The sequence below is a fragment of the Saccharopolyspora sp. NPDC045941 genome (assembly GCF_056431445.1).
Window position 1 is genome coordinate 57328 of sequence record NZ_JBWKKU010000029.1, and the last position, 45184, is coordinate 102511.

General features: G+C 69.1%; 47 protein-coding genes and 3 tRNA genes (1 of these 50 cut by a window edge). 24 read left to right on the plus strand and 26 right to left on the minus strand.

All coding sequences use genetic code 11. The features are described from left to right. Positions 1-1297: the 5' portion of an FAD-binding oxidoreductase gene (locus tag AC07FN_RS23380; RefSeq protein ID WP_478397532.1), read on the minus strand. 68 nt of this gene lie to the left of the window's left edge; the window shows 1297 of its 1365 coding nt (coding positions 1-1297); the start codon lies at positions 1295-1297; its stop codon lies off the left edge, out of view. A 184-nt stretch (positions 1298-1481) separates the two neighbouring features. On the opposite strand from AC07FN_RS23380, the gene AC07FN_RS23385 reads away from it, so the two are divergent. Then, positions 1482-1919, plus strand: a complete 438-nt coding sequence (locus tag AC07FN_RS23385; RefSeq protein WP_132479208.1) for a GtrA family protein — start codon at positions 1482-1484, stop codon at positions 1917-1919. A gap of 214 nt (positions 1920-2133) precedes the next feature. On the opposite strand, the gene AC07FN_RS23390 is transcribed toward AC07FN_RS23385, so the two are convergent. Next, the gene (locus AC07FN_RS23390; RefSeq protein WP_452613530.1) at positions 2134-2394 is read right to left on the minus strand and encodes a hypothetical protein; all 261 of its coding nucleotides are present in this window, start codon (positions 2392-2394) and stop codon (positions 2134-2136) included. A 263-nt stretch (positions 2395-2657) separates the two neighbouring features. Here AC07FN_RS23390 and AC07FN_RS23395 point away from each other — a divergent pair, with 263 nt between their 5' ends. Then, positions 2658-3173, plus strand: a complete 516-nt coding sequence (locus AC07FN_RS23395) for an LppP/LprE family lipoprotein (RefSeq protein WP_478397533.1) — start codon at positions 2658-2660, stop codon at positions 3171-3173. Positions 3174-3269: 96 nt separating this feature from the next. Here AC07FN_RS23395 and AC07FN_RS23400 read toward each other — a convergent pair whose 3' ends face one another. The 5 genes from AC07FN_RS23400 to AC07FN_RS23420 form a co-directional block, all read right to left on the minus strand. Continuing rightward, a complete protein-coding gene (locus AC07FN_RS23400; protein WP_478397534.1) occupies positions 3270-6569 on the minus strand; it encodes an arabinosyltransferase domain-containing protein in 3300 nt (1099 codons plus the stop codon). Between the two features lie 167 nt (positions 6570-6736). Next, positions 6737-7651, minus strand: coding sequence for a galactofuranosyltransferase GlfT1 (glfT1, locus tag AC07FN_RS23405; RefSeq protein ID WP_358567828.1), 915 nt, complete (start codon positions 7649-7651; stop codon positions 6737-6739). Then, positions 7648-8466 (minus strand): galactan export ABC transporter ATP-binding subunit Wzt/RfbE, encoded by an 819-nt coding sequence (gene wzt, locus AC07FN_RS23410; protein WP_132479199.1) that lies wholly within the window; start codon positions 8464-8466, stop codon positions 7648-7650. Before wzt ends, glfT1 begins: the two co-directional genes overlap by 4 nt. A gap of 17 nt (positions 8467-8483) precedes the next feature. Further along, the gene (wzm, locus tag AC07FN_RS23415) at positions 8484-9344 is read right to left on the minus strand and encodes a galactan export ABC transporter permease subunit Wzm/RfbD (protein WP_478397535.1); all 861 of its coding nucleotides are present in this window, start codon (positions 9342-9344) and stop codon (positions 8484-8486) included. A 100-nt stretch (positions 9345-9444) separates the two neighbouring features. Further along, positions 9445-9975: a bacterial proteasome activator family protein gene (locus tag AC07FN_RS23420; protein WP_452613535.1), complete on the minus strand. Its 531-nt coding sequence runs from the start codon at positions 9973-9975 to the stop codon at positions 9445-9447. Positions 9976-10297: 322 nt separating this feature from the next. On the opposite strand from AC07FN_RS23420, the gene AC07FN_RS23425 reads away from it, so the two are divergent. Beyond that, positions 10298-11497, plus strand: coding sequence for a cysteine desulfurase-like protein (locus tag AC07FN_RS23425; protein WP_478397536.1), 1200 nt, complete (start codon positions 10298-10300; stop codon positions 11495-11497). Positions 11498-11696: 199 nt separating this feature from the next. On the opposite strand, the gene AC07FN_RS23430 is transcribed toward AC07FN_RS23425, so the two are convergent. Beyond that, positions 11697-12674, minus strand: a complete 978-nt coding sequence (locus tag AC07FN_RS23430; protein ID WP_452613537.1) for an NAD(P)H-quinone oxidoreductase — start codon at positions 12672-12674, stop codon at positions 11697-11699. Between the two features lie 187 nt (positions 12675-12861). Between AC07FN_RS23430 and AC07FN_RS23435 the strand changes: the two genes are divergently transcribed. The 4 genes from AC07FN_RS23435 (at position 12862) to AC07FN_RS23450 (ending at position 17740) form a co-directional block, all read left to right on the plus strand. Further along, entirely contained in the window at positions 12862-14373 is a 1512-nt protein-coding gene (locus AC07FN_RS23435) for a M28 family metallopeptidase (protein WP_478397537.1), read from the plus strand. Positions 14374-14557: 184 nt separating this feature from the next. Then, complete coding sequence (locus AC07FN_RS23440; RefSeq protein ID WP_478397538.1) at positions 14558-15763, plus strand: endonuclease/exonuclease/phosphatase family protein; 1206 nt, start codon at positions 14558-14560, stop codon at positions 15761-15763. 63 nt (positions 15764-15826) lie between these two features. Next, complete coding sequence (locus AC07FN_RS23445; protein ID WP_478397539.1) at positions 15827-16900, plus strand: alpha/beta hydrolase family protein; 1074 nt, start codon at positions 15827-15829, stop codon at positions 16898-16900. Positions 16901-17206: 306 nt separating this feature from the next. Then, entirely contained in the window at positions 17207-17740 is a 534-nt protein-coding gene (locus AC07FN_RS23450; RefSeq protein ID WP_478397540.1) for an NADPH-dependent FMN reductase, read from the plus strand. A gap of 61 nt (positions 17741-17801) precedes the next feature. On the opposite strand, the gene AC07FN_RS23455 is transcribed toward AC07FN_RS23450, so the two are convergent. The 3 genes from AC07FN_RS23455 to AC07FN_RS23465 form a co-directional block, all read right to left on the minus strand. Further along, positions 17802-18338, minus strand: coding sequence for a DUF4352 domain-containing protein (locus AC07FN_RS23455; RefSeq protein WP_478397541.1), 537 nt, complete (start codon positions 18336-18338; stop codon positions 17802-17804). Between the two features lie 123 nt (positions 18339-18461). Continuing rightward, positions 18462-19337: a dihydrodipicolinate synthase family protein gene (locus AC07FN_RS23460; RefSeq protein WP_478397542.1), complete on the minus strand. Its 876-nt coding sequence runs from the start codon at positions 19335-19337 to the stop codon at positions 18462-18464. Between the two features lie 105 nt (positions 19338-19442). Further along, positions 19443-19748 (minus strand): hypothetical protein, encoded by a 306-nt coding sequence (locus AC07FN_RS23465; RefSeq protein ID WP_478397543.1) that lies wholly within the window; start codon positions 19746-19748, stop codon positions 19443-19445. 415 nt (positions 19749-20163) lie between these two features. Here AC07FN_RS23465 and AC07FN_RS23470 point away from each other — a divergent pair, with 415 nt between their 5' ends. Both AC07FN_RS23470 and AC07FN_RS23475 read left to right on the plus strand, forming a co-directional pair. Further along, on the plus strand, positions 20164-20508 hold the full coding sequence (locus AC07FN_RS23470) for a hypothetical protein (RefSeq protein WP_478397544.1): 345 nt from the start codon (positions 20164-20166) through the stop codon (positions 20506-20508). Positions 20509-20595: 87 nt separating this feature from the next. After that, the gene (locus tag AC07FN_RS23475; protein WP_478397545.1) at positions 20596-20916 is read left to right on the plus strand and encodes a DUF1707 SHOCT-like domain-containing protein; all 321 of its coding nucleotides are present in this window, start codon (positions 20596-20598) and stop codon (positions 20914-20916) included. Between the two features lie 119 nt (positions 20917-21035). On the opposite strand, the gene AC07FN_RS23480 is transcribed toward AC07FN_RS23475, so the two are convergent. Then, entirely contained in the window at positions 21036-21371 is a 336-nt protein-coding gene (locus AC07FN_RS23480; protein WP_478397546.1) for an alpha/beta hydrolase, read from the minus strand. Positions 21372-21461: 90 nt separating this feature from the next. Beyond that, entirely contained in the window at positions 21462-22592 is a 1131-nt protein-coding gene (locus AC07FN_RS23485; RefSeq protein ID WP_478397578.1) for a type I restriction endonuclease, read from the minus strand. Between the two features lie 302 nt (positions 22593-22894). On the opposite strand from AC07FN_RS23485, the gene AC07FN_RS23490 reads away from it, so the two are divergent. Continuing rightward, positions 22895-23146 (plus strand): hypothetical protein, encoded by a 252-nt coding sequence (locus tag AC07FN_RS23490; RefSeq protein WP_478397547.1) that lies wholly within the window; start codon positions 22895-22897, stop codon positions 23144-23146. A gap of 526 nt (positions 23147-23672) precedes the next feature. Here AC07FN_RS23490 and AC07FN_RS23495 read toward each other — a convergent pair. Further along, positions 23673-23757: transfer RNA gene (locus tag AC07FN_RS23495), tRNA-Ser, on the minus strand. Between the two features lie 49 nt (positions 23758-23806). Next, a complete protein-coding gene (locus AC07FN_RS23500) occupies positions 23807-24274 on the minus strand; it encodes a MarR family winged helix-turn-helix transcriptional regulator (protein WP_132479529.1) in 468 nt (155 codons plus the stop codon). 90 nt (positions 24275-24364) lie between these two features. Here AC07FN_RS23500 and AC07FN_RS23505 point away from each other — a divergent pair, with 90 nt between their 5' ends. The 3 genes from AC07FN_RS23505 to AC07FN_RS23515 are packed head-to-tail and all read left to right on the plus strand — an operon-like array spanning position 24365 to position 26590. Then, on the plus strand, positions 24365-24856 hold the full coding sequence (locus tag AC07FN_RS23505) for a MarR family winged helix-turn-helix transcriptional regulator (protein ID WP_452613546.1): 492 nt from the start codon (positions 24365-24367) through the stop codon (positions 24854-24856). Continuing rightward, positions 24840-25823, plus strand: a complete 984-nt coding sequence (locus AC07FN_RS23510) for an ABC transporter ATP-binding protein (protein ID WP_452613547.1) — start codon at positions 24840-24842, stop codon at positions 25821-25823. Before AC07FN_RS23505 ends, AC07FN_RS23510 begins: the two co-directional genes overlap by 17 nt. Continuing rightward, positions 25820-26590 (plus strand): ABC transporter permease, encoded by a 771-nt coding sequence (locus tag AC07FN_RS23515; RefSeq protein WP_452613548.1) that lies wholly within the window; start codon positions 25820-25822, stop codon positions 26588-26590. Before AC07FN_RS23510 ends, AC07FN_RS23515 begins: the two co-directional genes overlap by 4 nt. Before the next feature lie 78 nt (positions 26591-26668). On the opposite strand, the gene AC07FN_RS23520 is transcribed toward AC07FN_RS23515, so the two are convergent. Then, on the minus strand, positions 26669-26854 hold the full coding sequence (locus AC07FN_RS23520) for a DUF397 domain-containing protein (protein ID WP_478397548.1): 186 nt from the start codon (positions 26852-26854) through the stop codon (positions 26669-26671). A 551-nt stretch (positions 26855-27405) separates the two neighbouring features. Between AC07FN_RS23520 and AC07FN_RS23525 the strand changes: the two genes are divergently transcribed. Further along, positions 27406-27942 (plus strand): DUF4352 domain-containing protein, encoded by a 537-nt coding sequence (locus AC07FN_RS23525; protein ID WP_478397549.1) that lies wholly within the window; start codon positions 27406-27408, stop codon positions 27940-27942. 70 nt (positions 27943-28012) lie between these two features. Here the strand turns inward: AC07FN_RS23525 and AC07FN_RS23530 are convergent, their stop codons facing one another. Then, positions 28013-28255, minus strand: coding sequence for a hypothetical protein (locus AC07FN_RS23530; protein WP_478397550.1), 243 nt, complete (start codon positions 28253-28255; stop codon positions 28013-28015). 17 nt (positions 28256-28272) lie between these two features. On the opposite strand from AC07FN_RS23530, the gene AC07FN_RS23535 reads away from it, so the two are divergent. Next, a complete protein-coding gene (locus AC07FN_RS23535) occupies positions 28273-29067 on the plus strand; it encodes a L,D-transpeptidase (RefSeq protein ID WP_478397551.1) in 795 nt (264 codons plus the stop codon). Between the two features lie 55 nt (positions 29068-29122). Next, positions 29123-29617, plus strand: a complete 495-nt coding sequence (locus tag AC07FN_RS23540; RefSeq protein WP_478397552.1) for a hypothetical protein — start codon at positions 29123-29125, stop codon at positions 29615-29617. Between the two features lie 231 nt (positions 29618-29848). Here the strand turns inward: AC07FN_RS23540 and hisC are convergent, their stop codons facing one another. Further along, positions 29849-30910 carry a histidinol-phosphate transaminase gene (hisC, locus tag AC07FN_RS23545; RefSeq protein ID WP_478397553.1) on the minus strand — a complete coding sequence of 354 codons (1062 nt, stop codon included), beginning with the start codon at positions 30908-30910 and terminating at the stop codon, positions 29849-29851. A 263-nt stretch (positions 30911-31173) separates the two neighbouring features. Between hisC and AC07FN_RS23550 the strand changes: the two genes are divergently transcribed. The 4 genes from AC07FN_RS23550 (at position 31174) to AC07FN_RS23565 (ending at position 34234) form a co-directional block, all read left to right on the plus strand. Continuing rightward, on the plus strand, positions 31174-31875 hold the full coding sequence (locus AC07FN_RS23550) for a dienelactone hydrolase family protein (RefSeq protein ID WP_478397554.1): 702 nt from the start codon (positions 31174-31176) through the stop codon (positions 31873-31875). A 91-nt stretch (positions 31876-31966) separates the two neighbouring features. Continuing rightward, the gene (locus AC07FN_RS23555; protein ID WP_478397555.1) at positions 31967-33949 is read left to right on the plus strand and encodes an acetoacetate--CoA ligase; all 1983 of its coding nucleotides are present in this window, start codon (positions 31967-31969) and stop codon (positions 33947-33949) included. An 80-nt stretch (positions 33950-34029) separates the two neighbouring features. Next, positions 34030-34119: transfer RNA gene (locus tag AC07FN_RS23560), tRNA-Ser, on the plus strand. A 42-nt stretch (positions 34120-34161) separates the two neighbouring features. Beyond that, positions 34162-34234, plus strand: a tRNA-Arg gene (locus AC07FN_RS23565). Between the two features lie 96 nt (positions 34235-34330). Here the strand turns inward: AC07FN_RS23565 and AC07FN_RS23570 are convergent. Further along, the gene (locus AC07FN_RS23570) at positions 34331-34459 is read right to left on the minus strand and encodes a hypothetical protein (protein WP_478397556.1); all 129 of its coding nucleotides are present in this window, start codon (positions 34457-34459) and stop codon (positions 34331-34333) included. Positions 34460-34603: 144 nt separating this feature from the next. Between AC07FN_RS23570 and AC07FN_RS23575 the strand changes: the two genes are divergently transcribed. Then, positions 34604-34852 carry an SCO4226 family nickel-binding protein gene (locus AC07FN_RS23575; protein ID WP_478397557.1) on the plus strand — a complete coding sequence of 83 codons (249 nt, stop codon included), beginning with the start codon at positions 34604-34606 and terminating at the stop codon, positions 34850-34852. 285 nt (positions 34853-35137) lie between these two features. On the opposite strand, the gene AC07FN_RS23580 is transcribed toward AC07FN_RS23575, so the two are convergent. The 5 genes from AC07FN_RS23580 to AC07FN_RS23600 form a co-directional block, all read right to left on the minus strand. Next, the gene (locus AC07FN_RS23580; RefSeq protein ID WP_478397579.1) at positions 35138-35743 is read right to left on the minus strand and encodes a maleylpyruvate isomerase family mycothiol-dependent enzyme; all 606 of its coding nucleotides are present in this window, start codon (positions 35741-35743) and stop codon (positions 35138-35140) included. A 274-nt stretch (positions 35744-36017) separates the two neighbouring features. Further along, positions 36018-37382: an MFS transporter gene (locus tag AC07FN_RS23585; RefSeq protein WP_478397558.1), complete on the minus strand. Its 1365-nt coding sequence runs from the start codon at positions 37380-37382 to the stop codon at positions 36018-36020. 97 nt (positions 37383-37479) lie between these two features. Further along, on the minus strand, positions 37480-38061 hold the full coding sequence (locus tag AC07FN_RS23590; RefSeq protein ID WP_478397559.1) for a TIGR03086 family metal-binding protein: 582 nt from the start codon (positions 38059-38061) through the stop codon (positions 37480-37482). Between the two features lies 1 nt (position 38062). Further along, positions 38063-38545, minus strand: coding sequence for an SRPBCC family protein (locus tag AC07FN_RS23595; RefSeq protein WP_478397560.1), 483 nt, complete (start codon positions 38543-38545; stop codon positions 38063-38065). Then, complete coding sequence (locus AC07FN_RS23600) at positions 38542-38910, minus strand: ArsR/SmtB family transcription factor (protein WP_478397561.1); 369 nt, start codon at positions 38908-38910, stop codon at positions 38542-38544. The genes AC07FN_RS23595 and AC07FN_RS23600 overlap by 4 nt, the downstream gene beginning before the upstream one ends. A gap of 216 nt (positions 38911-39126) precedes the next feature. Here AC07FN_RS23600 and AC07FN_RS23605 point away from each other — a divergent pair, with 216 nt between their 5' ends. Both AC07FN_RS23605 and AC07FN_RS23610 read left to right on the plus strand, forming a co-directional pair. Next, positions 39127-39528: a hypothetical protein gene (locus tag AC07FN_RS23605; protein ID WP_478397562.1), complete on the plus strand. Its 402-nt coding sequence runs from the start codon at positions 39127-39129 to the stop codon at positions 39526-39528. Between the two features lie 63 nt (positions 39529-39591). Beyond that, positions 39592-40719, plus strand: a complete 1128-nt coding sequence (locus AC07FN_RS23610; RefSeq protein ID WP_478397563.1) for a DEAD/DEAH box helicase family protein — start codon at positions 39592-39594, stop codon at positions 40717-40719. A 64-nt stretch (positions 40720-40783) separates the two neighbouring features. On the opposite strand, the gene AC07FN_RS23615 is transcribed toward AC07FN_RS23610, so the two are convergent. After that, the gene (locus AC07FN_RS23615) at positions 40784-41902 is read right to left on the minus strand and encodes a WD40 repeat domain-containing protein (RefSeq protein WP_478397564.1); all 1119 of its coding nucleotides are present in this window, start codon (positions 41900-41902) and stop codon (positions 40784-40786) included. Between the two features lie 322 nt (positions 41903-42224). Then, the gene (locus tag AC07FN_RS23620) at positions 42225-42839 is read right to left on the minus strand and encodes a DUF1707 SHOCT-like domain-containing protein (protein ID WP_478397565.1); all 615 of its coding nucleotides are present in this window, start codon (positions 42837-42839) and stop codon (positions 42225-42227) included. A gap of 183 nt (positions 42840-43022) precedes the next feature. On the opposite strand from AC07FN_RS23620, the gene fxsT reads away from it, so the two are divergent. Further along, a partial coding sequence (fxsT, locus tag AC07FN_RS23625) for an FxSxx-COOH system tetratricopeptide repeat protein (RefSeq protein WP_478397566.1) occupies positions 43023-45184 on the plus strand: 2162 nt, incomplete at its 3' end.

The window sequence follows — 45184 nt, forward strand, 5'->3', positions numbered from 1 at the left end:
TCCGCCACTCCTCGATCCGCGGGTACATCTGCTCGATCATCTCGGCCGACGTGCGGGACTCCTTGGCCAGGTACAACCGGCCGCCCGCGTTCAGCACCATCTCGTCGAGCTCCCGGCACAACCGGTCCAGGCCCGGCGTGATCGGGATGTCGACGGTCAGCGTCCAGCCCTTGCGCGGGAACGACATCGGCGCCTGGTTGCCCTCGCCGAAGGTCTTGAGCACGTTCAGGAACGACACGTGGCCGGACGAGCTGATCTTGTCGATCGAGCGGCGGAACATCGCCTCCTGCCCGAAGGGCACCATGAACTGGTACTGCAGGAAGCCGTTCGAGCCGTAGACCCGGTTCCACTCGCCGACGAGGTCAAGCGGGTGGAAGAACTGGGTGATGTTCTGCACGAGGCCGAACTTCGTCGGTGCCTTGCGGTACCAGACCTCGTTGAACGCGGTGATGGTGAACTTGTTCACCAGGCCGTTGGGGAAGATCGGCGGGGCGGTCATCAGCTGCGGCGCGTTGAACTTCAGCGGATCCTTGCGCAGCTTCTTCGGCAGGTCCTCGATCCGGGCCGAGTTGCCGCGGGTCAGCAGCGCGCGGCCCAGCTTGTCGCCGCGGGCCAGCGAGTCGAACCAGGCGACCGAGTAGACGTAGTTGTCGTCGGAGCCGTCGGTGAAGTGCTCGATCAGCTCGTCGAGGTTCTTCGTCTGCACGTTGTCGACCAGGAAGTACGCGGTCTCGACGCGCTTGAGCTTGATCGTCGCCCTGGTGATGATGCCGGTCAGGCCCATGCCGCCGACCGTGGCCCAGAACAGCTCGGCGCCCTCGCTGTCCGGGGTCAGCGTGCGGACCTCGCCGTCGGCGGTGAGCAGGTCCAGCGACAGCACATGGCTGCCGAACGAGCCCTGCGAGTGGTGGTTCTTGCCGTGGATGTCCGAGCCGATGGCGCCGCCGATGGTGACCTGGCGGGTGCCCGGCAGCACCGGGATCCACAGGCCGTGCGGCAGCAGCCGGCGCATCAGCGTGTCCAACGACACGCCCGCGTCGACGACGACGATCGCGTTGTCGACGTCGATCTGGTGCACCCGGTCGAGGGCGGTCATGTCGATGACGGTGCCGCCCGCGTTCTGCGACGGGTCGCCGTAGCTGCGGCCCAGGCCGCGCGCGATGACGCCGCGCTCACCGGCCTCGCGGACCGCCTTGGCGATCGCCTCGACGTCCGGGGTGCTGACGACGTGCGCCCTGGTGGGCGCGGTGCGCCCCCAGCCGGTCAGCGTCTGAAGCTCGTCCTTTACCGATCCCACCCAGCCGAGTCTATCCGCGCTGGAGCGGCCGATACGGGCGGGTACATCCGGTCCCCGGCGGTGTGCGATGCGTCATCGCTACACTCTTCTGGGACGTTCGCGGAGTTCGATCTCCCACGTCTTCGGCGTCCAGCCGGGTGCCCCAGGTACCGAATGCCCTGTCGTCGGATCCCGAGGTGAACCAGTGGCCGTGGCCGAACCCGCAGCCCAGACCGAACAGAAGCGCCTAGGCGTCTTCAACCAGCTCTTCCGCTTCGTGGCCATCGGCGGTTTCTGCGCCATCATCGATGCCGGGGTCTACGCGCTCCTGCTTTCGCTGGGCTTGCCGAACTGGGCTTCCAAGGCCGTGTCGTTCATCCTCGGCACCACGGCTTCCTACCTGATCAACCGGAAGTTCACGTTCAGCGGCGCGAGCACGGGCAACGCCAAGGCGAAGGCGGTCGGGTTCGCGGTCGTCTACACCGTGACCTTCTTCGTCAACGTGGGCACCAACGAGCTGCTGTACCAAACGCTGCCCGACTTCAACGACCAGCTCCGCTACGCGGTGTGCTGGATCGTCGCGCAGGGTCTGGGCACCCTGATCAACTTCGTGATGCTCAAGTGGGTCGTCTTCCGCGACTGACGTCACGGTTCCGGCCCGGGCCCGGCCCCGGTTCTGGTCACGGCCCCGGGCCCGGTTCCCCGGTGGTCCGCAATTTCAATGGAAATCAGAGGTTCGATTTCCATTGAAATTGCGGGAGTTGTCCACAGGCACGGGCGTGTCGGGGTGCGACACGCCGTTGTTCCCCAGTTTCAATTGAAACTGCGGAGAGACCAGCCAGAGCCCGGCGGCGGTGTCAGTTGCGGAAGCCGGTGCCGCGGGCCGGGGCGCCGTAGGCGTCGGAGCGGGTCCCTTCGAAGTGCGCCGTCGCCACGTGCGCGAAGTTCACCGCGAAGCGGCCGCCGTCGGCGGTGGTGAGCGACTTCGTGCTGCCGTTGGCCATCAGGTCGGCGAGCACGTCGCGGAGCGCGTCGGCCTCGGCCGGTTCGAGCGCGATGTGCAGCGGCTGGCTGGCTCCGGCGAGGTGCAGCACGAGTCCGGGACGTGTCTCGGGCATCGGATCTCCCAATCGCAGCCGCCCCGACGACCCGCCGAGGCGGAGTTTCCCCGCAGCGCGAGGGCTTCCACGCCCCAGCCGACCACGAATCCCCGTGCCCGAACACCCGATTTCACCCTGAGCGGATTCGAGAACCCGGTCCCACCGGCGCTTTTCGCTCACGGCGTACCCGCTTCGGCCGGGCGGAACCGATTTCCGGTGCCTGCGTCGAACGGGATAGGCGTGGGCGGTCGTTCGCCTGCGAACGTGGAGGTTCTTCTGTGATGCGTCGTCGTCATCTCGTCGGGGCGTTGCCCCTGCTCGCCGCTCTGCTCGCCGGGTGCGGTGCGCCGCCGTCGGCTCCGGCCGATCAGCCCGCACCGACCGCGTCGCCGACCCGGACGACGGCGCAGCCCGCCCCGGTGCCCGATCCCTTCGACCTCGCCGCGGCGCTGGCGCTGATCGAGGGGCAGGGGTTCACCCCGGATCCGCCGGAAGGCCGGCTCAGCGGGCCGATCCGGGCGATCCACGCGATCTGCACGGGCAGCGCCAACGGCCGCTGCCAGGCGGTCTTCTTCTTCGACGGGCAGCAGTTGGTGCACCGGGTGGACGTCGGCCTGGTGAAGATCCTGTCGCAGGACGGCAAGGCGGTGCGGGTGGAGTTCCCGGTGTACGCCGCCGGCGATCCGAGCTGCTGCCCGAGCGGCACGCCGACGCAGTACACGATCACGGTGCAGAACGGGCAGCTCGACGCCCAGCCGCCGGTCGGCTTCGAACCGAACTACCCCGGTGACTACTGATCACCCGGGCTGAGCCCGGAACCGGAAAGCACCAGCTTCGGCGCGCGGCCGAAGGCTGGTGCTTCCCTCCAGGGACCCCGCACGGGGAAGCCCCTACTACTCGGGTTCTTCCTCCGGGGGCTCGAAGGCCTTCACGTCGTTGCGGTCGTCACTGCTCGGGACGTCTCCCGGCAGGTGGACCGTCTTCGACAGCGGGCCCGGCGTCCAGGTGCCCCAATGGGTTTCCTGGTGCACGTCCATCGCCGCCTGCGCGGGCAGCGCGTCCGGCTCGTACGGGTCGACCGCGTACAGCGAGCCCCAGTCCCGGTGGATGTTGTTCTTCAGGTACGTCGGCAGCTCGCGCATGCTGGTCGACACGTTGAGCCAGCCGAACGGCCCGCCCGCGTCCGGCGACGACCAGCCCTGCCCGATGTCGCGCACCTCGGCCCCGGCCGCCACCCGGAACTTCGGGATCTCGGCGATGCCGTTGTGCACGCCCGGCAGCTGCAGGCACGGGTGCACCAGCGCGGCCGTCCACTCCACGAACGTCGGCTGGTCCCGGACGAAGTCGGTCATGTTCACCAGCTGCGGCGCCCGCGGCGCGCTCACCGCGACCCAGCCGTTCGGGCCCAGCGAGTTGTCGGTGGCCACCACGCGCATCTTGGTGGCGCCCTCGGACTTGCCGCCGACGGTGAACCGGAAGTCCCGCCACGCCGGGCCGGGCTGCTGCACCACGTACTTGCGCTCGGTGACCAGGAAACCGGCGTCGGTGTCGCGGCCGAACTCCAGCGCCACCGAGTTCGCGCCCAGCTCCGCGCCCGCCAGCGAGAGCACCACCGGCACCTCGCCGGTCTTCGCCCGCTCCGGCAGGTCGTACCACTGGGTGCGCAGCTCGCCGGTGCCGAGGCCGGCCGCGTCGTAGCTGCCCCACACCGGCGCGTTGTCGTTGCCGAACTGGTGCGGCGGCTTCCAGTCGTTCTCCTGCATGCCTGCGCCGTCGTCGGGCGGCAGGCCGGGCCGGTTGAAGCCGACCATCTTGGCCCGCATGTACTGGTCGGCGTCCTCCTTGCCCTCCAGCCGCTTCGGCGGGATGCCGATGTCCTGGTCCTCCGACGGCGCCGCGGTGCCCGGCTGCTCGCCGGACACCCGCAGCATGCCGGACTGGGGATTGGTCTCCACGTAGACGTAATCGGACAGGCCGCAGCTGGAGCCGACGATCTGCTTGATGTTGTCCGAGCCGAGGCTGTAGCTGCCCCACTGCTTCTGGATGACCTTGCCGAAGTTGGCGAGCTCGAAGAGCACCAGCAGCGCGCACAGGATCGATAGCGGCGCGGTGCCCAGCCGCAGAGCGCGGCTGCGCTTCTCCTCGCGCCCGAAGCGCTCGTCGACGACCTTCGGGTTGTTCTCGTCGATGCGCAGGTGCTCTATGAACGCCACGATCAGCGCGATCCCGGCGACGACGAGGAAGATCGTGCTCAGCTTGTAGTCGCTGATCTCCGGCGGCATGTTGAACCACGGCACGCCCCAGCCCGAGACGTACCACCAGGCGTTCGGGCCGGTGGCCGTGAACGCCAGGATCACCATGAGCATCGCGAGGAAGCCCGCCCGGTTGCGCCGGGAGCGCAGCACGGTGCTGCTGGTGGCCAGCGCGGTCAGCGCCGCCAGGGCACCGCCGAAGGCGGCGAAGATGCCGAAGTGGTGGGACCACTTGGTGGGGGTCAGGACCAGCACCACGAAGGACAGCGCGGTGACCGCGAGCAGTCGCCGGCTCGGGCCGAGCGCCGCGCCCCGGATTCGGCCGCGCCGCAGCAGCACCACGGCGCAGGTGGCCAGGCAGAGCATCACCAGCAGCACCGGGAACCGGCGGGTCAGCGAGCCGTCCGGCGTCTGGCTGAACAGCAGGTTGTAGCGGCTGAGCTCCTCGTACCAGCTCTGGCTCGGGCCGAGTTCGGTGCGCAGCTTCGTGGCGTCCATGACCGACTGCCACGTCTGGTCGGAGAACACCAGCGTCAGGATCACGAACCCGGAGGCCGCGATCGGCGCCAGCACCGGCAACCAGCCGAACTCCTGGGCCCGCTTGCGGACCAGCCGGAACAGCGGCTTCAGCGCCGCCACGAACGGCAGCACGGACACCATGCCGTGCGGGTTCGCCCCGACCGACAGGGCCGCGACGACCAGGCCCAGCGCGGCGGGCATCAGCCGACCGGTCGCCACGGCGCGCTCGACCGAGCACAGCGCCAGCAGCGAGAACAGCACCACGACCGGCTCGGGCCGCAGGCCGTTGTTGTAGGGCAGCCAGAACGCCAGGAACACCGCGGCGGCGGCCCAGCCTGCGGCGTTGCTGCGCCGCACCTGCTGGCCGAGCCGCGGCAGCACCTCGCGGCTGATCAGCAACCAGCTGACGATGCCCATCAGCAGCGCGGGCAGCCGCACCCACGGCGTCGCCGTCGAGACCTGCACCCACAGCGAGTACAGCTCGTAGAACCAGCCGAACGGCGCCTCGGGAACGCCGAACCAGCGGAAGTAGTTGCTGACGTAGCCGAAGCTCTCGCGCGCCCGCGCGATGGTCAGGATGTAGCCGTCGTCCGAGGTCATCGCGCCGATGACCCACCAGACGACCAGCGCTCCGATCACCGAGGCGTCGCGGAACGTCGGCTTCCACCAACCGGCGGGAGCCCACTTCGGCGGGCGCCGGCCGGCGCGCACGTCCAGCCGCCGCAGGCAGACCACGGAGCCGATGAACGCCAGCACCGCGAGCACCATCGCGACGCCCTTGATCGTGGTCGCCTGGCTCTCGTAGCGGTTGTCGACGCGGGCCTCGAAGGACAGGCCGCGCACGTCGTCGATGCCGTCGTTGAGCCCGGAGTAGATGCCGGTCAGCTGCGGGCGCTGGTCGCCGCGCAGGTTCGCCAGCGACTCGGCGCCGACGCTGGCCGTGGTGCCGTACGCGTCGGAGTGCAGCGAGAACGAGCAGTCGCCGTCGGGCAGCGGCACCGTGCCCACCTGCTGGCCCTTGGTCAGCATCGTCAGGTGGCCGTTGTCGACCTGCAGCGTGAGGCCGGTCAGCTTGCCGTAATCCGACGTCGGTGGGTTCGTGCTCAGCACCGTTGCCGGACCGTTGGTGCGGGCGTCCAGGCTGCGCACGGCGGCGCACGGCACCTCGGCGTTCAGCCACACCGGCGAGTAGCTCACCAACGGGGCCGACACCGACTTGGTGCCTTCCGCCGTCGGCCACTTCAGCGTCGTGATGTTGTGGTTGACGGGGAGGAACGGCACCGCCAGTGCGAGCACCGTGCCGAGCAGCCCGAAGATCGACGCGAACAGCTTCAGCCGCTTGGCGGAGGGTTGCCGGCGTTCGGTCTCGGATTGCGCCGAAGCATCGTCCGTTCGGCGGCTTTCTTCCTGGCCACTGAGCACGGGTGGAGGATAGTAGCCGCTGGTCCGAGCCCCTTCGCGGCATTCGGCCGGTGTGCGAACCACCACTCGGGCCGGTGCCGTGAGCTGCGGTCTCAGGTAGCTCTCAGGCCAATCTCAGGCTCCCGTAACCGTCCGGTGACATCAGTTTCAATTGAAACTGCAACCGATCAGCGGCGGTAGAACTTCTCCTGCTGACCCTGGCGGAGCAGGCGCAGCCACTCCTTGAACGCCTTCGGATCGCGCTTCTGGCCGACGAAGTACAGGCCGAATCGGAGCACCTCCAGCGCGCCGATCTTCCGCATCCCCGGCTGCGACAGGAGGTAGCCGCGGTTGCGGTACGTGTAGTAGCGCTTCGCCGCGTCCGACGGGTCCTGGGCGTGGAACCGGCCGCCCAGCATCGGCTTGAACTCCGCCGAGCCGTCCGGGTGCAGGAAGCGGGTCTTCAGCGTGGTGCCGAACGGCAGCCCGGAGCGGACCACCCTGCGGTGCACCTCCACCTCGTCGCCGCGGAAGAACAGCCGGTAGTCCGGCACGCCCACCACGTCCAGCGTCGAGGCCCGGAACAGCGCGCCGTTGAACAGCGACGCGATGCCCGGCAGGAAGTCGTCGCCGCCGAGCTCGCTGACCCGGCGCTTCCAGGTCAGGCCGCGGCGCAGCGGGAACGCCAGCTTGTCCGGGGTGTCGATGTTCACCACCACGGGCGACACCGCGGCGAGCCGCCGCTTCTTCGCGACGTCCAGCAGCGTCGAGAGCGCGTGCTCGTCGGCGGGCCGGCCGTCGTCGTCGCCCAGCCACACCCACTCCGCGCCGAGCGACAGCGCGTGCAGCATGCCGAGCGCGAAGCCGCCGGCGCCGCCGAGGTTGCGCTGCGAAACCAGGTAGGTCGACGGGATCGGGCAGTCCGCCACCACGTCCTGCGCGGGCTGGTCCGGTCCGTTGTCGACCACCACCAGGTGGTCCGGGAGTCTGGTCTGGCTCGCGATCACTTTCAGGGACTCGGCCAGCAGCTCGCGACGGTGCCTGGTGACGATCACCGCGACTACGGATCCGGCGGGCAGCTGCTGTGCGGAGTCGGTGCTCATGAGCCTTCTTTGCTCCCGATCGTGGCCGCGGATTCGCCGATCCGGGCCAGGGTTTCCTCGCTGAGGTGCTCGAAGGGGTCGTAGCCCTTGTAGTGCGTCAGCACTTCGCGCAGCGACCCCTGCTCCCGCATTCCGCCCTTGTCCATCCAGATCGCGGTGCTGCACAGCTCGATCAGGAACTCGTCGGAGTGCGAGGCGAAGACCAGGATGCCCGATCGCTTCACGAGGTCGTTGAGCCGGTCCCGCGCCTTCTCCAGGAACTCGGCGTCGACGGCGCCGATGCCCTCGTCCAGGATCAGGATCTCGGGGTCGATGGACGTCACGACGCCCAGCGCGAGCCGCACGCGCATGCCGGTGGAGTAGGTGCGCAGCGGCATCGCCAGGTAGTCACCGAGCTCGGTGAACTCGGCGATCTCGTCGATCCGCTTCTCCATCTCCTTGCGGTTCATGCCGAGGAAGAGGCCGCGGATGATGATGTTCTCGTACCCGGAGATCTCCGGGTCCATGCCGACGCCGAGGTCGAAAACCGGGGCGACCTTGCCGACCACCCGCGCACTGCCCCGGGTGGGCTCGTAGATGCCGCTGAGCAGGCGCAACAGCGTCGACTTGCCCGCGCCGTTGTGGCCCACCAGGGCGACGCGGTCGCCGTGCCGCAGCGACAGGTTGATGTCGTGCAGCGCCTCGATGATCGGGACCCGGCTGTCGGTGCCGATCTTGCCGCCCGCCTTGCCGAGCACGGCCTTCTTCAGCGAGCGGGACTTCGCGTCGAAGATCGGGAAGTCGACCGCTGCGTTCCAGACGTCGATGCTGACCACAGTTCCTCAGCTCCCGATCAGACCCAGTAGGTGATGCGCGCGCGGTAGTTGCGCAGGACGACCAATGCGAGCGCCCATCCCACGATCGTGCAGGCGAGGACCACGATCCAGTGGTACAGCAACTGATCCTGCCCGATCAGCGGGTCGCGGATGATTTCGATGTAGTGGTAGAGCGGGTTCAGGTCCGCGAGGTTCGCGCGCCAGCCGAGTTCCGGTGCCCTCGACTTCAGGATTTCGGCGTTCCAGACGATCGGGGTCATGAAGAACAGCAGCGTGGAGAGGCTGTTGATGACCGGCGGGATGTCCCGGAACCGGGTCGCGATGATGCCGAAAACCAGCGCGACCCAGCCGCCGTTGAGCATCAGCAGCATGAAGGCCGGGATGGCCGCGATCACCGTCCAGCTGATCGGCATCTGGAAGACCGCCAGCACCACCAGGTAGACGATCATGTTGTGCGCGAAGAGCAACGACTGCCGCCACACCAGGCGCAGAACGTGCACGCTGATCGGCGAGGGCAGCTGCTTCATCAGGCCCTCGTTGGCGATGAAGACCTCGGTGCCCTCGGTCAGGCAGCCGAGGATGAAGTTCCAGACGATGAAGCCGACCGTCAGGTAGGGCAGGAACGTCCGGATTTCCTGGTTGAACAGCTGCGAGTAGAGCAGGCCGAGCGCCGTCGCGGTCATGCCCATGCCGATGGTGATCCATAGCGGGCCGATGACCGAGCGCCGGTAGCGCTGCTTGATGTCCTGCCATCCGAGGTGCGCCCACAGCTGTCGCTGTTGGAGCCCGTCGTTGATGTCCTTGAACGCCTTGCGCCAAGTCCGCGACGACGTTTCGGGGGGCGCGGGGGGGCTGTCTACCGTGCTCGTGGACTGCACAGTGCGTCAGAGTACCGACCTCGGGTGTGCCCCTCCGGCGTGGGCATCACTCGAAGGCGTAGCGCCCGCCTGGAGTCGGGCGCGCAGCCTCCACGGAGCGTCACAGGTACTGGCCGGTGCCTCGCTGGTGGCCGGGTTCGACCTCGCCTCCGCTGCCCGCAGGCAGGCCCCGGCGCATCTGCTCCAGCTGGGCGCGGGCGGCCATCTGCTGCGCGAACAGCGCCGTCTGCAGGCCGTGGAACAGGCCCTCCAGCCAGCCGACCAGCTGGGCCTGGGCGATCCGCAGCTCCGACTCGGACGGCGTCGACTCCTGGGCGAACGGCAGCGACAGGCGCTCCAGCTCCTCGATGAGCTCCGGGGCGAGGCCCTGCTCCAGCTCGCGGATCGACGACTGGTGGATCTCCTTGAGGCGGGTGCGGCTGGCCTCGTCCAGCGGCGCCGCCCGGACCTCCTCCAGCAGCTGCTTGATCATGGTGCCGATGCGCATCACCTTGGCCGGCTGTTCGACCAGGTCGTTGATGTCCTCGCCGCGCTCCGGCTGTTCGTCGGAGGTCAGGGCGGCCCCGACCGGCTTGCCGTCCTCGCCGACGACGAACACCTGCGGCCGGCCCTCACTCGGATCGTGGGTCATGTCTCCATCCTGGCGGGTCGCTACAAGATTCGAAATTCCGGGGCAGCGCAGCGTGCCCACTGGCGCAGCCCTTGAGATTGCTTTTGTCTTTGAAGCGGTGCCAGCCGCTTAGTCCGCCCTCGCAGCTTGCACCGCCGCGCGTTCTCAGACGTCGTCTGGCGAGGACAGCCCCGATGCCGCGGATCCCGGAGTCAGGCGGCGTCTGAGGTTCCGCTACCCGCACCGCTACGCAGGGTGAGCCTGGAAACAGTCTTTGCGCGAGTGATGCGATATCTGCCACCCGGCAGCGAGAACGCCGCGCCCCGTACGTAACGTGTTCCCCATGGCGTTCGACGTCGCGGCTGTTCGCGGGCTCTTCCCCGCGCTGGGCGACGGGTGGGTGCACCTGGACGCCCCGGCGGGCATGCAGGTTCCTGAACAAGTGGCGACCGCGGCGTCCACCGCGCTGCGGGCCCCGGTATCCGGTCCGGGCGGGATCTTCCCCGCATCGCAGCGCGCCGAGGCGATCGTGGAGGCCGCCCGTCGCGCTTTTGCGGACCTCATCGGTGCCAACCCCGCCGGGGTGGTGCTCGGGCCGAACTCCGCCGTTCTGCTGCAGCGGCTCGCCGATGCGCTCGGCGACGGCTGGATGATCGGCGATGACGTCGTCGTCTCCCGGCTGGACCACCCGGCCAACGTCGCGCCGTGGCAGCGCGCTGCGCAGCGCTCCGGCACCACGGTCCGGTGGGCCGAGGTCGACATCGAGACCTGCGAGCTGCCCACCTGGCAGTACCAGGAGCTGGTCACCCCGCGCACGAAGGTCGTCGCGATCACGGCGGCGTCGGGTGCGGTCGGCACCCGGCCGGACGTGCGGCAGGCCGCGGACGCAGCGGCCGAGCAGGGCGCGCTGGTGGTGGTCGACGCGTCCGCGGCGGCGCCGTTCGTGCCGCTGGACATCACCGCGATGGGCGCGGACGTGGTGGCGGTGAACGCCTCGGCGTGGGGCGGGCCGCCGGTCGGCGCGCTGGTGTTCAAGAACCCGGCGGTGCTCGACCAGCTGCCGTCGGTGGCGCTGGAACCCGGCGCGCGCGGCCCGGAGCGGCTGGAGCTCGGCCCGCACGCCCATCCGCTGCTGGCCGGGCTGGTGGCCTCGGTGGACTACTTGGCGGAGTTGGACGATTCGGCGGTGGGGCCGCGCCGGGAGCGCCTGCTGACGTCGCTGGGTTCGGTGAAGTCGTACCAGGCGGGCCTGCTGGCGAACCTGACCAACGGGCTGCGGAAGCTGCGGCACGTGATGGTGATCGGCGACGCGATGCGCCGGGTGCCGTCGATGGCGTTCACGGTGAACGGGGTCAAGGCGGAGGACGCGGTGGAGCACCTCGCGGAGCGGGGGGTCTGCGCGTTCGCGGATCCGGGCACGCACGGGGTGTTCGCGGTGCTGGGCGTCGGCGAGGTCGGCGGCGCGGTCCGGGTGGGCCTGGCGCACTACACGAACGCCTCCGAGGTGGACCAGCTGGTCCGAGCGGTCGCCGAACTCGGCTGAGCCCGGGCGCCACCGCAATTTCAATGGAAATCGAAGGTCCGATTTCCATTGAAATTGCGGGAGTTGTCCACAGTCAGGACGAGTTGTCCACAGCCCGCCGCTCGTGAGTGGTCCTTCCGGCTCTTACCGGAACATCCACCCACGAGCCGCGGTTCGCCAGTCCTGGGGCGCAGTTTCAGTTGAAACTGTCGGCGGACCGTCAGCGGACGAGGAGGATCTTGCCGCGGACGTCGCCCGCCTCCAGCATCGCGTGCGCTCGCGCCGCCTCCGGCAGCGGCACTCGCTCGTGCACCAGCGTCCGCACCTCGCCCGCCTCGACCAGCGGCCACAGCCGCTCCCGCACGTCGGCGACGATCGCCGCCTTGCCCTGCGGCCCTTCCACGGGCCGCCCGCGGAGCCCGAGCACCGACAGGTGCAGTCGCTTGACCAGCATCTTCCCCAGGTCCAGCTCGGCCTTCCGGCCGCCCTGCATGCCGATCACGGCCAGGTGCCCGTCGGGCGCCAGCGCGGACAGGTTGCGGTCCAAGTAGGACGCTCCCATGTTGTCCAGGATGACGTCCGCGCCGCCGAGCTCCTTGACGATCGCGACGAAGTCCTCGCTGCGGTAGTCGATGACGGGGTCCGCGCCCAGGTCGGCGCACAGCTGCCGGCTCGCGGCCGATCCTGCGGTCGCCGCCACGCGCGCGCCGATCGCCTTGGCGATCTGGATCGCGCTGGTGCCGATGCCGCCGGCGCCGCCGTGCACGAGCAGCAGCTGCCCGCTCCGGAGCCCGGCCTCCAGCACCACGTTCGACCACACGGTGCAGTTGACCTCGGGCAATCCGGCGGCCTCGACGAGGTCCACGCCGGCGGGCTTGGGCAGCACCTGCGCGGCGGGAACCACCACCCGTTCGGCGTAGCCGCCGCCGGCGAGCAGCGCGCAAACCTCGTCGCCCACCTGCCATCCGGTGACGCCTTCGCCGATTTCGGCGATGGTTCCGGAGCATTCCAGCCCGAGGATGGTGCTGGCGCCCTTCGGCGGCGGGTAGTTGCCCTGCCGCTGGCTCAGGTCGGCGCGGTTGACCGCGCTCGCGACGACGTCGATGAGCACTTCACCCGGACCGGGCCGCGGGTCGGGGTGTTCGGTCCATTCCAGCACGTCCGGTTCGCCCGGCTCGCGGATCGAAATCGCGTACATGCCCTGGACGGTAGTCAGCGACGGAGGGTTCGCAGCGCGTGGTGCGGGAGTCCGAAGTCGACCGGACAACTCGGGAAAAATGGGAAATAATCCCTGCTTCTTAACTCTTCTCGGTGCGGCCTTGACTTCGTTGAGTGATCCTCTCAAGGCTAGCCAACACAAAAGTCCACCCGAAGCGGGGAGCATGATGAGTTTGCGAACCATCACACCCAAGCGCTCGGCGGCGGCGCTGGCCGCGACGTGCGCGGCCGCGTTGTTGACCGTGACCCCGGCCAGCGCGGCGCCGGCCGACCTCGGCTCGCAGATCAACGCCAACGCCGTGAACCGTCACCTGATCGCGTTCCAGCGGATCGCCGACCAGAACGGCGGGAACCGCGCGTCCGGCCAGCCCGGCTACGAGGCCAGCGTCGACTACGTGGCGGGCAAGCTCCGCGGCGCGGGTTTCGACGTCACCACGCCGGAGTTCACCTATCAGGCGTACTTCCTGGACTCGTTCAGCCTTGCGGTGGCCGGTCAGCCGGTCGAGGGTGACGCGCTCGAGTACTCGCCTGCCACGCCGCAGGGCGGCATCACCGCGCCGCTGGCCGTCGCCCCGGTCGACGACACGCCGGGCTGCACCGCCAGCGACTACGACGGGAAGGACGTCACCGGCAAGGTCGTGCTGATCCAGCGCGGCGCGTGCACCTTCGGGGACAAGGCGAAGTTCGCCGGTGAGCGCGGGGCGGTTGGCGCGATCATCTACAACAACGTGGACGGTGCGCTCAACGGCACGCTCGGCGACCCGGACATCTCGAAGATCCCGGCCGCCGGGGTCACCAAGCAGGCCGGCGAGGCGCTCGCCGGGCAGGCCGGCGCCGAGGTGAAGCTGGACGTCCAGGCGCGCCTGGAGACCGTGACCACCCGCAACATCGTGGCGCAGACCCGTACCGGTCGCACCGACAACGTCGTGATGGCCGGCGCGCACCTGGACAGCGTTCCCGAGGGCCCGGGCATCAACGACAACGGCACCGGCAGCGCGGGCCTGCTGGAGGCGGCGCTGAAGCTCGGCGGCAGCCCGAAGGTCAACAACGCCGTGCGGTTCGCGTTCTGGGGCGCGGAGGAGTCCGGCCTGGTCGGGTCGACGCAGTACGTGCAGGGCCTGAGCTTCGAGCAGCAGCTCGACATCGCGCTGTACCTGAACTTCGACATGATCGGTTCGCCGAACGCCGGCTACTTCGTCTACGACGGCGACGGCTCCACCGGCGGCCCGACGGGTCCGCAGGGCTCCGCGCAGATCGAGCAGGACTTCGTCGCCGCGATGGCCAAGCAGGGCGTCGAGGTCGAGGGCGACGAGTTCGACGGCCGTTCCGACTACGGCGAGTTCATCGCGGTGGGCATCCCGGCGGGCGGCCTGAACACCGGCGTCGAGACGCTCAAGACCGAGGAGCAGGCGGCGAAGTGGGGCGGCACCGCGGGCGTCGCCTTCGACCCGAACTATCACGCGCCGGGCGACAACCTGTCCAATGTGGACCGCCTCGCGCTGGAGCGGAACGCCAAGTCGCTGGCCGCGGTGATCGACGGCTACTCGAAGAGCACCGAGGCGGTGAACGGGATGCAGAGCCGCGCCGAGCGCGCGCAGCTGCGTGCCGCGCAGGTCACGATGATGGCGCAGCACGACGCCCCGGTGCAGACCAAGGCCGGTCACCACAACCTGGCCTGATCGACACCTGCGGGAAGGTTCGAGCAGCGCGCGGGGCACTTCCGGCCACCAACTCGGCCGGAAGTCCCCCGCCGCTTCCCGGTGGTCCGCAATTTCAATGGAAATCAGAGGTCCGATTTCCATTGAAATTGCGGAAAAACTCACCGGATGGGGTGGTTGTCGTAGTCCGATCGAAGGGGATGTCGTGAAACGTGCCGTTCTTGCGGTCACCGCCGTCACCGCCGTCACCGCGGTCACCGCCGTCACCGCGGTCACCGCGGTCGCCGCAGCTCTGGTGGCGCCCGCCGCGGACGCGGCGCAGCCGGTGCGCTTCGCGACGTTCAACGCCTCCCTCAACCGCGCCGCCGAGGGCGAACTGCTCGCGGATCTGTCCACACCGGACGATCCGCAGGCCCGCGAGGTGGCCGAGGTGGTGCAGCGGGTCCGCCCGGACGTGCTGCTGCTCAACGAGTTCGACCACGTCGAGGGCGGCGCGGCGGTCGACGCCTTCCGCGCCAACTACCTGGCGCACGGCCAGGGCGGCGCCGACCCGATCGACTACCCGTACGCCTACACCGCCCCGGTGAACACGGGCGTGCAGACCGGCATGGACCTGGACAAGGACGGCACCATCGGCGGCCCGGGCGACGCCTACGGCTTCGGCGCGTTCCCCGGCCAGTACGGCATGGTGGTGCTGTCGAAGTACCCGATCGGCGAGGCCCGCACGTTCCAGCAGTTCCGGTGGGTGGACATGCCGGGCGCGCAGCTGCCCGACGACCCGGCGACGCCGCAGCCCGGCGACTGGTACTCGCCGGAGCAGCTGGCGGCCCTGCGGCTGTCGTCGAAGTCGCACTGGGACCTGCCGATCGAGGTCGGCGGGCGGACCGTGCACTTCCTGACCTCGCATCCGACGCCGCCGGCCTTCGACGGCCCGGAGAAGCGCAACGCCCTGCGCAACCACGACGAGATCCGCTTCTGGGCGGACTACGTCAGCCCGGGCCGGGGCGGGTACATCTACGATGACGCGGGCGCCCCCGGCGGCCTCGCGCCCGGCGCCCGGTTCGTCATCGCGGGCGACCAGAACTCCGATCCGGTCGACGGCGACAGCAACGGCGCCCGCCAGATCCTGCACGCTCCGCGCGTCATCGACCCGCTGCCGGGCAGCGCCGGAGCGGTCGAGGCGAGCCTGGCCCAGGGCGGCGCGAACGCGGAGCAGCGCGGCAACCCGTACTTCGACACCGGCGACTTCAACGACAAGGCGCCCGGCAACCTCCGCGTGGACTACGTCCTGCCGTCGGCGCCGCTGATCCCGTTGCGCGCCGGGGTCTTCTGGCCGGCGTCGAACGACGAGCTCGCCCGCCTCAACGACGCCTCGGACCACCACCTCGTCTGGGCCGACCTACTGGCCTGATCGGGGGCGAATCAGGGAATCACCGGATTCGCCCGGTACGGCCGCCGTTCGAGGCTTGGCGGCATGAAAACACTGATAGCCGCGGCAGCGGCAGGCGTCCTGCTGGCCCCGGCCGCGGCGGCCGAGCCCGCGCCGCTCGCACTCCCCGAACCGACCGGCCCGCTCGCGGTCGGCAAGACCACGCTGCACCTGGTCGACCACGACCGCCCCGATCCGTGGGTGCCGCAGGAGAACCGCGAGCTGATGGTGTCGCTGTTCTACCCGACCGAGGACCGCGACGGGCCGCGCGCCGAGTACGTCACGCCCGAGGAGTCGCGCCTGATCCTGGCGGGCCTGCGGGTGACCGGGGTGCCCGAGGAGATCCTGAGCACGACCCGCACCCATGCGGTGGCGGATGCGGAGCCGCTGGACCGGAAACTGCCGCTGGTGGTGCTCTCGCCCGGACACAGCTTCTCGCGCTCGTCGCTGACCGGGCTGGCCGAAGACCTCGCCAGCCGCGGCTACGCCGTCGCGGCCGTGGACCACACCTACGAGGCGAGCGCGATCACGTTCCCGGACGGCCGGATCACCGAATGCCTGATCTGCGAAACGAAACCGGACGGGCCGACCATCGCGCGGAACCGTGCGATCGACGTCTCGTTCGTGATCGACGAGCTGACCGGATCGGGCCTGATCGACGCGGACCGCATCGCGATGGCCGGCCACTCCCTGGGCGGCGCGGCCGCGGCCCACGCGGTGCGGGAAGACCCGCGGATCCGCGCCGGGGTCAACATGGACGGCACCTTCCATCCGGAGTTGACCGAGGACCTCGACCGCCCGTTCCTGATGCTGGGCGCGGACAAGCACGGTCGGCCGGGCGCGGACGAAACCTGGGATGCCAGCTGGCCGCACCTGACGGGCTGGAAGCGCTGGCTTTCCGTTGCGGGCACGGCGCATTCGTCGTTCACGGACTACTCGATCCTGGCGGAGCAGCTGGGGATCGACGTGGGAGGCGAGCCGATGACCGGCGATCGAACAGCGCAGATCACCAGGGACTACGTCGCCGCGTTCGCGGACCTGCACCTGCGGGACCGGCCGCAGCACCTGCTGGACGGCCCGTCCCCGCGCTACCCCGAAGTCCGCTTCGAGAACCCGTGACGACCCGGGTCTCAGACGAAACCGACGACCGGACGCGCACCGGACCTGCCTGGCATTAGGCAAGATCGGGAGGTCCACGCGCGTCGAAAACTCCCAGCCAGGGGCGTTCCGGGAGGGCTCATCCCGATGTGCCTGGCGCCGAGGGCGAAAACGGCGCTCTGCGTTCCAGGCGGTCACGTCTCGCCCCCGTTCTGGAACGCCCCTGCCGGAAAGTCGGGAGGAGCGCCGGGGCGCGTCGAAGCCTCCCGCTCTTAGGCAGAATTGGGATGTTGCACGGTGAATGCCGGGGCCGGGAGAGGTGGGGCAGTGGTCGAGATCTTGCTGGTCACGGGCAGCACGCGGAGCGGTTCGACGAACACCGCTGCGCTGCGCACCGCGCTGGAGGCGGCGCCGGAGGGCGTGACGGTCGCGCTTTACGAGGGGCTGGCCGAGCTTCCGGCGTTCAACCCCGACCAGGACACCGATTCGCTGCCCGCACCTGCCGCTGACCTGCGCGGCCGGATCGCGTCGGCGGACGCGTTGCTGTTCTGCACGCCGGAATACGCGGGCACGCTCCCCGGCAGCTTCAAGAACCTGCTCGACTGGACCGTTGGTGGTCCGGAGATGCACGAGAAGCCGGTGGCCTGGGTCAACGTCGCTCCGGAGGGGCGCGGGAACGGCGCGTCCGAGACGCTCAGGACGGTCCTGGGCTACCTGAGCACCGACATCATCGATGCGGCCTGCGTCCGCCTGACCGTTCCCCGCGGCGCCGTCGGGCCCGACGAGACGATCGAGGATCCGCAGGTCCGCGAGGGGCTGCGGGATGTCCTGCGCACGATCGCGAAGCACGTGGCGAGGTGACCGAAAGCGGGCGTCGGTCCCGGGACGAAAACCGGCGCCTGCCCCGATCGCCGCTGGTGCGTCAGCGCCAGGTGGCGATGGCCTCGGTCGCCCCGATCGGCTGGTACTTCAGCACGAATCCGGTTGCGTCGGCTGGGACGTCGAACACGACCTTGCCGCTTCCGGTGTCGCCCTTGGACAGCAGCGTCGCGAACAGCATCCCGGCCATGTCGGTGCCGTTGGGCGCGGCGTTGGGGTACTCGGTGCCGGAGGCGTCGGCCAGCATGAACGACGTCGCCGCAACGGCCCCGCCGTCGCCGCCGAGGAGTTCCGCCTGGACGTCGACGACGACGTACTTGCCTTCCACCGGCGCTTCCGAGAATTCGGTGAAGTCCTTCGGCGCGCCGGCGGTGATCGCGAATTGGCTGCCGTCGTTGGTCGCGCCGGCCTTTTCCCCGAAAGCGGCCTCCGGTGGCAGTTGTTCCGCGGGTTGCTGGGGCTCCGCGGCCGCCTCGACGGTGCTTTCCGCGGGCGCCGCCGCGTCGGGGGCCTCCCCGCTTCCGCAGCCGACCAGGCCCATCAGCAGCAATGCGGAAATCGGGGCGATCAGTTTCTGCACTTTTCCTCATCGGTTCGAACGAATGCGAACGTTGGCATCGTGCCAGTCGCGGGCACCCGCAACAACAAGATCAACTAACTGATCCGGAATTCATTTGAACTGAACCGAAGATGCCCGTCCCCGCTATTCGGCGAGGATCTGATCGAGCGCCGCGGCGACCTCTTTCCGGGCGGCCGGATCGAGCCCGAGCAGCGGCCGGGGCAGGTTCGGGCCGGCGATGAGGCCGAGGTGTTCCGCGGCGGCGGAGACCACGCGGATGCTGCCGTACTGGCGGAACAAGGTCCACAAAGGACTCAGATGGTCGGACAGGACGGTCGCCTCGCCGGCGTCCGCGGCGCGGGTGATGGCGAGGCACTGCTCGGGCAGCAGGCCGCCGAGGACGCTGAACCACAGGTCGGCGCCCCCGTTCAGGCCGCCGGCGGCGAACTGGTCGCCGCTGACGCCGACGGCGACGTCCTGGGGGAGCTTTCCCCGGAGTGCGGCGATCCGCTCGCGTGCCTGGTCGGCGGGAATGCCCGGGATCTTCACCGCGGCGACGTTCGGCAGCGCGGCGATGCGCCCGTGCAGCTCGTCGCTGAACGTGAAGTGCGTGGTGCCGGGGTTGTCGTACACGCACAGCGGAACGCTCAGCTCGCGGCTGACGTCATCGAAGAGTCCGAAGACCTCGTCGTCGTTGAGGGGCTGGTAGGACACCGGCGCGAGCAGTACGGCGGACGCCCCGGCGTTCTGGGCGTCCTCAGCGTGCGCGCGGACCTGAGAGGTGCGCAGCGCTCCGATGCCGACCATGACGGGCACGCCGCCAGCGGCGTCGACGGCGAGCCGCGCGGCGCGGGCGCGCTCCTCGCGGGTGAGGTATGCGTAGCCGCCGGTCGAGCCGAGCGCGCCGATCGAGTCGACACCCGCCGCGGAAAGCCGGGCGACGAGGTTCGCGAAGCCGCGTTCGTCGATGCCGTCTTCGCTGGTGGGGGTGAGCGGGAAGGCGCTCAGGCCGGTGAACATGGCGGGCGTTTCCTTTCGGCGTGCGGACGATCGAACCCCAGCCTGCCGCAAGAAGTGGCCACCCAGAAGAGCCAGTCAGCGACTACTTTGGGAGACCACTTCGGTCTACGAGAACCAGGTGACGATCTGCTCGGTCACGTTGCGGAAGAAGCTGAGAATGCCGTCCAGCGCCGCGGCCCCCTCGACCGGTGCGACGAAGAAGAAGGCGAGCGTGGCCACGAACAGCAACAGCGGAACGCCCAGCAACACCGCCAGGAGCAAGAGCGGGATAGGGCGCTTCCACCAGGGCTTCTTGGGTTTGCCGTGGAAGTGCATGCCCCCGACGCTCCCGGCCTGCACCACCGGACCGGTCGTGCGGCCCTTGAACGTGTTCCGCGTGCCGGGGACCGGCTTCGGTTCCTGATCGCCCATCGGCCGATGATCCCAAAACCCGCGCCATCCGGTGGAAAAACGCGGTGGTCAATGCGGCAATCGCCCATTCGCCGAGGCTGCAGCGGTACTGTTCCCGCGAGACCGGCTCGGCCGGGTTCGGACAACCGGTCTTCCGCCGCTACGAGTGGGACCTGACGCACTCGACCGAGAAGTACCTGGACGTCCCTGCGGACCTACTCCGGCCTCCGAGCACTTCCGCCGGCTGTGCGGAACGGGTTGCTGGAGCGCATCGGAAACCTGATCGACGAGCGCCACGACGGCCGCAACGCCAAGCGGTACCGGACGGAACTGGGGGTTGTCCGCGCCGAACCGGTCGAATAGTCCACAAAGGACTTCTGGAGCGCATCCGTGCGATCCGGGTACAAGCGGGCATCCGGCGTGCCAGACTCGCCGGATGTCGATCAACAACGCCGAGGCGGCCCTGGGAGAAGCCGCCCGCGCCTACCTCAAAGCCCGCCGCTGGCTGTGGATCGGGATGGCCGCGGCATTGCTGGCCGGAGCAGCCTGGTTCGCGGTGACGATCGGAGGACTGTTCGCGCGGCTGGCGCCGGAGACGATCCAGTTCTGGCAACAGGCCTGCTTCTGCGTCGCCTTGCCCGCGTTGATAGCGACATCCAGCGCGGGCGGCAGCCGTCAGACGGCGGAAGCCTGGCTGCGCAGCCTCCAGCACCGCCTCGCCCCGGACTCGTACAGCAGCTCGACGCTGGCCGACGCCCGGAAACTCTCCCACCGCCCCTAGCCACTCGCGGCGAACGTACGACCCCGGGTGCGGTTTTGTCGACGAGCATTCGTTCCCTGTCGCTTCTGTTTCAGAAGGAGTTCTTCGATGGCCGAGCCGGGCAGTGGAGCGTTGCGCGCGTCGGACGCCGACCGCGAGGCGACTGCGGAACGGTTGCGCAACGGGCTCGAGGAAGGCCGGATCACTCTCGCCGAGTACGACGAGCGGTTACCACGAGTGTTTGAGGCGAGGACGTTCCGCGAGCTGGCGGCACTGACTGGGGATCTGCCGGTGCCGCCGGTGCCGGCGAAGCCGTCCGCGAAGGCGATGCGCAGGCGTCGCCGGCGCGCGGTGATCAAAGAGGTGGTTGCTCTGGGGCGGAGTTTCGCCGCTGCTGTACGTGGGCGGCGCCCTCGTGACAGGTGGTGAACAGGAGACTCTCTGGTCGCTCGTTCCGATCGGGCTCTGGGCGGTGGTCCTGATCGTCAAGATGGTCCTCGACTGGGGCAAGGACGAAATGTAGGCAGAAGGCGGGCGACAGCAACCAGTCAAGCGGTGGGTGCGAGCCTGCAGAAGCATCGCCGTGCGGGGTGGGGCGACCTTGGCCACCCGACCCCGCACGGCTTGGTTCGCCGTTCCTTGGCGTCCCAACCGGAAGTCCGGGCCGCCGCGCAGGTCACGTCCCGCTCGGACATCGCGCCGTCGACCAGGTAGTTCGTGGTGACGTTCAACGCGGAGGGGTTGCCGCCGAGGACGTACGCCCCGTGCCCACTCTCATCGACGCTCAGCAGCCGGGACCGCTCGCCGAACTTCTCGTCGGGCAACTCGCCGCCGGGGAGCGGTGTGACCCGACGACACAGGCGGTATAGCCGCCTCAAATGCAAGCAGCCCGGCCAACGCCGGTCGCCTCGATGGAAGGCGACCGGCGTTGTGGCTCGTCAACGGGCGTGAGCGGGATACGCACCGCTAGCTTGCTAGTTCTGCTCGCCGGCCCTGGCGAGGTATCCAGCGACGGTCTTGCGTAGCTGCTCAGCGTGGGCGTAGATGTCCTCGACGTCGTCGATGGGCATCCGGGTCTCAACCTTGTTCTCGTCGAACAGGCCCAGGTAACGCTGGGTGCGGTTGAACCACAGCCGGGCGATCGGCTTGCGGTTGTTGTCGTCAAGCAGGACACCGAAGTAGGTCTTAGTGTCCCGCCCGACCACGCGGGTTGCGGCGACTTCGCTGCAGACGATGGCGCGCACGACGCGGTAGCCGTCGAGTTCTTCCTCAGTCGTGGTGATCTCGCTGGCGCGGTCGCCGCGTGCTGCCTCAGTCTTCCCAACGGGGGCCGAGTTGGCCGGTGTCGGAGCAGGGGACGTCTGATCGATAGCGGCTGGTTCGGTGGTTACCTCGGAGCCCAGTGCGGTCTTGAGCCGATCGTTGACCTGCTCGGCGAGGAACTGGTGCGCAGCCTTCTCCACCAGTGGATAGAACTGCTCGCGAACCCTCTGGGTGATGTTCTTGCCGCCATAGACCCGCACGGCGAGGAACCTGACCCACTCGTCGGAGGGCTCCCTGAACTCCGCAGCCAGCGATCGCTTGATGGCACCGATGTACTTGAGCTCCCCCGCGGCGCTGATCACCGAATCAAGGTCAAACGAGTCCCGGGTCAGCTTCGCCAGCTCCGGAAGCAGGGTCCGGTCGACTGCGGTCAGGTCGAGGACGAGGAACGGCTTGGCGTCCATCTTGTTGGGCTCGTCCAGATCGGTGTAGAACTCCCAGGTCTGGCCGTTGGTCAGCACGCCGACTCGCGCGTTGGTGACTGAGAAGTAGCGGTAGAGCTGCGAGGCGTGCTCCAGACGCAGCGGTTCCGTGACTTTCTTGGCCTCGATCAGCATCTGCACCTGGCCGTCGTGGACCAGGGCATAGTCGATCTTCTCGCCTTTCTTAGTGCCCACGTCGGCGGTGAACTCCGGGATGACCTCCGACGGGTTGAACACGTCGTAGCCCAGTACGCGGCCGATGAACGGCATCACGAACGCGTTCTTGGTGGCTTCCTCGGTCTCGATTGAGGCCTTCTGCTGCGCCAGCTTCGCTGACAGCTCAGCAACCCGTTCGGTCATATCCACGACGTCGTCTCCCTCGACTCAGAGGCCAGCACAAAATTTTGGCTTGCCGACATCGAAGTCGGAGACAATCCGCGGCACGTTACCGACCAGCCGCCGGGGAGACCAGCGGCTGGCGACGTGGTGGCTTGTCGTTGCTGTTTGGCCGGGCAGGCAATCCGCCGCGCGTGTTCAGTTTTCGGCTTTCGCTTTCGGAACGGCTCCGCCGAGCACGCCGTAACGCCCGCCGGCGCATGGCGAAAAGTCAACGAACGCGAAGCCTCGTAGGGCTGCGCGAGCCACTCTCCAAGGAGACGAAGATGACCGGTCCCGAGCACTTCCGCGCCGCCGAAGAACGACTGAAAGCGGCTGAGGATGCGGCCGGCCCTGAGGAGGCCCGGGCGCATCGTGAAGCCGCTCAGGTCCATGCCCTGCTTGCCCAGCCGGCCGCCATAGCGCTGAGCGGAACCGGTGAAGGTGGCCAGATAAAAGCACAGGAGGACCGCCAAGAATGGCAGGCCACGGTCAGCCTCAAGCAGGAGAAGAAAGGCGGAGTGGCGGTATTTCGCTGATCACTCTCGAACGATCGGCATAGTGCGCCTGCCTCACTCGCGGGCAGGCGCACCACTGTATTTAGGACGTTCGTTCGGAGTGCTGTGACGCTGTTCTGCCGGGTTGGTGATCCCGCCATGTAACGGCATGCCGCCCAGACGCTCGCTGACCGCCTAATGGGAGCAATTCGTGAGCATCCAACAAGATCGTCGGCAGTTGGCGACCAAGCTGAAGGCACCGGCCGACAGTGCAAAGAAGGCCGCCGACCTGCGTGCCAAGGAGGCCCGCAAACGAGCTGACGCCGCCAAGGCGGAACAGTCGGCGGTCCGGACCAGCAACCCCTCCTTCGCGCGGACGAAGAAGAGCGAAGCCACACGCGCGTTGGAGGCGGCGAACAAGTACGGCAAGGACGCGTCGGCGCTGGAGACCAAGTCCGCCGGTTACGGCGCCCGACGACACCGGCGGCGCAGCAGCGCAAAATGCAACCACCCAGGTCGACGCCGGTCGTCTCGAAGAAAGACGACCGGCGCTGTGCTGGTCAAGGAGCGGAAGCGGGGGGATTCGAACCCCCGGTCGCTCTCGCGACGCTCGCTTTCAAGGCGAGTGCATTCGGCCGCTCTGCCACGCTTCCACGCCGCAGCGTAGCCAACCGGACGTGATCTTCCTACAGCCGGTCCGGGTCAGTCGAGGGTTCTCAGGTGTGCCGTCAGGCGCTGGAAAACCCCCGCCAGGACCTTCAGCTCGTGGGGCTCCAGCAGGTCGATCATGTGCTCCCGGACGCCCTCGACGTGCGCCGGTGCAGCTTCGCGCAGTTTCGTCATGCCCTTGTCGGTGAGCACCGCGAGCACGCCGCGACCGTCGTTGGGGCATTCGTCGCGGCGCACCAGCTCGGCCGCTTCCAGGCGGCGGATCTGGTGCGAGATCCGGCTCTTGGAGTGCGCGACCTCCATGGCCAGCTCGCTCATCCGCATTCGCAGGTCGGGCTGTTCGGACAGGCAGACCAGGATCTCGTAGTCCGCGATCGAGAGCCCGTGCGTGAGCTGCAGCTCGCGGTTGAGGCGGTAGTCCAGCAACGCGCTGCCGACGATGTAGGACCGCCAGGATGCCATCTCGCAGTCGTCCAGCCACTTGGTGCGCTGCTCGGTCATCTCGGTCACGCGGCCAGGCTACCGGGAGGTTCGTGGTCGGCGGCGGCGATTCGCGTGGAGAAAAAACAATTTGCCTCCTAACCATTCGACGTGAGTACGATCGAATCCGTGCCCGGCTTCGTGGAACAAGATCCGCAGCGCATGCCGCTGACCCGGCTGGTGGGCCTGGCCGGCCGGCGGCTGGCGCACCACTGGGAGCGAGCCGTGGCCCAGAGCACCGACCTGAGCAAGACGGCGCTGATGGCGCTGACCACGATCGACGAGCAGGACGAACCGACACATCGCGAGGTCGCCCAGCGCTGCTGGGTGCGACCGGCGACGCTGACGCCGGTCATCGACGCCCTGGAGTCCGACGGGCTGCTGACCCGGCGGCGCGGCACGGCCGACCGGCGCGTGGTCCGGCTGCGCATCACCCCGGCGGGGCGGGCGGCGCTGGACGCCGCGTGGCGGGGCGTCAGCGCGGAGTTCCGGCGGATCGAGCCGAGGACCGACCCGGCGGAAGCGGCGGTGGTCCGGAAGTACCTGCTCGCGATCCTCGGCGAACTGAGCGAGGAAGAAGGCGGATGTGACCACAGCGGTTGAAGTGACCGACCTGGTCAAGCGGTATCCGAAGGCCAAGGGCAATGCGGTGGACGGGCTCAGCTTCGAGGTGGAGGCAGGCGAGATCTTCGGGCTGCTGGGCCCGAACGGCGCGGGCAAGACGACCACCGTCGGCATCCTGACCACCAGGGTGCTGCTGACCAGCGGGACGGCGCGCGTCGCGGGCGTCGACGTGGCGGCCGACCCGGTCGCGGCCCGCAGCAAGGTCGCGGTCGTGCCGCAGCGGGTGAACCTGGACCGGTCGCTCAACGCCCGGCAGAACCTCATCTGGCACGCCGCGTACCACGGGGTCTCCCGCGGCGAACGAAAGCGGCTCGCCGACGAGCTGCTCGACCGGATGGGCTTGGCGGAGAAGGCGAAGGCCCGCGTCGACGACCTCTCCGGCGGGCAGGCGCAGCGGCTGATGATCGCCCGCGCGCTGATCCACAAGCCGGAGGTGCTGTTCCTGGACGAGCCGTCCACCGGGCTCGACCCGCAGGCCCGGCTGTTCGTCCACGACCGGATCAACGACCTGCGTGCCGAGGGCGTGACGGTGGTGCTCACCACGCACGACATGGACGAGGCGGAGAAGCTGTCGGACCGGGTCGGTGTGGTCGACCACGGCAAGCTGCTGACGCTGGACACCCCGGAGGCGCTGATCAAGTCGCTGCCCGGCAGCGGCACGGTGGACGCCACGCTGCGGCCCGACGGCCACGATCCGGCCGGGGTCGCCGAGCTGCTGTCCAATGTGGATGGAGTGCAGCGGGTCGAGCAGGTCGGCGCGGGCACCGCGTCGGACGGGGCGGCGGAGCTGCGGCTGCGGCTCTACGTGGGCGAGGAGCCCGCGGCGCTGCTCGGGCCGGTCGCGCAAACCTTGCACGAGCAGCGGGTTTCGGTCAGCGACCTGGCGCTGGGTTCGGCGACGCTGGAGGACGTGTTCATCGACCTGACCGGGAGGGAGCTGCGATGAGTCCGGTTCGCGCGTTCACGGCGGTGCTGGGCCGCGACGTCTTCGTGACCGGCCGGGAGCTGCCGAGCTTCCTGGCGCAGGTGCTGGTGCAGCCGGTGGCGCTGCTGTTCATCTTCGGCAAGGTGCTCAGCGAGCTCGGCTACGCCCAGCCCGGCTACGCGCAGATCCTGCTGCCGGGCATGATCGCGCTCAACGCGTTCCTGGTGTCGTTGCAGAACACGTCGTTCCCGCTGGTGCTGGACTTCTCGTTCTCCCGGGAGATCGAGGACCGGCTGCTCGCGCCGCTGCCGATCAGCTGGGTGGCGGTGGAGAAGATGCTCTTCGGCGCGCTGCGCGGGCTGTTCGCGGCGGTGCTGATGGTGCCGATCGGCATGGTGATGCTGGGCGAGATCGGCTGGAACCTGGCCGGTCTGGCGTTCGCGCTGCTGTGCATGGTGCTGGGTTCGCTGGCCGGCGCGGCGGTCGGCCTGACGGTCGGCGCTGCGGTGCCGCCGCGGCGCATCAACATCATGTTCGCGGTGATCCTGGCGCCGCTGATGTTCACCGGGGCGACGCAGTTCCCGTGGGCGCAGCTGGAACACCTGCGCTGGTTCCAGATCCTGTGCGCGATCAACCCGCTGACCTACGTCAGCGAAGGCATGCGAGGAGCCCTCCTCCCGGAGGTCCCGCACATGCCGCTGTGGGTCTGCGTCCTGGCGCTGCTGATCGCCACGGTGATCTTCGGAGCCCTCGGCATCAAGTTCTTCCTCCGCCGAGCCCTCGACTGACGCTGCGACGGGCCCGCGCGTACTGTCCGCCGCTATAGAGGCACAACGTACGCACGGGCCCTGCGCAGCGTGGATCGGTCACCGGTCGAAGCGACCGGCCTTGACGACACCGAGGAACCCGGCCCAGGCGCGCTGGTTCACGCGCAGCGTGCCGCCGTCGCGGTCCTTGGTGTCGCGGATGTACGTCGCTGACTCGCCGATGGCCAACTCGACGCAGTTGTTCGTGCCGCTTCCCCTGCTCTTGCGCCACTTCAGGTTGTTCATCCCCATCCTTCGCCTGTGCGCGGACCAGTTTGGCCGGCCTCTCGGCGCTGAGCGCCGATCCGGCGATCCCGGCGAACCTGTCCGCGAGATGTTTAACGTCGCTCACATTCTCCACCCGCGAACCGCCGCCGGTGTACTCCAGACAGACGGCACGATCTGGACGATCACGTTGTCGCGCTTCGGCGATGGTGACCAGTTCCCATCAGACGCTTTCGAGCCTCCTTCGCAGGCGCGGTCGTGAGTGGTGAAGCGGGTTCTGGCCCGGTTGCGCACTCGCGACAGCTGCATGAGGTAGGCCACAGTTCAGGCACGGGGATCGATATCGACCGGCCTGTGTCGGCCGAACTCGGCGGCGTAAACCCTGGTCATGGCGGTGCTTTCGGGGTGTGCGGAGCTACGGATCCGGAGTTCAGCCCAAGTGTCCTATAGGACATTTGTCATTCCGATTGTTCCGTCTGGGTGCTTGTGGGAAAGTTCCGCGCGTTGGAGTAGGCCTGAAGTACTTTTCGTGCTAGCGAGGAAAATTGAAGAGGCTGATTGCGCCGTTATCCGTGGCGCTGTTGATCACCTTGGCCGGTTGCGGTGTCGGTTCGAAGCCGAACACGTCCGACGGAGGGGACACCAAGTCCTCCTCGTCGAGCAGCAGCACCGAGAGCGGCGGTGAGTCCGAGTCCACTGGTCCCCAGAGCGCTTCCTTCGGGCAGGCGGTCACGGTCTCCACCGACAAGGGCACCCAGCTGAAGCTGACCATCGGTGCGCCGACCGACTTCACCGGCCAGGCGGACTTCGAGGCGGAGAAGGGCAAGTACGTCGTCATCGACGCGTCGGCGGAACTGGCCAAGGGCGTCGCGGGCAACGTCAGTGAGGACGAGTTCATCCTCGTCGACGCCAAGGGCAACCGGTACGAGCCGGCCATCGCTTCGATGGAGATCTCCGGTTCGTTCATCAAGCTGCTCACCGACAAGGGCAAGCCCGAGACCGGCAAGATCATCTACGACGTGCCGGCGGACGCCACCGGCCTGACGGTCGAGTACTCGCCGACCGACGTCGACAGCAAGCCGCTGGGCATGCTCGCCACCTGGAAGTGAGGTCGCGAGGCCCGCTGGGCCGGGTTGTCCGAGTCGCCCCTCGACGCGGACAACCCGGCCTTTTTGTCGCTCAGTAGAGGTAAAAACCCGACACGATCGTGCGGTCTAGTTTCAGTAACGCTCTGCACCCGATGATTGAGCTGATCCGTTTGTCCTGATCAGGCCATGCGCGCCGGTGATCGGACACCTGCCAGCCCGCGTCGGCGCTCCCGGTGCCCGCGTTAGCGTCCCGGCGGCACTTGATCTCTCCGGTCAGGTTGCTGCCGCAGGCTTCCCGGCCATCGCCGGACGCTGCCGACAACAGGTAGGCCAACGGGCCAGGAGCTGATCATGAGGCTGCGCACAACAAGTACCAGACGCCGTGCACGCGTCGCCACGGCGGCCACGCTCGGCGCGCTCTGCCTCGGCCTCGCCGGTTGCTCTGGCGCGTCGCCGATCGAGCCGGCCACCGCGATGGCGAGGGCCGACCTCGGCATGGAGGCGGCCGCGACGACCTTCGCCGATTTCCCCAAGGCGCCGCAGGATCCCGCGCCGAACGCGGAAACCGGGGGCGTCGTGCTGCGCGTCAAGCAGGACGTCGCCGTGCACACCGCGCCCGGCGGCCCCGTGTTCGCCAAACTCCCCGCGACGCAGCTGGAAAACCCAACCTGGGTGCCGGTGATCGCGGAACGCGGGCCGTGGCTGCAGGTCCTCCTCCCGTCCCGGCCCAACAGCTCGGTCGGCTGGGTGCGCACCGGCGGCGAGGTCGAGCGGGCGCGGTCGCCCTACGCCGTGGACGTCGACATCGACGCGCGGCGGCTCGTGGTCCGCAAGGACGGCGCGCCGGTCGGGGAGTGGATCGTCGGCGTCGGCGCGCCGAACGCCCAGACGCCGCGCGGCCGGACCTTCATCATGGCGGCGATCGAGGAGACCGTGACCCGGTTCAGCCCCATCATCCTGCCGCTCGGCACGCACTCGGAAACCTTCAGCACCTACGGCGGCGGCCCCGGAACCGTCGCGCTGCACGGCTGGCCCGACCCCTCGGTGTTCGGGCAGGCCAGCAGCGACGGATGCGTCCGGGTCCCCGACGACGCGCTTCGGCTGCTCATGACCCTGCCGTTGGGCACCATCGTCCACCTGCGGTGATCGCCGCGGGTGGGAACCCCTCTCCCGAAGTACGACAGAAAAGGAAGTGCGAAGTATGCGCAAGACTGCTTGCCTCGCCGGGATTTTCGCCGCTGGCACCGGACTCCTGGCCGGCGCCGCGCCCGCCTTCGCGGACAGCGCCGACAACGACGGCATCAACGTGGGCAACGACAACAACCTGAGCCTGCTGCCGATCCAGTTGTGCGGCAACAACATCGCGGTGCTCGGCCTCGTGGTGCCGATCCTGTCGCCGCAGGCGAACGACTGCGTCAACGCGCCGATCGTGGACCACCCGACCGTCCCCGAGAAGCCGAAGCCGCACACCCCCACTCCTGAGCCCTGCCCGCCGGGCGTTCCCGGCGGGCCCGGTTCTCATGGCGTCCGCAACCCCGGTGGCCCCGGTGGCGGACTCGGCTGCGACCCCGGTGGGTCGACCCCGCGGCCGGCCGAGCCGGAGGACCCGCGCCAGCAGGCGGTGTCGGACCCCGAGCCGCTGCCGGCCGCGCCGACCCCGGTCGCCGTCCGCGGGCATCACGCCGTTACGGGCTGAGATCATCCGACCGGTTGGTTTATTTCACTCGAATGGGTACATGCCTAAGTCGTCGGCTGGCCCGTTCCGGTTGATCAGCACTAGATTCCGGTGCTGCGTAGATCACTACGCACTCCACGTGGTCGTTTCGGCTCAAACGATCACACCCCCGGTGGTGGTGCCTGACGAAGTACTCCCCCTCTCTTCGTCGGGCACCACCGCTGTTCTTCCAGCCGTACCGGGAAATTCCGGTCAGCCGCCGATCCGGCCGAACGAGCGGGCCGCGACCAGGAACGCGTCGTTCTCCTCCGGCTGACCGATGGTGACCCGCGCGCCCTCCCCGACGAAGGCGCGGACCACGACCCGGTTCTCCAGGCAGTGCTCGTTGAACTCGGTGGTGCGCTCGCCCAGCGGCAGCCACACGAAGTTCGCCTGCGTCTCGGGCACCTCGTAGCCGATGGCCACCAGCTCGCGGTGCACCCGCTCGCGCTCGGCGATCACGTTCGCGCACCGCTTCTGCAGCTCGTCCTGCGCCTCCAGCGAAGCGATCGCCGCGACCTGGGCGAGCGCGTTGACGCTGAACGGGATGGACACCTTCCGCAGCGCGGCCGCGACCTCCGGCGGCGCGACGGTGTAGCCGACGCGCAGCCCGGCGAGGCCGTAGGCCTTGGAGAAGGTCCGCATCGACGCGACGTTCTCGCGCTGCTTCGCGATCTCGACGCCGTCCGGTCCGGCCGGGTCGCTGACGAACTCGAAGTACGCCTCGTCGAGCACCACCAGCACGTCCGACGGCACCCGGTCCAGGAACGACTCCAGCTCGGCCCGCCGCAGCAGCGTGCCGGTCGGGTTGTTCGGCGTGCACACGAACATCAGCCGGGTGGCCGGGGTGATCGCGGCGAGCATCGCCTCCAGGTCCAGCGCGTGCCCGGCGGTCAGCGGCACCCGCACCTGCTTGGCGCCCACGACGTGCGTGATGATCGGGTAGGCCTCGAACGACCGCCACGGGAAGATGACCTCGTCCTCGGCGGTGCAGGTGGCCTGCACCAGCTGCTCGCACAGCGCGACGGAACCGCAGCCGACGGCGATTCGCTCCGGATCCACGTCGAACCGCGCGGCCAGCGCTTCGGTCAGCAGCCCGACGCCCATGTCCGGGTAGCGGTGCACCTCGCCGGCCGCCTGGTTGATCGCCGCCACCGCGCTCGGCAGCGGGCCCTCGGAAACCTCGTTGCTGGCGAGCTTGATCGAGCCGGGGATGGTGCGACCCGCGACATATGCGGGCAACTGGTCGAGGTCGGCACGAGTGCGCACGGTCATTTACGACTCCTAGCTCAGGTCGGTCACCTGGACGTTAACGCTCCTGAGCGAGGAATTGGGGGCACGGGTCATTTTGTGCAGCGGGAGTGGCCGATGAGCGCTAGAGACTGTGCAAGTTGTGCGCGTGACGAGGTTCACGGATGGGGGTGTGCTGCGGATGGCCCAATCGGGTGCCTCGTATTGGTGACCATCCGTTGAATTCACTCGTCCGACCGGTTGAAGTCGTTGACTCATGTTCACTTCGGCGTGATTACCTGCACGGCATGACCCAAACCCGGACCGAGACGCTTGCGCTCACCGACGGCACGCAACTCCGGCTCACCATCGCCGAACCGGACACCGTGGTACGCGGCGGGCTCGTCGTCCTGCACGAGGCCCGTGGTGTCACGGAGCGGGTGCGCCGGTTGAGCAGCGCCCTCGCCGAGGAAGGCTGGCTCACCGTCGTGCCGCACCTCTACCACCGAGACGGCACCGACGAGATCCACGACCACCACCCGGACGAGCACGTGCTCGACCAGGTGCAACGCCTGTCCGGGGACACGATCCTGGCCGACACCGACGCGTCGTTCCTCTGGCTCTCCGACCGCGGCGTGCCGGCCGACCGGCAGGGCGTCATCGGGTTCGACATCGGCGGTTCGGCGGCGCTGGTGGTGGCGGCGAGCCGCACCGTGGGTGCCGCGGTAAGCGTCGGCGGGCACGGCATCCTCGAACCGCTGTCGGCCGGGCTGCCGCCGCTGGTGGAGATCGCCGGCGAGCTGTCCTGCCCGTGGCTGGGCCTGTACGGCGACAACGACGAGATCGAGGCCGGCGAGGTCGAGAAGCTCCGCGAGGTCACCGACGCCGCGCCGGCGGTGAGCGACGTGGTCCGCTACGAGGGCGCCGGGCACCGCTTCGACCGCGACGCGGAAGCGGCGGCGGAGGCGTGGCGCCGGGCCCGCAACTGGCTGGACCTTCACCTGCGCTGACGCCTGTGACGCATGTGGCTGCCGGTGCGAACCGGCAGCTCAGCGGCGTCGAAGGCTGGCTTAACCCGGACTCGGTGGGTTATGAAAGGCCATGGCACCGAGCACCGATCCCGAGCTGTTGTGGCGGCCCGGCCCGGAACGCGTGGCCGCGAGCCGGATGACCGCGTTCCGCGAGTGGTTGCGCGGCGAGCGCGGCATCGACCTGGCCGACTACCGGACGCTGTGGCAGTGGTCGGTGTCGGATCTGACCGCCTTCTGGTCGGCGGTGGCGGAGTTCTTCGACGTCCGCTTCCACGACCGCGCCGAGCAGGTCCTGGTCGCCGAGGTCATGCCCGGCGCGCAGTGGTTCCCCGGCGCCACCCTGAACTACGCCGAGCACGCCCTCCGCTACGGCGCGGGCAAGGCGGACGACGACCTGGCGGTGATCTTCGCCCGCGAGGACGGCCGCGGCGAGGAGATCACGTACGGCGAGCTGAGGGAGCGGGTGGCCGCCGCGCGGGCGGGCCTCGCGGAGCTGGGCGTGCAGGCCGGCGACCGAGTCGTGGCGTTGGCGCCGAACTGCCCCGAGACGCTGGTGGCCTTCCTCGCCGCGGCGAGCCTCGGTGCGACCTGGTCGTCGTGCTCCCCGGACTTCGGCGCGCGGGCGATCGCGGACCGCTTCGTGCAGATCGAGCCGAAGGTGCTGATCGCGGTCGACGGATATTGCTACGGCGGCAGTACTTTCGACATCAGGTCCACTGTGGATCGGTTGCGCGAGGCGATGCCGGGACTGGCCGGCGCGGTGCTGGTCGACTACCTCGGCGAGGCGGCCGAACTGCCGGGCGCCATCGACTGGGACGACCTGCTCGCGCGGCACCGCGGCGCGCCGCTGGAGTTCGACCCGGTGCCGTTCGACCACCCGCTGTGGGTGCTGTACTCCTCGGGCACCACCGGCCTGCCGAAGGGCATCGTGCACGGCCACGGCGGCATGGTGCTGGAGCACCTCAAGGCCATCGGCCTGCACTGCGACCTCGGCCCGGGCGACCGGTTCTTCTGGTTCACCACGACGGGCTGGATGATGTGGAACTTCCTGGTCGGCGGCCTGCTGAGCGGCACGACCCTGGTGCTGTACGACGGCAATCCGGGCTACCCGGCGCTGTCGGCGCTGTGGGAACTGGCGGCCCGGCACCGGGTGAACTACTTCGGCACGTCGGCCCCGTTCATCCAGAGCTGCCTGAAGCGCGGCCTGCGCCCGGGGGACGACTTCGACCTGTCCGCGCTGCGCACGGTCGGCTCGACCGGGGCGCCGCTGACCACCGACGGCTTCCGCTGGGTGGCCGACGCGGTCGGCGAGGACGTGCAGATCGCCAGCGTCTCCGGCGGCACCGACCTGTGCACCGCGTTCGTGGGAGCCGCGCCGGATGTGCCGGTGTGGCTGGGCGAGATCTCCTGCGCGCTGCTCGGCGCGGCGGTCGCCTCCTACGACGAGCACGGTCGGGAGCTGCACGACGAGGTCGGCGAGCTGGTGCTGACCAAGCCGATGCCGACGATGCCGGTGTTCTTCTGGAACGACCCGGACGACTCCCGGCTGCGCGAGGCGTACTTCGACGTGTTCCCGGGGGTGTGGCGGCACGGCGACTGGGTGCGGCTCACCGACCGCGGCACCTTCGTGATCTACGGCCGCAGCGACTCGACCCTCAACCGCGGCGGCGTCCGGATGGGCACCGCGGAGTTCTACCGGGTGGTGGAGGGCTTCGAGGAGATCGTCGACTCGCTGGTGATCGACACCTCGGGCGCGGGCGAGGCCGAGGGGAAACTGCTGTGCTTCCTGGTGCTGGCCGAGCGCGCCGAGCTGGACGAGGTCAAGCCGCGGCTCAAGGCGGCGCTGCGCGCGGAGCTCTCGCCGCGGCACGTGCCGAACCGGTTCATCGTCGTCGACGAGGTGCCGCGCACCCTCAACGGCAAGAAGCTGGAGGTTCCGGTGAAGAGGATCCTCGCCGGCACGCCGCCGGAGCGGGCGGTCAGCCGCGACGCCCTCCAGAACCCGGCGGCCCTGGACCCGTTCGTGCAGCTCAGTGCCGACCTGAACGGGTGACGGACGGAAAAACCGACCCCCCTGTTTCGACCGTTCGGAGGGGTGTGTAATCTTTTCTCCGGTGGCCGCGAGGGTTACCGGGAGGCTTCGCCTAGTCTGGTCTATGGCGCCGCACTGCTAATGCGGTTGGGGGTTACGCCCCCTCCCGGGTTCAAATCCCGGAGCCTCCGCTGTGGCCTCCACCGCCAGGTGGAGATCACAAAACTGAAGACGCGCCCGTAGCTCAACGGATAGAGCATCTGACTACGGATCAGAAGGTTAGGGGTTCGAATCCCTTCGGGCGCACGTCTGGTCGAGACAGCAGCGAACCCCCTCTAGCAGGGGGTTCGCTGCTTTTCGGGGTCAGAGCAGCGCGTATGACGGGGTGTCCCTAGTAGTCGTTCAGGCGGTAAGGGAGACCGAGGCGAGACCGGCGGTCGGGCGGCGAGACCGAGGAACCAACGCGTCGGCGGCTTCGGCCGCCGAGAGGGCGAGTTCAGGTAGCACCGAGACGTACAGGTCGGCGGTCACCGACAGTGACGCATGCCCCAAAAGGCTTCTGTGGCTCGCGGGATTCGCCACGGAAGGTCGAACAGCGGAAGGTGGTGCGGAGTAGGACCATCGAGGCATCGGTCCCGGGCTGTCCGTTGGCAGCCATCGCGAAGGGAGCCACCGATGCCGGAATTCATGGATGTGCATCACGACATGGCCGGGTTGACTTCAGAACAGCTCGCCGAAGCCCATCGTGCGGATCTGGCGATCCAGTCCGAGGAGAACGTCGACTTCAAGCATGCTTGGGCCGATCCCGACAGCGGCATCGTTTTCTGTCTGTCCGAGGCGCCGAGCGCGGACGCTGTCAAGAAGGTCCACCAACGGGCCGGGCACCCGACCGACGAGGTTTACCAGGTCCCTCTACAGGCCTGAACTGGTCACACGTGAGCGGTGACCGGGTGGCGCCCCTGGCACCGAACCTGCCAGCTAGGTCCGGTGTCGGCTGGGGTGGTGTGCGGTGAGTCGGGCGAGCGCCAGACCTCCGGCTTGATCGAACGAATCCTCATGCCGCGACACCCGCCTCGGCGGCCTGGTCGGTGCCGAGGTGCGCGGCGATCTCCGCGTCGGCCATGCCCCGGCGGCGCAGGATCCGCTCGATGAACGGTGCTGGGCACTCTGCCTGGGGGCTCGCACCTCAACATGCCGGTGTGCGGGTTGTCAGATTCGCTCGGCGAGCAGGGCTTGGCCGGGGCCTGACAGTTCGTTGATGGCGTGGCCGCGTCCGGCGATGGCCATGAGCAGGGCTTCGCCTGGGCCGCGTACTTCGGGGCCGGAGCCGCGTGACCAGTCCAGGTCGGTGGCGACGAGGGTGAGGCCGCGGGCTCGTTTGGGTGCGCCGATAGGCGGCGCGGTCAGCGCTAGCCGCAACGCGGTTCGCAGGCGGAAGTGGGGTATCTCGCGGGGCATGTGGAGTGGGCGGCGAATGTCCTGTTGGTGGATCATGCCGTCCACGAGCGCGATCATGCCACCGCGCGCGGCGGTCAGCCCTCTGGGCCGCTGGTGCGCGCGCAGCAGGTTGATCAGTTCCTGCGGGCTGCGGGAGTACTCACGCATGCCGATCGCGTTGACCTTGCTGGGGATGAACCCGCCACGGGCGAAACGCTTGATGAGGCCCGCCCAGCCCAGTTCCTCGTAGCTGATCACGTGAGCGATCACGTCTCGCACGGTCCAGCCATCGCACAGGCTCGGTGTCTCCCACTGCTGGGGAGTCAGCGTCTCGAGGAAATCGGCGAAGTCGCCACGTTCTTGCATGGCGAGGGTCATCACGTCGGCCGCACCCGATTCTTGGCTGCTCACTCGGCCACCTCCACGTTGCGTGTTCTGCGTCAGCCGTGATGGCGAGCCTCCCATCGGGGGCCGACAGGTTGCCTCTCTCGCAGCTGTTCATCGATGTGCGTCGAGCGGGACGGATTTGCTTCGGCGGCCCCGATCATCCGTGTTGTGCGCAAAACCATTGGACGCGCACTTCCCGCCCGCTGACCGGTGAGCGAGAAGTGCGCGTCCTCAACGGAGTTCTACGTGGCGTTCGCCAGCTGCCTCAGATGGTGCGGACGCAGGCGCATTGGCCTGCCGCGAGTGTGCCCTCCGCGGCTTCCCGGGTGGCGACTTCGGTGCGGGCGGGAGCGACCGCCACGGGGGCGCGGGCTCCGGTCTCGGCCTTCCTGACGCGCGGCGCAACCGCCTCTGCCGCACGCTCTCCGGCTTCGGCCTTCTCGTCGCTTGGCCAGACCGCCAGTGCCGTGATGGCTCCGATCGCCGCCAGGCCCGCCAGCACGGTCCAGGTGGTCGTGAAGCCCGCTTGCGTGGCGCCCCATCCGGCGATGGGGTAGGTCACCAGCCAGGCCAGGTGGGACAGCGAGAACTGGGCCGCGAAGACCTCGGGAATTCCGGTGGGGTCGACGGCTCGGCGGAGCACCCGCCCGGTCGGCGTGATGATCAGCGCCATACCGCCGCCGATCGCCACCCAGATCACCCCGGTCGGCAGTGCCGCGGCGATGCTCGCCGCGGATGTCGTGACCGCCGCGCCGACCGCGAGCACCAGCACCGCGGCGCCGATCAGCATCACGAACCGGTCCGCCACCCGGTCCAGGACGCGCGGGAGGACGAGGGCCACCAGCAGCGTCCCCGTTCCGGACGCGGCGAGCATCCAGGCCACGTCGGATCGGGTTCCGCCGAGGACGTCGCGGACGTAGTTCACGGTGTTGACGACCACGATGGAGCCGGCGGCGGCGACCACGAGGTTCAGCGCCATGACGCCGCGCAGGCTCGGGGTGGCCGCGAACGTGCGGATCCCCGCCACGGCCCGGTCCCAGGCGTTCGCGTGCGAGCTGGGGCGCGCGTTGGGGATGCGCGTGGACAGGACCAGCAGCGCGGACGCGGCGAACCCGGCGGAGGTGCCGAGGAACAGCAGGTTGAACGACATGAAGGTGAGCGCCACGGCCGCGAGCACCGGGCTCAGCAGGCTCTCCATGGTGGAGGCCACCTGCGACGCGGACAGCGCGCGGGTGTAGTCGGCCTCCTCGGTCACGATGTCGGGGATGACCGCCTGGAACGTCGGCGTGAACGCCGCTGACGCGGTCTGGAGGACCCCGATCAGGACGTAGATGTGCCACACCTCGGTGACGAACGGCAGCGCGATCACCACCAGGGCGCGCACCACGTCGAGGATCGTGAGGAACCAACGCCTGGGCAGCCGGTCGACGTACGCGGCCGCCAGAGGTGCGACGACCACGTACGCGACCATCTTGATCGTCAGCGCGGTGGCGAGAACCGCGCCGGCCCGTGGGCCCGCGAGCTCGTAAGCGAGCAGGCCCAGCGCGACGGTGGCCAGGCCGGTGCCGAACAACGCGATGACTTGAGCGCCGAACAGCCGCCGGTAGTCGCGAATCGCGAACAGTCCCATGTCCGTCTCCTCCCGGGCGACCGCAGTCGCTGATACCCCATTGGGGTATTCACGACGAGAGGATTTATATACCCCTAGGGGGTATGTGTCAACGGGGCTAGTCGTTCGCGGCGGCTCGGCCGGTGGACGGCCAGGCCGGATCGCGGCCGATGAAGGCCATCAGCTCGTCCTGCGCGGAGGCCCCGTCGGCGATGGGCACGGCGGGACCGAACTGCCCGCTGTCGCGCAGCATCTGCTCCACGGGCTTCATGGCCGCCAGCGCGGCGCGGCAACGCTCCTGGCCCAGCGCGGGCTCGCGGCCGAGCGCCTTGGCGAGATCCCAGGTGTGCATCCAGACGTCGGCTGTGTAGAACTGGTCGATCGCCTCGTCCACCGGTTTGTCGCCGGTGTGCGGGTTGCTGAGCACCCGCCCGGCGGGGGCGTCGAGGATCGCCTGGATGTCGGTGACGTGCTGCTTCCAGGCGGCGACCGGGTCGGCCTCGACGTCCAGGGGCGGGAGCTCGATCCCGGCACCGGCCAGGAAGCCGCGGGACCACCCGGCCAGGTGCTTCACGATGTCGAGGGCCGTCCACTCCGCGACCGGGCTGGGGCGCGCCCAGTCGCCGGCCGAGGCGGACTCGACCAGCTCGGTGAACCGGTCGGCGTCGTGCGCGTGTTGCTGGGCAGGTGTGCGCGTCATCTCAGGCGTCCTTCGCGAGCAGCTCGTCGAGCTTGTCGTAGCCCTCATTGACCCCGACGTCCATACCGCTGGACAGGATGCCGTCGCGGGTCTCGAAGTCCTGCACCACGCTCAGCGTCCGCAGCCGTGTGCGCCCGTCCTCGAGTTCCTCGAAGGTCAGCGTCTCCAGTGCGACTCCGTCGGGTTGGCCTTCGTAGGTGAAGGTCCACACGATCCGCTCGTTCGGCCGCACCTCGTGGAAGCTGCCGTAGAAGGAGGCGATCTCCTCGCCGCCGCGATCGTTGGCGAAGGCCCACGAGCCGCCGGTGCGAGCGTCCCACCGGATGACCCTCGTGGTCAGCGAACGCGGCCCGACCCATTGCGCGTAGAGCTCGGGATCGACGTGGGCGCGGTACACCTGCTCGGGAGCCGCGTCGAACTCCCGGAGGATCTCGATCGTCGGGACCTTCTCGTCCGCCAGGATCTGGGTCTCGTGCTTGGTCATGATGCGTCCTCCGTGCGGTTCGGTTTCTGGTTCTCTTCGCCGGTCATCCGGCCGAGCAGGGCATCGAGGCGCTGGTAGCGCTCCTCGGCCTCCCGGCGATAGCGCTCGATCCACTTCGACATCAGGTCGAACACCTCCGCGTCCAGGTGGACCGGCCGGCGCTGGGCGTCCTTGCTGCGGGTCACCAGGCCGGCCTCCTCGAGCACCTTCACGTGCTTGGAGATCGCCTGGAGGCTCATGTCGTAGGGCTCGGCCAGCTCGCCCACGGTCGCGTCCGCGCCGGCCAGCCGGGCCACCAGCTCGCGCCGGGTCGGGTCGGCCAATGCCGCGAACGCCCGGTTGAGCCGCTCCGTGCTCTCGTCCACGATTCTTCCTCAACTAATCGGTTGAATACCAAGCTAGGCGGCCTTCTCTTCGTTGTCAACCGAGCAGTTGAGGAAGGCCCTCTTCGTGTGCATTCGGCGAGAACCCGCTCGGCGAAAGGGAATACCAGGTCATGTCCCTGCCGCCGCCGGAGGCAACCTCGTTCGAGCTCGTGCGTCTGCTGCAAGTGAGGCACGAGCCGGACGGAGGGTTGGCCCATGCAGGCGGAATCCGAACCGACGCCCGATGGATGCGGCACCGAGGTGCAGCGCCGGGACGTCGTGGTGGGGTGCGGCCTCGCCGCGATCCTCGCCCCGCTGCTGTCGCTGACCGTTGTCCTGGTCATCACCGCCCCGGACGGCGGAGCGAGTGGCTTCGCCAACGGCATCCGGTTCTGGCTGGTCGCGACGGTCGGCTGGCCGATCCTGACCGCGGCGCTGGCCGTGCCGCTGGTCATCCTGGTGCCGCGGAGCCTGGCCCAGGGGCGGCGGGACAGGGTTGCTCAGGCGGTCGAGGGCACACCGGCGGGCGAATGGAGCGCGAAGCATCGGTTCCTGGTCTTCGGCACCGTCGCGGCGATGATGGTCCTGTTCCTCGTCGGCGTCTCGATCGGCGGGTGATCTCGTGTTTCCCGGCGTCGTTCGGCGAATTTCAGTTGACCGGGGTTCCTAGGCTCACCGGGTATGGGGAGCAGCACGATTCCGGTGCTCTGGGTGACCGGTGCGCCTGGAACGGGGAAGTCGACGTCCGGCTGGGGGTTGTTCACGCGCATCTCCGGGCGGGGCGGCAGCGTCGCGTACGTCGACATCGATCAGCTCGGCTTGATCGGGCCACCACCGGGCGGCGGTGCGGCGAGCCACGAGATCAAGGCGGCCAACCTGCTGCGGGTGATCGCCGTGTTGCGGCAGCGAGGCGTGCAGCAGGTGATCGTGTCCGGCGTCGTGGATCCGGAGCTCGGCGTCGAACCGTTCTTCGCCGGTAGCGCCGAGGCGGCTCGCATCGATCTCGCGCTCGTGCGGCTGCATTGCGACCGTCAGGAACTGCGCAGCCGGTTCCTCGGGCGCGGATCGCCGGCCGGCATGCTGGGGGAGCTGTTCGAGGTGGTCGACCGGATCGACCGCGCGGCGATCGGCACCCCGCTGGACACGACCGGCCATCGCCCCGACGACACCATCGATGCCCTGATGGGCCATTGCGTCGTCCGGCCCGGCCCGGTGCAGCCGCTGGTCCCCGTGGGCGACGGGTCGCCGCCGATGCCGGTGGTCGTCGTGACGGGCGCGACCGCGGTGGGCAAGTCGACCGCCGCGTGGAGCGTGCTGCGCGACCTCTGGCAGAGCGGCGCGCCGACCGCGTACATCGACGTCGACCAGCTCGGATTCGTCCATCCCGGGCCGGATCCCGTTCTCCAGACGGCCGAACTCGCGGCGCTGTGGCGCGGCTACCGGCAGGCCGGGGCGCAGTCGCTGATCCTCGTGACCCGCGATCCCGGCGCGGAACTCATGGGGGCACTGGCGGAGGAGCTCGTCACCGTCGTCTGGCTGGACGCCGACGCAGCTGCGCTGGAGGACCGCATCCGACGTCGGGCCGATGGCGAGTCGGCGCTGCTCGCGGGGGACGAACTCCGCGGCGCGCCAACGGAATTGCAGAGCCGGGTGGCGGTCCGAGCGGCGGCGGAGGCGGAGTGGCTGCGAAGTTCCGGGGAACCCCGGATGGTCCTCGACACCACGGGCCAGTCGCCCCAGGAGACCTCCGCAGCGCTGCTCGACATGCTGCGCCCCGCTCTCGGCCCCCCAGAACGCGATCCGCGCTGATCGCGGATCTGGCGGAGCGAACGGTCCGTTCACTTCGAACCGGCGTGATCCCGCTGCGGTTCGGTCATGGCTGCTCCACCGAGCCGACGCTCTCCGGCGGACGCAGGTCGGCGGGCGGTTCCACCGGCAGCCCGATGCGCATGATCCGCGTTTCCCCGGCGCCTTCCGCGTCCTCGGTGTGGAGCGCGAGCCAGCGGTTGTCGGGCGACCACGCCAGGTCGTAGACGTTGCCGCCCGGCCAGTGGCTCATGATGACCTCGCGGTCGCCGAGCCTGCGGACGCACAGCTCGTGGCCGTCGGCGCCCCAGATGTCGCCGCCGGTGTTCGCGGCGGTGACCAGGTAGGCGCTGGACGGGCTCAGCGCCAGTTGCAGGACGGAGGACGCGACGTCGATGGTGTCGACGACGGTCCGCGAGGACGGGTCGATCACGTGCAGGTCCCGGCCGAATGTGCTGGCGAACAAGCGGGACTCGTCCTCGGCGAAGGCTGCGTCGGCGATCGCTGTGTTCGCACCGACGGGCATCCGCGCCTGTTCGTCCCCGTCGAGCAAGAAGTCCACGCCTGGGGCCAGGCCGAAGTCGATCCGGTGGGCGCCCGAGCGGGAGCGGAGCTCGCCGCGCTCCAGCGGGACCTCGACCACGACGCCGGTGTCCACGTCGTACGCGGTCTGCGTGGGCGGCGACGAAAGCGAGTTCGTGAGCGCGACGACGTGCCGCCCGGGAGCCCACATCAAGCGCCCTTGTTCCGCGGTGAAGCGCCGGTGCTCCGACCAGTCGCCGCAGTCGTACACCACGATCCCGGCATTCCAGCCGGCCACGGCCAGGAAGCGGCCGTCATCGGAGAAGGCCAGCTGCGTCGAGGTGAGGGTGCCGAAGGGCCGGAGCACGAGCGGGTCATGCACGTTCGGAACGAGCGGCACGTCCTCGGGCCGCAAGCTGTCGGCGTTGATCGGGAGCTGGGTGGAGCCCCACGCCGCACCGGCCTCCAAGTGCTGGATCCAGGCGTGATCGGTGACGCGGACGACGTAATCGGCCTGCGTCAGCCATTCCTCGTCGGCCCACTGCCCGCCGCGCTCGTAGTAGAAGTCCTTGAGGCGCCCCCAGCCGTCCTCGGACGGCGGGTCGTTGGCGACGGAGGTGCGCTCGACGTGCGAGACGAACCAGCGGGCGTGCTCGGCGACCATGCCCGGTCGAGGATCTGGGCGGATTCGACGACCTCGCCGATCGGGTGCCCCCAGCGGCCGGATTCCCACAGCAGCCCCAGGAAGAACCCCGGATCTCGCACCGGCGGTGCCAGGTAGCTCCGGCCGCTCGTCTCGTAGTACACGACGAATACGCGGAGCCGGATTTCGCGGCGGTCCAGGTCGACGTCGAGGACGCGGGCCCCGAAGATATCGGTGGACATCGGTGATAAAGCTCCTGCGTCGGACGACCGGCATCGTGCTGCCGGAGTCTATGCCGCCTCGGAGCGCCGCATCATGGTTTCCGCCGCTTCGCTTGATGTGTCTACTGTGGATCGCGGCGCCACTGGGACAGCCAGTTCTTCTTGGGCTTGGGGTGCTTGATGTCGTTGCCGCCCATGAACGAGTAGGTGCGGATGCGGATGACCGGGGCGTTCGGCATCTCCGCGTCCTCGTCGACCTTGACCGTGTTGCCGCCCATGAAGTCCGTTGAGTCGACCACCACGCGCACCCCTCGCGGCACGATCACGTCGCTGCCGCCCATGATCGACACCAGCACGATCTCGATCTCCCGGCCGGGCAGCGTCGCCTCGCGCAGGTCGATCGTGGAGCCGCCCATCAGCGCGAAGTAGCCGGACTTGCGGGGCACCTGCCAGCGGCCCTTGTAGTCGGAGCCGCCCATGATCGCGATCTTCCACCGGCGCTTGGTCTCGTCGGCGGGTTCGGCGGGCAGGTTCGACGGCGCGGCGGGCAGATCCGTCACCGGCTCGGCGAGCTCGCCCCGCGTGACGGCCTGGTAGGCGGCGTCGACGCGGTCGGTGAACTCGGCCAGGGTCAGTCGTCCGGCCCCCACGGCTTCGGTGAGTTGCCGCGCGGTCTCGGCGCGCTCGTCGTCCGATGCGCGGAGGGATCGGTCGTCGCTCCCGTCTGTGCTGCTCATGCCGGCAGTCTAGAGCTCGGGCGGCGTCGCCACGTCCGAGTACCGGACATTTTGACATTCGGGTCCTATGTGGACATCGCTGCTTCGGGGAGTCCGGCGATCAAGGCGCGGTACCCTGCTGGTTCGGCATCTCGTTCCGGCGCGTTTCGCAGTTTTCGACCGGGCAGCTGGGGGTTACCTGGGGTGGACTTCTTCATCAGCCACGCGGGCCGGGACCGGGCGTGGGCGGAGTGGGTGGCCTGGCACTTGGTCGACGCCGGCTACACCGTCGAGCTCGACACCTGGGACTGGGCCGCCGGGGACAACTTCGTCATGAAGATGGCCGCCGCGCTCGACGGCGCCGAACGCGTCGTGGCCCTGTTCTCGCCCGCCTACTTCGAACCGCAGCGCTACACGACCGACGAGTGGGCCAGTGCCTTCGTGCACGACGAGCAGCAGCGTTCCAGGCTGTTGCCGCTGGTGGTGGAGGAATGCGAGCCGCCGCAGCTGCTGCGCCCGCTGATCGCGCAGAAGCTCTTCGGGCTGGACGAGGACCAGGCCCGCAAGGCGTTGCTGGACGCGGCGCGCGGGCCGCAGCGCCCGGACGGGCGGCCGGAGTTCCCGCCCAGTGCGCAGGCCCGCGGCCAGGAGGCCGGGTCCAGGCCGCGGGTTCCGGGGCGCCCGCCGGCGGTGTGGAACGTGCCCGGGCGGAACTCGGACTTCACCGGCCGGGACGGCGTGCTGGTGCCGCTGCGGGAGCGGTTGCTCTCCGGCAAGAACACGCAGGTCCTGCACGGGATCGGCGGCGTCGGCAAGACGCAGCTGGCGATCGAGTACGCGCACGCCTTCGCCGCCGGGTACGACCTGGTGTGGTGGATCGACTCCGAGCGGACCGGCCTGATCAGCGAGCAGTTCGCGGCGCTGGCCGTCGCGGCGGGCCTGGTCGGCACGAACACCGACCACACCGCGGCGGAACTCGCGGTGCGCAAGTACTTCCGGGAGAACTCCCGCTGGTTGCTCGTCTTCGACAACGCCGAGGACCCGGATGCCGTGCGGCCCTGGCTTTCCGGGGCCGCCGGGCACGTGCTGATCACCTCGCGGAACCCGGCCTGGAACGAGATCGGGACGCGCACCGAGGTGCAGGAGTTCCAGCGGCAGGAGTCGATCGCGCTGCTGCGTTCCCGGCAACCTGATCTCGCGGACGCCGACGCCGACCGGCTCGCCGACGAGCTCGGCGACCTGCCGCTGGCGTTGGCGCAGGCAGGCGGAACGCTGGCGGAAACCGGCCTGTCGGTGCCGGAATACCTCCGGCTGCTGGCGAGCCGCACGAACGACGTGCTGAACGAGAAGCCACCGAGCTCGTACCCGACCTCGCTGGCGGCTGCGGTGCGCGTGTCGATGGAGCGGCTGGCGGCGGATGAGCCAGCTGCGGTCGCGTTGCTCCAGGTGTGCGCGATGTTCGCACCGGAGCCGATTCCGACCAGGTGGTTGAGCAAACCCGCGGCGCTGCCGGACGAGCTGGCGGAGGTCGCCGGGGGTCCGCTCGCGTTCGGCAAGCTGGTCAGGCGGATCGGCCGCATTGGGCTGGCCCGCGTCGGCAACGCGACCATCCGCCTGCACCGCCTGGTGCGATCTGTCATCCGCGACCAGCTGTCGGCCGACCGGCGAAAGGCCTTGCATGCCAGCACAGAAGCCCTGCTCGCCGGGGTCGATCCGGGAAGCACGGATGATCCGGTGGCGTGGCCGGAATGGGCGCGGTTGCTGCCGCACCTGGTCGAGGTGGACCCGGCGACCACCGACAACGAGCGGCTGCGTTCCTTGGCCTGTGACGCGGCCTTGTATCTGTTGCGACGTGGGGACGTTACATCGGCCATGCCTTTCGTCCGCCGCCTCTACGAGCAGTGGCGCGAACGCATCGGACCAGATGACATCCACACGCTGACCGCTGCGAACGAGGTCGCCCACAGTCATTCCCGGCTCGGAGAGTACCGGCAGGCGCATGCGCTAATAGAAGGAACTTTGTCCCGGTGGCGGGAGAAGTTCGGAGATGACCACGTTGGGACGCTGCGTTCCATGAACGATCTCGCAGTAGTCCTGGGCTATCTCGGCGAGTATGCGTTGGGTTGTCAAGTGCACGAGGCGGTATGGGAGAAGTACCGGCGGGCGTTGGGCGAGGAGCATCCGGACACTTTGCGGTCGATGTCCAACTTCGCTTCGGCTTTGGGTGAGGTTGGTGAGGTCTCTCGCGCGCGTGAGCTGTGCGAGGCGGCATGGGAGAAGTACCGGCGGGCGTTGGGCGAGGAGCATCCGGACACTTTGCGGTCGATGTCCAACTTCGCTTCGGCTTTGGGTGAGGTTGGTGAGGT

Excerpts from the sequence above, each read along its gene's own strand:
- AC07FN_RS23390 (WP_452613530.1), bottom strand. The coding sequence starts at position 2,394 with ATGCCCGAGACACGTCCCGGACTCGTGCTGCACCTCGCCGGAGCCAGC.
- AC07FN_RS23395 (WP_478397533.1), top strand. The coding sequence starts at position 2,658 with ATGCGTCGTCGTCATCTCGTCGGGGCGTTGCCCCTGCTCGCCGCTCTG.
- glfT1 (WP_358567828.1), bottom strand. The coding sequence starts at position 7,651 with ATGAGCACCGACTCCGCACAGCAGCTGCCCGCCGGATCCGTAGTCGCG.
- AC07FN_RS23420 (WP_452613535.1), bottom strand. The coding sequence starts at position 9,975 with ATGACCCACGATCCGAGTGAGGGCCGGCCGCAGGTGTTCGTCGTCGGC.
- AC07FN_RS23425 (WP_478397536.1), top strand. The coding sequence starts at position 10,298 with ATGGCGTTCGACGTCGCGGCTGTTCGCGGGCTCTTCCCCGCGCTGGGC.
- AC07FN_RS23430 (WP_452613537.1), bottom strand. The coding sequence starts at position 12,674 with ATGTACGCGATTTCGATCCGCGAGCCGGGCGAACCGGACGTGCTGGAA.
- AC07FN_RS23435 (WP_478397537.1), top strand. The coding sequence starts at position 12,862 with ATGAGTTTGCGAACCATCACACCCAAGCGCTCGGCGGCGGCGCTGGCC.
- AC07FN_RS23445 (WP_478397539.1), top strand. The coding sequence starts at position 15,827 with ATGAAAACACTGATAGCCGCGGCAGCGGCAGGCGTCCTGCTGGCCCCG.
- AC07FN_RS23460 (WP_478397542.1), bottom strand. The coding sequence starts at position 19,337 with ATGTTCACCGGCCTGAGCGCCTTCCCGCTCACCCCCACCAGCGAAGAC.
- AC07FN_RS23465 (WP_478397543.1), bottom strand. The coding sequence starts at position 19,748 with ATGGGCGATCAGGAACCGAAGCCGGTCCCCGGCACGCGGAACACGTTC.
- AC07FN_RS23470 (WP_478397544.1), top strand. The coding sequence starts at position 20,164 with ATGTCGATCAACAACGCCGAGGCGGCCCTGGGAGAAGCCGCCCGCGCC.
- AC07FN_RS23475 (WP_478397545.1), top strand. The coding sequence starts at position 20,596 with ATGGCCGAGCCGGGCAGTGGAGCGTTGCGCGCGTCGGACGCCGACCGC.
- AC07FN_RS23485 (WP_478397578.1), bottom strand. The coding sequence starts at position 22,592 with ATGACCGAACGGGTTGCTGAGCTGTCAGCGAAGCTGGCGCAGCAGAAG.
- AC07FN_RS23490 (WP_478397547.1), top strand. The coding sequence starts at position 22,895 with ATGACCGGTCCCGAGCACTTCCGCGCCGCCGAAGAACGACTGAAAGCG.
- AC07FN_RS23500 (WP_132479529.1), bottom strand. The coding sequence starts at position 24,274 with ATGACCGAGCAGCGCACCAAGTGGCTGGACGACTGCGAGATGGCATCC.
- AC07FN_RS23515 (WP_452613548.1), top strand. The coding sequence starts at position 25,820 with ATGAGTCCGGTTCGCGCGTTCACGGCGGTGCTGGGCCGCGACGTCTTC.
- AC07FN_RS23520 (WP_478397548.1), bottom strand. The coding sequence starts at position 26,854 with ATGAACAACCTGAAGTGGCGCAAGAGCAGGGGAAGCGGCACGAACAAC.
- AC07FN_RS23535 (WP_478397551.1), top strand. The coding sequence starts at position 28,273 with ATGAGGCTGCGCACAACAAGTACCAGACGCCGTGCACGCGTCGCCACG.
- AC07FN_RS23540 (WP_478397552.1), top strand. The coding sequence starts at position 29,123 with ATGCGCAAGACTGCTTGCCTCGCCGGGATTTTCGCCGCTGGCACCGGA.
- hisC (WP_478397553.1), bottom strand. The coding sequence starts at position 30,910 with ATGACCGTGCGCACTCGTGCCGACCTCGACCAGTTGCCCGCATATGTC.
- AC07FN_RS23550 (WP_478397554.1), top strand. The coding sequence starts at position 31,174 with ATGACCCAAACCCGGACCGAGACGCTTGCGCTCACCGACGGCACGCAA.
- AC07FN_RS23555 (WP_478397555.1), top strand. The coding sequence starts at position 31,967 with ATGGCACCGAGCACCGATCCCGAGCTGTTGTGGCGGCCCGGCCCGGAA.
- AC07FN_RS23575 (WP_478397557.1), top strand. The coding sequence starts at position 34,604 with ATGCCGGAATTCATGGATGTGCATCACGACATGGCCGGGTTGACTTCA.
- AC07FN_RS23580 (WP_478397579.1), bottom strand. The coding sequence starts at position 35,743 with ATGACCCTCGCCATGCAAGAACGTGGCGACTTCGCCGATTTCCTCGAG.
- AC07FN_RS23585 (WP_478397558.1), bottom strand. The coding sequence starts at position 37,382 with ATGGGACTGTTCGCGATTCGCGACTACCGGCGGCTGTTCGGCGCTCAA.
- AC07FN_RS23590 (WP_478397559.1), bottom strand. The coding sequence starts at position 38,061 with ATGACGCGCACACCTGCCCAGCAACACGCGCACGACGCCGACCGGTTC.
- AC07FN_RS23595 (WP_478397560.1), bottom strand. The coding sequence starts at position 38,545 with ATGACCAAGCACGAGACCCAGATCCTGGCGGACGAGAAGGTCCCGACG.
- AC07FN_RS23605 (WP_478397562.1), top strand. The coding sequence starts at position 39,127 with ATGCAGGCGGAATCCGAACCGACGCCCGATGGATGCGGCACCGAGGTG.
- AC07FN_RS23610 (WP_478397563.1), top strand. The coding sequence starts at position 39,592 with ATGGGGAGCAGCACGATTCCGGTGCTCTGGGTGACCGGTGCGCCTGGA.
- AC07FN_RS23615 (WP_478397564.1), bottom strand. The coding sequence starts at position 41,902 with ATGGTCGCCGAGCACGCCCGCTGGTTCGTCTCGCACGTCGAGCGCACC.
- AC07FN_RS23620 (WP_478397565.1), bottom strand. The coding sequence starts at position 42,839 with ATGAGCAGCACAGACGGGAGCGACGACCGATCCCTCCGCGCATCGGAC.